This is a genomic window from Pseudomonas sp. GW821-FHT02H09 (assembly GCF_059421425.1).
Genome location: NZ_JBWKVA010000021.1, coordinates 1 through 57,671, shown reverse-complemented (window position 1 = coordinate 57,671; position 57,671 = coordinate 1). Strand labels below are relative to the sequence as shown.

At 58.3% G+C, this 57,671-nt stretch carries 48 protein-coding genes, 1 tRNA gene and 3 pseudogenes (1 of these 52 running past the window's edge); 20 read left to right on the top strand and 32 right to left on the bottom strand.

The annotated features are described in order from the left end of the window. Positions 1-603: the 5' portion of an SDR family NAD(P)-dependent oxidoreductase gene (locus tag AC07VR_RS24675; protein WP_495012843.1), read on the bottom strand. The gene continues 258 nt to the left of window position 1, outside the view; only the first 603 of its 861 coding nucleotides appear in the window; its start codon is at positions 601-603; its stop codon lies beyond the left edge, outside the window. Positions 604-721: 118 nt separating this feature from the next. On the opposite strand from AC07VR_RS24675, the gene AC07VR_RS24670 reads away from it, so the two are divergent. After that, positions 722-1,516: a Crp/Fnr family transcriptional regulator gene (locus AC07VR_RS24670; protein ID WP_495012842.1), complete on the top strand. Its 795-nt coding sequence runs from the start codon at positions 722-724 to the stop codon at positions 1,514-1,516. Between the two features lie 20 nt (positions 1,517-1,536). Here the strand turns inward: AC07VR_RS24670 and AC07VR_RS24665 are convergent, their stop codons facing one another. Both AC07VR_RS24665 and AC07VR_RS24660 read right to left on the bottom strand, forming a co-directional pair. Continuing rightward, entirely contained in the window at positions 1,537-2,328 is a 792-nt protein-coding gene (locus tag AC07VR_RS24665) for an SDR family NAD(P)-dependent oxidoreductase (RefSeq protein ID WP_494992870.1), read from the bottom strand. 113 nt (positions 2,329-2,441) lie between these two features. Further along, positions 2,442-3,572 carry an alkene reductase gene (locus AC07VR_RS24660; protein ID WP_495012841.1) on the bottom strand — a complete coding sequence of 377 codons (1,131 nt, stop codon included), beginning with the start codon at positions 3,570-3,572 and terminating at the stop codon, positions 2,442-2,444. A 128-nt stretch (positions 3,573-3,700) separates the two neighbouring features. Here AC07VR_RS24660 and AC07VR_RS24655 point away from each other — a divergent pair, with 128 nt between their 5' ends. From AC07VR_RS24655 to AC07VR_RS24625, 7 genes are all read left to right on the top strand, one after another. Next, a complete protein-coding gene (locus tag AC07VR_RS24655) occupies positions 3,701-4,588 on the top strand; it encodes a LysR family transcriptional regulator (protein WP_495012840.1) in 888 nt (295 codons plus the stop codon). 353 nt (positions 4,589-4,941) lie between these two features. Further along, the gene (locus AC07VR_RS24650) at positions 4,942-6,285 is read left to right on the top strand and encodes an NADH:flavin oxidoreductase/NADH oxidase family protein (RefSeq protein ID WP_495012839.1); all 1,344 of its coding nucleotides are present in this window, start codon (positions 4,942-4,944) and stop codon (positions 6,283-6,285) included. A 136-nt stretch (positions 6,286-6,421) separates the two neighbouring features. Beyond that, complete coding sequence (locus AC07VR_RS24645; protein ID WP_495012838.1) at positions 6,422-7,348, top strand: alpha/beta hydrolase; 927 nt, start codon at positions 6,422-6,424, stop codon at positions 7,346-7,348. A gap of 411 nt (positions 7,349-7,759) precedes the next feature. Continuing rightward, positions 7,760-7,912, top strand: a complete 153-nt coding sequence (locus AC07VR_RS24640) for a hypothetical protein (protein ID WP_494992865.1) — start codon at positions 7,760-7,762, stop codon at positions 7,910-7,912. A gap of 91 nt (positions 7,913-8,003) precedes the next feature. Further along, positions 8,004-8,258, top strand: a complete 255-nt coding sequence (locus tag AC07VR_RS24635) for a DUF2790 domain-containing protein (RefSeq protein ID WP_494992864.1) — start codon at positions 8,004-8,006, stop codon at positions 8,256-8,258. A gap of 146 nt (positions 8,259-8,404) precedes the next feature. Then, a complete protein-coding gene (locus tag AC07VR_RS24630) occupies positions 8,405-9,076 on the top strand; it encodes a heavy metal response regulator transcription factor (protein WP_494992863.1) in 672 nt (223 codons plus the stop codon). Continuing rightward, positions 9,073-10,539, top strand: a complete 1,467-nt coding sequence (locus AC07VR_RS24625) for a heavy metal sensor histidine kinase (protein ID WP_495012837.1) — start codon at positions 9,073-9,075, stop codon at positions 10,537-10,539. The genes AC07VR_RS24630 and AC07VR_RS24625 overlap by 4 nt, the downstream gene beginning before the upstream one ends. A 3-nt stretch (positions 10,540-10,542) precedes the next feature. Here AC07VR_RS24625 and AC07VR_RS24620 read toward each other — a convergent pair whose 3' ends face one another. Next, complete coding sequence (locus tag AC07VR_RS24620) at positions 10,543-10,848, bottom strand: hypothetical protein (protein WP_494992861.1); 306 nt, start codon at positions 10,846-10,848, stop codon at positions 10,543-10,545. Positions 10,849-11,070: 222 nt separating this feature from the next. Further along, positions 11,071-11,517, bottom strand: coding sequence for a VOC family protein (locus AC07VR_RS24615; protein ID WP_495012836.1), 447 nt, complete (start codon positions 11,515-11,517; stop codon positions 11,071-11,073). 106 nt (positions 11,518-11,623) lie between these two features. Between AC07VR_RS24615 and AC07VR_RS24610 the strand changes: the two genes are divergently transcribed. Further along, complete coding sequence (locus tag AC07VR_RS24610; protein ID WP_495012835.1) at positions 11,624-12,283, top strand: TetR/AcrR family transcriptional regulator; 660 nt, start codon at positions 11,624-11,626, stop codon at positions 12,281-12,283. A gap of 52 nt (positions 12,284-12,335) precedes the next feature. Here AC07VR_RS24610 and AC07VR_RS24605 read toward each other — a convergent pair whose 3' ends face one another. The 7 genes from AC07VR_RS24605 to AC07VR_RS24575 form a co-directional block, all read right to left on the bottom strand. Beyond that, complete coding sequence (locus AC07VR_RS24605) at positions 12,336-13,229, bottom strand: NAD-dependent epimerase/dehydratase family protein (RefSeq protein WP_495012834.1); 894 nt, start codon at positions 13,227-13,229, stop codon at positions 12,336-12,338. 33 nt (positions 13,230-13,262) lie between these two features. Beyond that, entirely contained in the window at positions 13,263-14,516 is a 1,254-nt protein-coding gene (locus AC07VR_RS24600) for an NADH:flavin oxidoreductase/NADH oxidase family protein (protein ID WP_495012833.1), read from the bottom strand. 161 nt (positions 14,517-14,677) lie between these two features. Next, entirely contained in the window at positions 14,678-17,071 is a 2,394-nt protein-coding gene (locus tag AC07VR_RS24595) for an efflux RND transporter permease subunit (protein WP_495012832.1), read from the bottom strand. 20 nt (positions 17,072-17,091) lie between these two features. Further along, entirely contained in the window at positions 17,092-18,246 is a 1,155-nt protein-coding gene (locus tag AC07VR_RS24590) for a WD40/YVTN/BNR-like repeat-containing protein (protein ID WP_495012831.1), read from the bottom strand. A 79-nt stretch (positions 18,247-18,325) separates the two neighbouring features. Then, entirely contained in the window at positions 18,326-19,684 is a 1,359-nt protein-coding gene (locus AC07VR_RS24585) for a DUF1329 domain-containing protein (protein WP_494992854.1), read from the bottom strand. Positions 19,685-19,701: 17 nt separating this feature from the next. Then, a complete protein-coding gene (locus AC07VR_RS24580; protein ID WP_495012830.1) occupies positions 19,702-21,522 on the bottom strand; it encodes a DUF1302 domain-containing protein in 1,821 nt (606 codons plus the stop codon). A gap of 104 nt (positions 21,523-21,626) precedes the next feature. Then, positions 21,627-22,418, bottom strand: a complete 792-nt coding sequence (locus AC07VR_RS24575) for an SDR family NAD(P)-dependent oxidoreductase (protein ID WP_494992852.1) — start codon at positions 22,416-22,418, stop codon at positions 21,627-21,629. 285 nt (positions 22,419-22,703) lie between these two features. Here AC07VR_RS24575 and AC07VR_RS24570 point away from each other — a divergent pair, with 285 nt between their 5' ends. Further along, the gene (locus AC07VR_RS24570; protein ID WP_494992851.1) at positions 22,704-23,315 is read left to right on the top strand and encodes a TetR/AcrR family transcriptional regulator; all 612 of its coding nucleotides are present in this window, start codon (positions 22,704-22,706) and stop codon (positions 23,313-23,315) included. A 167-nt stretch (positions 23,316-23,482) separates the two neighbouring features. On the opposite strand, the gene AC07VR_RS24565 is transcribed toward AC07VR_RS24570, so the two are convergent. After that, entirely contained in the window at positions 23,483-24,214 is a 732-nt protein-coding gene (locus AC07VR_RS24565; RefSeq protein ID WP_494992850.1) for an SDR family NAD(P)-dependent oxidoreductase, read from the bottom strand. A 155-nt stretch (positions 24,215-24,369) separates the two neighbouring features. On the opposite strand from AC07VR_RS24565, the gene AC07VR_RS24560 reads away from it, so the two are divergent. After that, entirely contained in the window at positions 24,370-24,732 is a 363-nt protein-coding gene (locus tag AC07VR_RS24560) for a hypothetical protein (protein WP_495012829.1), read from the top strand. A 79-nt stretch (positions 24,733-24,811) separates the two neighbouring features. Here AC07VR_RS24560 and AC07VR_RS24555 read toward each other — a convergent pair whose 3' ends face one another. The 7 genes from AC07VR_RS24555 to AC07VR_RS24525 all read right to left on the bottom strand — a co-directional run bounded on the left by AC07VR_RS24555 (position 24,812) and on the right by AC07VR_RS24525 (position 33,320). Next, positions 24,812-25,126: a DUF3303 domain-containing protein gene (locus AC07VR_RS24555; RefSeq protein WP_495012828.1), complete on the bottom strand. Its 315-nt coding sequence runs from the start codon at positions 25,124-25,126 to the stop codon at positions 24,812-24,814. A 264-nt stretch (positions 25,127-25,390) separates the two neighbouring features. Then, positions 25,391-26,188 (bottom strand): transglutaminase family protein, encoded by a 798-nt coding sequence (locus tag AC07VR_RS24550; RefSeq protein WP_495012827.1) that lies wholly within the window; start codon positions 26,186-26,188, stop codon positions 25,391-25,393. Continuing rightward, positions 26,185-27,135, bottom strand: a complete 951-nt coding sequence (locus AC07VR_RS24545) for an alpha-E domain-containing protein (protein ID WP_494992846.1) — start codon at positions 27,133-27,135, stop codon at positions 26,185-26,187. Before AC07VR_RS24545 ends, AC07VR_RS24550 begins: the two co-directional genes overlap by 4 nt. A gap of 3 nt (positions 27,136-27,138) precedes the next feature. Then, positions 27,139-28,548, bottom strand: a complete 1,410-nt coding sequence (locus tag AC07VR_RS24540) for a circularly permuted type 2 ATP-grasp protein (protein WP_495012826.1) — start codon at positions 28,546-28,548, stop codon at positions 27,139-27,141. 886 nt (positions 28,549-29,434) lie between these two features. Then, complete coding sequence (locus tag AC07VR_RS24535) at positions 29,435-30,433, bottom strand: LacI family DNA-binding transcriptional regulator (RefSeq protein WP_494992844.1); 999 nt, start codon at positions 30,431-30,433, stop codon at positions 29,435-29,437. A gap of 105 nt (positions 30,434-30,538) precedes the next feature. Then, positions 30,539-32,014 carry a glycoside hydrolase family 32 protein gene (locus tag AC07VR_RS24530; RefSeq protein WP_495012825.1) on the bottom strand — a complete coding sequence of 492 codons (1,476 nt, stop codon included), beginning with the start codon at positions 32,012-32,014 and terminating at the stop codon, positions 30,539-30,541. 13 nt (positions 32,015-32,027) lie between these two features. Beyond that, positions 32,028-33,320: an MFS transporter gene (locus AC07VR_RS24525; protein ID WP_495012824.1), complete on the bottom strand. Its 1,293-nt coding sequence runs from the start codon at positions 33,318-33,320 to the stop codon at positions 32,028-32,030. Positions 33,321-33,573: 253 nt separating this feature from the next. Between AC07VR_RS24525 and AC07VR_RS24520 the strand changes: the two genes are divergently transcribed. From AC07VR_RS24520 to AC07VR_RS24510, 3 genes and pseudogenes are all read left to right on the top strand, one after another. Further along, entirely contained in the window at positions 33,574-35,187 is a 1,614-nt protein-coding gene (locus tag AC07VR_RS24520; protein ID WP_495012823.1) for a carbohydrate porin, read from the top strand. Between the two features lie 352 nt (positions 35,188-35,539). Beyond that, positions 35,540-38,359, top strand: a pseudogene (locus AC07VR_RS24515) (multicopper oxidase domain-containing protein); the annotation flags it as partial. Between the two features lie 82 nt (positions 38,360-38,441). After that, on the top strand, positions 38,442-38,636 hold the full coding sequence (locus AC07VR_RS24510) for a hypothetical protein (protein ID WP_494992840.1): 195 nt from the start codon (positions 38,442-38,444) through the stop codon (positions 38,634-38,636). Positions 38,637-38,703: 67 nt separating this feature from the next. Here AC07VR_RS24510 and AC07VR_RS24505 read toward each other — a convergent pair whose 3' ends face one another. Further along, positions 38,704-39,057, bottom strand: a complete 354-nt coding sequence (locus tag AC07VR_RS24505) for a DUF1428 domain-containing protein (RefSeq protein ID WP_495012822.1) — start codon at positions 39,055-39,057, stop codon at positions 38,704-38,706. A gap of 898 nt (positions 39,058-39,955) precedes the next feature. Between AC07VR_RS24505 and AC07VR_RS24500 the strand changes: the two genes are divergently transcribed. Further along, positions 39,956-41,596 (top strand): NRAMP family divalent metal transporter, encoded by a 1,641-nt coding sequence (locus AC07VR_RS24500; protein WP_495012821.1) that lies wholly within the window; start codon positions 39,956-39,958, stop codon positions 41,594-41,596. A 437-nt stretch (positions 41,597-42,033) separates the two neighbouring features. Beyond that, positions 42,034-42,285, top strand: coding sequence for a hypothetical protein (locus AC07VR_RS24495; protein ID WP_495012820.1), 252 nt, complete (start codon positions 42,034-42,036; stop codon positions 42,283-42,285). A 101-nt stretch (positions 42,286-42,386) separates the two neighbouring features. Here AC07VR_RS24495 and AC07VR_RS24490 read toward each other — a convergent pair whose 3' ends face one another. Next, on the bottom strand, positions 42,387-43,004 hold the full coding sequence (locus AC07VR_RS24490) for a DJ-1/PfpI family protein (protein WP_495012819.1): 618 nt from the start codon (positions 43,002-43,004) through the stop codon (positions 42,387-42,389). Between the two features lie 113 nt (positions 43,005-43,117). Between AC07VR_RS24490 and AC07VR_RS24485 the strand changes: the two genes are divergently transcribed. Together AC07VR_RS24485 and AC07VR_RS24480 are read left to right on the top strand one after the other, a co-directional pair. After that, on the top strand, positions 43,118-44,452 hold the full coding sequence (locus AC07VR_RS24485) for an aminotransferase-like domain-containing protein (protein WP_495012818.1): 1,335 nt from the start codon (positions 43,118-43,120) through the stop codon (positions 44,450-44,452). 220 nt (positions 44,453-44,672) lie between these two features. Continuing rightward, a complete protein-coding gene (locus AC07VR_RS24480) occupies positions 44,673-44,999 on the top strand; it encodes a DUF2388 domain-containing protein (RefSeq protein ID WP_495012817.1) in 327 nt (108 codons plus the stop codon). A gap of 97 nt (positions 45,000-45,096) precedes the next feature. On the opposite strand, the gene AC07VR_RS24475 is transcribed toward AC07VR_RS24480, so the two are convergent. The 3 genes from AC07VR_RS24475 to AC07VR_RS24465 all read right to left on the bottom strand — a co-directional run bounded on the left by AC07VR_RS24475 (position 45,097) and on the right by AC07VR_RS24465 (position 49,087). Then, positions 45,097-46,524: an MFS transporter gene (locus AC07VR_RS24475; protein ID WP_495012816.1), complete on the bottom strand. Its 1,428-nt coding sequence runs from the start codon at positions 46,522-46,524 to the stop codon at positions 45,097-45,099. 674 nt (positions 46,525-47,198) lie between these two features. Beyond that, on the bottom strand, positions 47,199-48,092 hold the full coding sequence (locus tag AC07VR_RS24470) for a LysR family transcriptional regulator (RefSeq protein ID WP_495012815.1): 894 nt from the start codon (positions 48,090-48,092) through the stop codon (positions 47,199-47,201). An 80-nt stretch (positions 48,093-48,172) separates the two neighbouring features. Next, the gene (locus tag AC07VR_RS24465) at positions 48,173-49,087 is read right to left on the bottom strand and encodes a LysR family transcriptional regulator (RefSeq protein ID WP_495012814.1); all 915 of its coding nucleotides are present in this window, start codon (positions 49,085-49,087) and stop codon (positions 48,173-48,175) included. A gap of 139 nt (positions 49,088-49,226) precedes the next feature. Between AC07VR_RS24465 and AC07VR_RS24460 the strand changes: the two genes are divergently transcribed. Further along, positions 49,227-50,687, top strand: a complete 1,461-nt coding sequence (locus AC07VR_RS24460; RefSeq protein WP_495012813.1) for an MFS transporter — start codon at positions 49,227-49,229, stop codon at positions 50,685-50,687. A 347-nt stretch (positions 50,688-51,034) separates the two neighbouring features. Next, positions 51,035-51,886: a CAP domain-containing protein gene (locus tag AC07VR_RS24455; RefSeq protein ID WP_495012812.1), complete on the top strand. Its 852-nt coding sequence runs from the start codon at positions 51,035-51,037 to the stop codon at positions 51,884-51,886. Positions 51,887-51,984: 98 nt separating this feature from the next. Here AC07VR_RS24455 and AC07VR_RS24450 read toward each other — a convergent pair whose 3' ends face one another. The 7 genes and pseudogenes from AC07VR_RS24450 to AC07VR_RS24420 form a co-directional block, all read right to left on the bottom strand. Then, the gene (locus AC07VR_RS24450) at positions 51,985-52,749 is read right to left on the bottom strand and encodes a methyl-accepting chemotaxis protein (RefSeq protein WP_495012901.1); all 765 of its coding nucleotides are present in this window, start codon (positions 52,747-52,749) and stop codon (positions 51,985-51,987) included. A gap of 93 nt (positions 52,750-52,842) precedes the next feature. Continuing rightward, positions 52,843-53,874 (bottom strand): annotated as a pseudogene (locus tag AC07VR_RS24445) (HAMP domain-containing protein); the annotation flags it as partial. After that, positions 53,864-55,099, bottom strand: a complete 1,236-nt coding sequence (locus tag AC07VR_RS24440; RefSeq protein ID WP_495012900.1) for an aspartate aminotransferase family protein — start codon at positions 55,097-55,099, stop codon at positions 53,864-53,866. The gene AC07VR_RS24440 and the pseudogene AC07VR_RS24445, both read right to left, overlap by 11 nt. Positions 55,100-55,138: 39 nt before the next feature. Continuing rightward, positions 55,139-56,053 (bottom strand): annotated as a pseudogene (gene ctlX, locus AC07VR_RS24435) (citrulline utilization hydrolase CtlX); the annotation flags it as partial. 262 nt (positions 56,054-56,315) lie between these two features. Then, a complete protein-coding gene (locus tag AC07VR_RS24430; RefSeq protein ID WP_494992829.1) occupies positions 56,316-56,654 on the bottom strand; it encodes a carboxymuconolactone decarboxylase family protein in 339 nt (112 codons plus the stop codon). Between the two features lie 52 nt (positions 56,655-56,706). Then, positions 56,707-56,802, bottom strand: a tRNA-Sec gene (locus tag AC07VR_RS24425). Between the two features lie 6 nt (positions 56,803-56,808). Continuing rightward, on the bottom strand, positions 56,809-57,671 hold an 863-nt coding region (locus tag AC07VR_RS24420), incomplete at its 5' end, for a SelB domain-containing protein (RefSeq protein ID WP_495012811.1).

The window sequence follows — 57,671 nt, the reverse complement described above, 5'->3', positions numbered from 1 at the left end:
GCGCGAAGAGCCATCACCTTCAAGTGAATGGATGGCTATCGGGGTTTTGACTGAACCAGGCAGGATGACACTGACGTGGATGCCATAGGCCTGCTCGACTTCCGCGCGTAACGCATCGAAATATCCGATCACGGCATGTTTGGCCCCGCAGTAACCTGCGCGCAAGGGAGCCCCCACCTTTCCGGCGACGGAGCTGACGACCGCGATCTGCCCGCTGCGACGCGCGACCATGCGGGGTAAAAGATTTTGAGTGAGAGCAACGGGGGCCAGGTAATCGACATCAATCAGCTGACGATACACATCGAAATGAGTATCCAGCGCGAGGCTTCGCTGGCTTACCCCTGCATTGTTAATCAAACGATCGATTCGACCGCACCAGTTCCAGGCGCGTTCAACCACGTCATCGAGTGCTGCGAAGTCGGTCGTGTCGAAAGGCAGTACCAAGGTCCGTTCAGGTGCTTGAGCGGCAACCCTGAGGAGTTCTTCTACTCGACGTCCAGACAGGATGACCTTAGCGCCTTCACGCAAGAAAATACCCGCCAATGCCTCACCGATGCCTGAGGAGGCGCCTGTGATCCATACAACATCTTCTGCCACTGACATGGATTTACTCCGTTTGAGTTGTTGCGTGATTGTTCATGGTTTCTCCTGTGTCCCGCATCCCGAAACAAGGGGCACTGATTGAGCGCAAGGTTAGGGTTTTGCGCTGCCACGAACTGCAATGAATCTTGCAATTGGACACCTTTTTAAACGCATGAACCGAGGTTGCCTCAAGGCCGCAGAGCGGCTCACTATGTCGTCTGAACGGCGAGAGGTCAGCGCGATGTTTGATATGGATCTACTTCTGACATGGATGACTGCTAATCCATGGTTTGCGAGTCTTGAACACCCCATTCAAGTGACACTGTTGGCAGAGGCCAGGTTGCAACGCCTCAACTCAGGCGAGTACCTCGTTCGTCAAGGAGATGCACCGGGCTGTTTCTATGGACTGGTCCGAGGCGCTCTGAAAGTGTCGACGTTACGAGAAGATGGCAAGGAAGCCATCCTGACGGTGTTAGAGCCCGGCAACTGGTTTGGTGAGACGTCGTTGCTCGATGGCCTGCCTCGGGTGCACGACATCAGCGCGACGGACCCTGCACACGTACTGTGTATCGATCCGCAGGCGTTCGACAACCTCATGGCTCATAACAGCTTCGCCAGAGCGATTGCCGCACTTCAGGCAACGCATTCCCGGCTGGTCTACAAGATGCTGGAAGACACTATGCTGCGTTCGACTCGTGTACGAATTGCACGTCGCCTTGAACACCTCGCCAGAGGGGACGCGACCCAATCGTTGAACGAACGACACCTCCTCAACGTCACTCAAGATGACCTGGCCATGATGTTGGGTATCACCCGGCAGACGCTTGCGCTGGAACTCAAGGCGATGGTTGCTTCGGGTGTATTGAAATTACGCTATGGACAAGTGCAGATCGAATCTCTGACGAAATTAAAAGCGATGGAATCGCAACTGTGAACGGTCTGCAAGGAAACAACTCAGTGAAGACCCATCCCACGCGACGCAGCCGCGGCGGCGCGAACGGCGAGCGCGCGCGGAATAACACGGGGCAACCATGAGGTGATGCGCACGCTGGACCGCCCCGGATACACCACCCGCTGCTGACGATCAAAGGCTTGCAGAGTCCTTTTGACGACAACCTCTGCTGTGTCCATTTTTATAGAGGGCTGCGTAGCCGATATTGCATCGAAGAATTTGGTTGCGGTGGGGCCGGGACAGGTCGCCATCACCTGTACATTGCTCTGAGACAGCTCATGACCCAGTGCTTCCGTGAAATGGAGCACGAATGCCTTGCTCGCCGCGTATGTCGCCATGTACGGAATGGGCTGGAAGGACGCATTGGAGGCCACGTTGATGATGCCACCCTTTTTCCGGGCAGCCATCGCCGTACCGAGCCTGTGGGAGAGACTCACCAAGGCCTGGATATTCACCTGGATCAGGTCTTCCTCCCTGGCCAGCGGGTTCGATAAAAAGTCGCCGGTGAGTCCAAAGCCAGCATTGTTGACGAGCAGGTCCACCGCGATATGCTGCCGTTCAAGCTCTTCGCTGATGCGCGTCACGGCATCGCGCTCGGCCAGGTCGGCCGTCAATACAATGGCCTGGACGCGGTACTGTTCAGTGAGTCGCTTCGCCAGGGCATTCAACGTGTCGAACGAACGTGCTACGAGAACGAGATTGGTGCCTCGTGCGGCGAGTGCTTCGGCGAACGCTTCACCAAGGCCCATGGATGCGCCGGTAACGAGAGCAAAGGCATTGCGATAAGTAAACATGATGTGAACCTCGATAATAGAAATATGTTGAACCAGGTGGTCAAATTCGGCCGCATGTCAGTGCGTCATCCGATCTCGACTCAAGGCGAACGATGCACGCGGACTACCGTGCATTACGCGAGAACAGCGTTCGCCGCAGTAGCCATCGGCCACGCCGGATAGTCCGAGTAACCGTGCTCGTCACCGCCGAACAGCGTGTCGCCGGCAAACTCGGCCAGGGGAAGACTTTCCGCCAAACGCCTTGGTAGATCGGGGTTGGCGACGAAGGGACGTCCAAACGCGACCAGGTCGGCATAGCCTTTGCCAATCACCCAGTTGGCGCGGTCCAGATCGTACTTGCCGGCAACGATGATGGGCCGTTGGAAGCGCGCCCGAATGTCGGCTCGGAACGTCTCCGTGAACTGCGGCGCGTCGTCCCAATCGGCTTCGACCAGATGCAGGTAGGCAATGCCGAGTGTTTGCAGGAACGAGGTGGCGTCAAGAATCGTCGGCAGAATGTCGGGGCAGGCCATACCGCGTGCGGTCAGAAACGGTGCTAGCCGGATTGCGGTGCGCTCGGCACCCACTTCGTCCGCGACAGCACTGACCACTTCCTTGAGGAATCGCAAGCGATTTTCGCGCGAGCCGCCGTATTCGTCGGTGCGGGTGTTGGCGGTAGTGCGCAGGAACTGATCCACAAGGTAACCGTTCGCTCCGTGGATTTCGACGCCGTCGAAGCCAGCCTCTATAGCGTTGCGCGCTCCGACGCGGAAGTCGTTAACGATACTGTGGATTTCCGCTCTGCCAAGTGCACGCGGCGTCGGGCAATCCACCATCTCGCCTTGACCGGTCGCAGGGTTCACTTTCCAGATTTGTGCTTCGAATGAAACCGCCGAAGGTGCGACCGGCAACTCTGCGTTGTGAAAGTCAGGATGAGACATCCGACCGACGTGCCACAGCTGAAGAAAGATGCGTCCACCGGCGGCATGCACGGCATCCGTGATGAGGCGCCATCCTGCTATCTGCTCTTGGCTATGAATGCCCGGGGTAAAAGAGTATCCCTTACCTTGCGGTGAAATCTGCGTCGCCTCCGAGACGATCAGAGCGGCCGAAGCACGTTGCGCATAGTAATGGGCGTTCATCGCGTTGGGCACGTCACCCGGTTGTGTGCTGCGAGCGCGGGTCATCGGAGCCATCACCACGCGGTGAGCAACGTTTTGTTCGGCAACAAAGGTCGATGTGAACAGAGGTGAAGAGGCTGTCATGGCAAGACTCCAGAAGCTGGCTGTAGTCGAACAGAGGTTTCCTGATCGGGTACGGACAGTGTTATCTCTTGCCTTGCGTATTAGAATATAGCTACCGGTAGATAGATTATTGAACAAGGGTTGATAGTATGCTGGACGATCTCAACGAGCTTCGTACCTTCCAGCGGATCCTGGTGTGCGGCAGCCTGTCAGCGGCCGCGCGCGATTTAGGCGTGGGACTCGCGGTAGTCAGCAAGCGGCTCATGGCACTCGAGCGGCGCGCCGGACAGCGGTTGATCAATCGAACCACTCGCACACTGTCCGCGACCGACGAGGGTTTGGCCCTGATTGCTCATGTCGATCGGATACTCGAGGAGTTGGACGCTGCGGAGTCCCGAATGGCCGTAGGCGGTGAAGAGCCGTTCGGCCTGCTGCGGGTCAGCTCGCCCGTTTCGTTTGGGCGCATTCACCTGGTACCGTTGGTGGCTGAACTGGTCGAGCGCTATCCGAAGCTTGATATCGAACTCAGACTTGACGACCGGCTTGTCGATCTGACGCATGAGCGGATAGATGTTGCGGTGCGCATTGGCCAACCGCGAGACAGCAGCGCCATCCTGCGCAAGCTTGCTGACAATCACCGAATCCTCGTTGCCGCACCTGCGTATCTTGAACGTCACGGGGAGCCTGAATGCGTACGTGACCTTGATCGTCATTGGTGTCTGCGCTACGACGATCTCTCCCTGCCATGGCGCCTGGAAGGTCCGCAAAACGAGGCCGTCGATTTTCAGCCACGCTCCCGGCTTCAGGCCAATAGCGGCGATGCCGTGCGGGATTGGGCGATCGGAGGCCACGGCGTGATGCTCAAATCCAGGGTCGACGTTGCGGCCGATCTTGCCGCCGGCCGCCTGATACATGTCCTGCCTGACTGGCACAGTGCGTACGCACCTATCTATGCATTGCTTCCTTCCAGACGCCACATTCCGACAAAGACAAGGACGTTTCTCGAAGCCATCAGCACCCGACTCGCAGACCTTTAATTGCACATGGGTTGCTCTGCCCCGGCCCGACGCCTTGGCCCTATCGCTGTGTAAGGACACACAGGAATGCAGTGATCGCCTGCTGCTGGGCGCGAGATAAACGAATACGTCCCGAAGATACCTCTTGCGATTGCGGGACGACCTGGAAGCTGGATTGATCCTGTGGGAGCCCGGATTAAGTGTCTAGCTGTCCACTGCCGACCCGAAACGGTGGGATGTCACGCATGAAATACCACTTGTACTTCAGATACCAGTAAGTATTTAATGCGTTTCCAGCTTCGCGAGACAACCTCGCCAGCACCTGAACGGGTAGCCACCGACATTGGCCCCCCAACCTGCGGAGTTTATGTCCCATGCCTATTCAACCCGTCCGGACTGCCGCCGATGCGACACCTGATGCTGCAAGCGTTTTGAATACTCCACTGACACTGCCCTGCGGCGTCACGCTCCCAAACCGCTTAGCCAAAGGTGCAATGTCGGAGCTACTCGCCGACTCAAGCAACCGAGCGACAGTAAAGCACCAAACCTTGTACCGCACCTTCGCCCAGCAAGGTCCCGGAATGCTGCTAACCGGTAATGTCCAGATAGATCGCCTCCACCTGGAACACGGTGGAAACGTGGTCATTCAAGGCCGACAGTCACCGGCACAATTGAGAGCGTTAAAGGCTTGGTCTAGTGCCGCCAAGATCGCCGGTGGACACATATGGATGCAGCTCTCCCATGCTGGCCGCCAGACCCAGAAGTCCATCAATCCCACACCAAAGGCTCCCTCGAACGTTCAAGTCGCCCTCCCCGGCAACAAATTCGGAACGCCGGCCGCCCTGACACATGCGGAGATACTTGACCTGATCGACCGGTTTGCCTTCGCTGCGGGTATCGCGCGCGAGACCGGTTTTGACGGCGTCCAGTTGCACGCCGCACACGGGTACCTGATCTCACAGTTCCTGTCGCCGCGTACGAATCAACGGAACGATGCATGGGGCGGCGATCTGCCTGGACGAGCGCGCTTCCTGTTGGCTTCAGTCGCTGCCATTCGCGAAAAGGTCGGGCCTGACTACCCCATTTCAGTGAAGCTGAACTCTGCTGATTTCCAGCGAGGAGGCTTTAGTTTCGAAGACAGCCAAACCGTCGCCGGCTGGCTTGATGAAGCGGGCGTCGACCTCATCGAAATTTCGGGCGGCACCTATGAGCAGCCGAAGATGGCCAATATCGAAGGGCTTGAACCGGTTTTCGATCCCACCATCAGCAAATCGACACGCGAACGCGAAGCTTTTTTTGCCCGCTTCGCTCCGGAAATTCGCCGCCATGTCAAACGTGCAAAGTTGATGGTAACCGGCGGTTTCCGCACCGCTGCGGGCATGGCCGATGCGATTACCCACGACGGTGTCGATCTGATCGGCATTAGCCGACCGCTCTGCGTATCTCCAGGCGCCCCAGCGGCACTGCTAAGCGGTGAGTTGTCAGGCTTTGAATCCCTGGAGCACCGTCTGCGCCTGGGGCCTGGCCTGCTCGGCCCACAATCCTCTATCACCATTATCAAGGCGATCAACGGGTTTGGATCAGTGACCTGGTACAACGAACAACTGCTTCGCATCGCAGATGGTTTGGCGCCTGATCCGAAGATGAACTTCTTTATGGCGGTCGTGCGAGGCATTTCACGCGAAAGCCGGGTGGCACGTGAATTGGTCCGTGAGTGATCGCCCCTGAAAAGTCCCGCCACGCCGCCTCGTAGAACATTTTCCGCTGGCGGCGTTCTCGTGACAGGAAACAAGGAACAGCGTCTGGCTATGACTTGGCCACGTCTTGCGAATTGAACAAAGAGGATGATTCATCATGCTCCATACGGGTAACGACATCTCACCTTTACGCACTACCGTACGTATTCCCACGGCTTCTGGCGATGAGTTAGAAGCCTGGGTTTATCAGCCAGATGGCGATGGCCCGCACCCGGCAGTCGTACTGGCTCATGGGCTAGGCGCGGTAAAATCGGGCGGGCTCGCGCCGTTCGCAAATCGGTTCTGCCGTGAGGGCTTCGTTGCGATCGTATTCGATTACAGGCAATGGGGCGGCTCTGGCGGACAGCCTCGCGACGTACTCTGCGTCCCGCGTCAACGCGAGGACTACGGCACCGTCATTGGCTGGGCGGCCGCGAATCCCGGCATCGACAAGAATCGGATCTTCGCGTGGGGCACCTCGTTCGCCGGCATGCACATCGTATCGCTCGCCGCATCGGATACCCGGCTTGCCGGTGCGATTGCCCAATGTCCCCTCGTCGACGGCCTTGCTGGCGCAGCAATGGTTCCGCTGGTGCAATCGCTCCGGTTGATGGGAGCGGCGCTTCTGGACGGCATGGGCTCGGTCTTTGGACTATCCCCACGATATCTGCCCATCAGCGTAGCGCCAGGGAAGTTTGGCATATCGGCAACCGAGGACGCCCTCTACGGAAAATCGCTTATCCAGCCCAAAGACTCGACTACATGGCAAAACCGTCTCGCCGCCCGTTCGCTCCTCAGCATATCCACACACCGGCCAGTACGACAGGCTGCCGCCATTCGCTGCCCCATTCTGCTCATCGTCGCCGAACACGACACGATGGCGCCGGTCGGCCCTGCGCTGCGTGTCGCTGAACGAGCCTCCCGAGCGGAACTCCATCGCAGTCGCGGCGGCCACTATGACGTCTACAAGGGCGGGATAGACTACGACAACACTCTAAATATTGAGGTTGAATTCCTCCGCCGACATGCGGGACTACCAGTGTGATGTGATCAGGATGGGGCTTGCCGAATTGGCTTTTCAAGGTCACCACCGACTGTGCTCATGACATATTGAAATCGCTGATCTGCTGGACCGCCAATCCGTTAAATTCCAGCCTGCAATTAGCCGTCCTGACAGCCAAAACCGCGCGTTTGAAAATGCTGACCAATGCCCTTCAAGCGCTAGCTCTAATATTCAATTCCGGCAGCATTTTCATTCCCCCTCGAGTCTTTCTCTAGAGGACGCAGGGCGCAGGCGCGCCTCCTGCTCACGCCTTTCAGTCGTGTCGACCACCGCGACAAATTTTCCAGGCCGCTTGCCTGCCTTACGATCGTCTCACAGCCGTTTCTTTTTGGTCGCCGCGCGGCGTGGAGCTTTGGTAAGGCAAAGCAACGCAGCACATGGACAACCGCTCGCATGGCCTATATCAGCGCGTTGCTCGATGAGGTAACGCCATTTCGCTCCTACCGGATTAATCCAGCGCCGCAAAGCAGACTTGATCACCTCAGCGACATCCCGCTGGAGCACATCAGCTTTAGCCTCGGACAAGATTGCATTACGACTTTGTAATTGCTCTGTTCGTCGGCTGTTTGAGTTGCCTTGTTACTGTGAACTCACTGCCAGAAAACAGGCAGCCCACCTTAGATAAGGAGATACAGCCATGAAACTGTTCATGCTCGGGTTCGCCACCCTCCTCGCCACCGGTTCAGCCTTCGCCGATACCACCGACACCTCGGCGGTGATCCACGACAAGACCGGTTTCTTCGTCCACTTGGACGTTGCAAAAGTAAAATCCATGACTGACACCTCGGACCAATGCGGCGTCATTCCGGCCCGCATCGATTACCTGGATCATCAAGGTCGGGAACATGTGCTGGACTATCTGGTTCAAGGACGTTGCACGAACGAAAACTGATGGAATGCTTTATGCCCATGACTGTCCGAGAGCAGGCAATACGCAACACAACCTGATGATTGGGCTACACTTGCGGGTAGCCTGCTCTCGGCTTTCAGGTCCGTTTTTTGTGGATCGAATACCGAAACCGAACCAAGGTAATTCTCATGAACATCCTTGTAGTGGAAGACGAGCCCAAGGCGGGCAATTACTTACTCAATGGCCTGCAGGAGCAGGGATACTCCGTCAGCTTGGCCCGCGATGGCGTTGATGGTTTACACCAGGCGCTGGAAACGCCTTTCGACGTCATCGTGCTGGATGTGATGATGCCGAAGATGGACGGCTGGGAAGTACTGCGCCGCCTGCGCAAGGAAGCTGACACGCCGGTACTGTTCCTGACCGCGCGAGATGACATCGCCGACCGAATCAAAGGCCTGGAACTGGGGGCCGACGACTACCTGATCAAACCCTTTTCTTTCGCCGAGCTGGTCGCACGCCTGCGCACCCTGACCCGCCGAGGTCCGACCCGGGAAGAAGAGCAACTGCAGATCGCTGACCTGCAGATTGATGTAATCAAACGCCGCGTCACCCGCGCCGGCGTGCGAGTGACGCTGACAAACAAGGAGTTTGCATTGTTGCACCTGTTCGCCACGCATCAGGATCAGGTGCTGTCTCGTTCACTGATCGCCTCCAGGGTCTGGGACATGAACTTTGACAGCGACACCAACGTGGTGGACGTGGCTGTGCGACGCCTGCGCCTGAAAATCGACGACCCTTTCCATCTGAAGCTGATCCACAGTGTGCGGGGCATTGGCTACCGCTTTGATACGCAACCATGACCCATCGCCATTACTCCCTGACGCTGCGCCTGGCTGTGGTGTTTGCCTTGCTGGCCTACGCCCTGCTGGCAACCACCGGCGTCGCACTGTACCGCGACCTTGAGCGCGAACTGATACGACGCGACGAGTCCACCCTGGTCTACCGCATAGATCAGCTGCGTAATTTTCTCAATGGCAGCAATACGCTGGAACTGATCAGGAGCAAACCTGTGCTGTTTCAGAACATGCTGGGCAATCGCGAGTACGTACTCACTATTGGCGTTTCAGGGGAAGCCCCTTTACTACAGGTCAATCCCAGGAATATCGATATTCCCGACCTCACTCCCGTGGCAATGGACCATTCCCTGGCACTGACAGATGTACAGCATCTACCCGCCGTGAACGGTACCCCCTTCGCGGCCATCTCCGCGAGTATCGACTCGGGCAAACTGAAAGTGACCATTGGCTGCCTGATGACCGAACGAACCGCAGTGCTCGCCAGCTATCGTCTCAGCGTATACGTCCTCGCCGGTCTCGCGGCCATTGTCCTGGCGCTGGCTGGATATATAGTAGTTCACCGCGGTTTGTTGCCCCTCAGACGCCTGGCTCATCAAGCCCACGGTATCGGCATTGGCAATCTGACAGAGCGACTCGACGGCCGAGGCGCCCCGAAGGAGTTGCTTCCGATGATCGACTCTTTCAACACCGTGCTTGAGCGACTCGCCAAGGGTTTTGCGCAACTGAGTCAGGTCTCGACTGACATGGCCCACGAACTACGCACGCCCATCAACAACTTGCTGGGTGAAACCCAGGTCGCCATGCAGCAGAACCGCAGCGTGGAACATTACCAGCAGTTGCTCGCCTCCAACGTCGAAGAACTCGAACGCCTGGCACGCATGCTCGACAACATGCTGTTCCTCGCTCGTACTGACCCCGGTAGCGCTCGTGACCAGCGCCAGGAACTGGGCGCCGCCGACGAACTGGAACGCGTCGCCGATTACTTTGAAGGTCTGGCCGCGGACGCCGATATCACCATCCGCGCGGAGGGCGACGGCCTTATCTGGGCCGAGCCAACACTGCTACGCCGCGCCTTGGCTAACCTGTGTGCAAATGCGATAAAATATGGTGCACCTCATTCCGAACTGTTGATCCAGGCCACACCGTCCGAGGGTGGCATCAATCTGCGCGTGCGCAACTACGGAACAACCATCCCGGCGGAACACCTTCCGAGATTATTCGAGCGTTTCTACCGCGTTGATCAATCACGCGAGCGCTCGGCCCAGTCCAATGGCCTGGGGCTTTCGATCGTAGCTACTATCATGCAGCTGCATAGTGGCCGCTACAGCGTCACCAGCGAGAATGGCGTGACTTGTTTCGAGCTGTTTTTCCCCATGCGGGATCAGCAAGAGCGTCAGGCCGGCTTTCAAACCGGCCCAGACACCCCTCGCCTCAGCATCGTCGTGAAGCGCCCGTCCCCCGGTTGACCTTCATCGTACTTCCACAGCAAGCTCCGTGGAGTCCCATCCCCCACCGAGCGCTTTGACGAGGCCGACATTGGCACTCAATTGTTGTGTCTGCAGGTCACGCCTGCAACGAGACTGTCTGGGCTTCGACCACATCCAGGTACCCAACCGCGCCCTGCTGATAACGGGCCAGCGAAATATTCTCTGCAGATTGCGCTGCATCAGCTGCGCGGCGCCGAACACTGTAACCACCCGAGCCAACGCGGTCTCGGTACCGGCGCGCCTGTCCATGGGCTCGGTGGCGAGCCAGATCGAGTCGATGCGGATCATCGTGTCAGACCGCGAACAAACCGGGCACATCCTGCCGGGTCGATGGCGGGCCATGTCACGGTCAGTGTCGTTCGCATGGTATCTCGATGCTGACTGAGGCCTCAGGGGTTGCTTGAGCCTTGGGTGGAAGCTGCAAGGGTACAAAGGCAGGCAAGTTCGTGACCGCGTTGTCGCGCTTGGGCGGTAGCCATTTGCGTACGACGTGGATGCGCCAATGCGGGCTCAGGCGGATCTTGCCGCTTGCGCCTCAGACGCCGGGAAATTCAGCTCAATGATCACGCCAGACGGATCCTCAACGAAAACCTGATGCAGTCCGAGACCAGGAACCGTGCGATCGCGCCAGGCAATCCCCTCAGCCTTGAGCAGGCTCCGGAACTCGACCAATCCTGTAACCAGAAAAGCGATATGGTCAACCGTGCCGGTGCCTGTCAGCAACATGTCTTTGTCACCCAAATATTGCTTCAAGCCCTCTGGGTTTGAAGGGTCAATGCCAATAATATGAACCGTGCCAAAGTCGGCTTCATCCCCCCCCATGTACAACCAGGCTCCGGGAAAATCGAATGGGGGACGGTAACCGCGCACGAAGCCGAGCACCCTTTCGTAGAAATGGCAGGACCTTTCGAGATCCAGCGAACGAATCGAGTAATGAGCAAGTTTTTTGACGTGCATGGTGCCTCCAGGTTGCTTTTATATGTACGCTGAATGGCCGTGCGACAATGATCGCTGTAGTATCATATTCATTTGCACACCATGGCAGCTGACCGTAGGAATAAAAATGAGACAGTGGAGCGCAGACAACCCCAAAGCCTCGCTGATGGAGCGTAAACGCGCCCTCATCGTGGCCGCTGCACAGCAGGCGTTTCTGGACAAGGGCTATGCCGAGTCGTCCATGGGCCGCATCGCCGACGCTGCTGGAGTTTCAATCAAAACCGTCTATCGACACTTTGAGAACAAGGACGATTTGTTCAGTGCAGTCATGCATGCCGCGTGCAATGCAAATGGCACGAGCGACACTGGCGAGCACGCACCACAGCACCTCGAACGCCCTTGGTTCTCCAAAGAGCCCAAACAAGCCCTTCCCCTGGCCGGCATCGACTACCTCACCGACGTTCTCGGTGCCCAGCAACTGGCGCTCTACCGGGTGGTCACGCGCGATGCTCACCGGTTTCCCGAATTAGGCCAACGATACCGAGCGGAAGTGACTGACCGTCGCACTGCACTTTTCGCAGACTACCTCCGGCACTGGGCCCCATTGGAGCAATGGAAAATCAAGGATATCGAAGAAGCATCACGGACATTTCTGGCATTACTGCGCGTCGACCTGCTCGATAACGCCCTCTTTGGTACCCATCAACCGAACGATGAGGAAATAAGCAGTAGAGCCCACCGCGCATCGGACAACATGCTGCACTTGCTACAAGCCTCCCGATTCTGAGCTCCTCGCTGATGGCGCTACAGGGGTATGTAACGCCATCAAACGCTGAGGTTCAGGCGCCTTTGCGGAAGTCTTCAGCCAGCGACGGCCGGCTTGGCGACCAGCCCAACCGGCGTGCGTTGACTGCACTCACGCGACTGTTGGACGCTGCTCCATAACGCGCAGCCTCACCGAGATTGCGCGTGACATCGTCGACATCCAGGCTATGGGTTTTGCCGCCAAAACCCAGTGACTCACTGATCAATTGGGCGATTTCAAGAAACGAAGCATGACCGTTCTCGGCAAAATAAAACGAGCCCCCGGGAGCCTTCTCCAGGACCAGCAGATACAGGTCAACCAGATCGTCGATGTGGACGTTCGAATAGCGGTTCAGCCCCTTACCTACATGAATACCCGCGCCCACCTGCGCCGAAATGGCAGTCATTTGCGGAATCTGTTCACTCTCCTGCTTGAGTCCCGCACCGACGCCATAGATCATCGACGGACAGATCACGACAGCGCGGACACCTTTGTCGATCGCCGCCTGGCGCACGTGTCGATTCATCTCGACGCGCTGGCGACGGAACGGGACCGGTACAAAGTAGTCATCGTCGCTGAAAACTTTCTCACTGGCATATTCGCCACACGCATCGTCGGCCACGATGGCGGAGCCACTGGTGTGGATCAGCAGCTTGGCGCTGCGTTCAAGTGCTGCGACCAGGGTATGAACGGACGGCTCGTGATCGGCACTGGCAGCGTGTATCACTGCGTCAGCTTCCTGAGCGGCTTTGGTCAATACCGCCGCGTCATCCAGCGTGCCAATGATCGGTTCGATACCACGCTGACGCAGCAACTGTGCAGTGGCCTCGGTACGTGTCAGGCCCGTTATGCTGTGACCCAATTGAAGCAAGCGATGAGCAACGGCTCCGCCTATGTAACCAGACGCCCCTGTAATAAAAATCTTCATATAGAACTCCTCGATGAGAAAACGAATTGGGGATCAGGACTCGACAACTGCACGATGCTCAAGCAGCTTGTGCATTGCACGCTCTTCGATAGCGATGAACTCGGCGACCGCAGCCTCACCCGCCAACGTCAGATCCGGCTCGACACCGTCGGCCAAGCGCTCGATCTGTACGTTGAACCATGGCAACAAGTGGAATGGGTTGATGGTCGCTTCGGGTGTCAGAGCAGTGGCCCATTCGCCAGCCAGCAGCCGTGCCGGAGTAAGCGGATCCGAGATCAATGGACGGCCCAGGCCAACCATGTCGACATCACCGCGCTCGAAAGCCAAAAGCATGCCTTCAACGCTACGGAAATTCCCCGTCACCATCACCGGCATATTCGCCACCTCACGTACCGCCCCGGCAAACTCGACGAAATAAGCTTCGCGTTGAATCGTGCTCGCGCGCGGCGCATCTTCGCCTTCATCCTTGACTACCAGCCCTACTACTTTCGGCTGCTCCAGCGAACCACCCGATAGCTCCAGCAGGTCCAGACTGGTGTTGTTGAGCAACCCAACCAGCGCAACGCATTCGGCATTGGTGAAACCGCCCTTCTGGAAATCAGACGAGTTCAGCTTGATGCCAATCGGGAAGTCGTCGCCAACCTCGGCGCGCACTGCAGCGATGACCTCAAGCAATAGGCGCGCACGATTCTCCAGCGCTCCACCCCAACGATCTGTGCGCTGGTTGGACAGCGGGCTGAGGAACTGAGACAGCAGGTAGCCATGGGCAGCATGCAGTTGCACGCCAGTGAAACCCGCAGCCCGTGCCTGATTTGCAGCGAAAGCGAATTGATCGATAACGGCGGCAATCTCATCCTCGGTCATGGCACGTGCCAACCCAAACTCCAGACCCAGCCCCGGTGGAACCTGAATCGCTACCGGCGAAGGCGCCAGGGGTTGCGGATTGATCACCTGAAGTACCTGACGCCCGGTATGGCTCAACTGCAACCAGAAATCCGAGCCATCAGCCGTTCCGGCAGCAGCCATCGCCCGTAAAGCGGTCAAGTCAGTGTCAGCATCAAGCACGATGTTCCCCGGGCGTTCCAGGTGCTGACGGTCCACCTGCACGTTCCCGGACAGCAGCAAACCAGCGCCGGACGAGGCCCAACGCCGGTAAAGATTGACGTGGCGCTGAGTGGCATCATTTTTGTGGTCGGCCAGGCCTTCGCTCATGGCTGCTTTGCACAGTCGGTTTGCCAACACTACGCCGCAAGGCAAAGACAACGGACTAGAGATTTGATCAGTCATAAATACCTTCGGCTGCATGACAGGGGCTGTTTGAGCTGCTCAGTTGAGCAGCACGCGGAACGCCAGGATAGAAAGTAAAACGATCGCTGTCGCACACACGACAATGATAGTTGTTGTTTGGCTGGTGTCAAGCGAAACCTCGGGCTACGAGGCGCGCCGTTTCACGCCTTCTCCAACACCACCTGCACCTCTTGTGCGCCTTCCTTATGCCGCGCAGGCAAGAGCAGACAAGCGAGCGCCGGCATCATCAACAGGGCGCCAACCATGTTCCAAAGGAACATGAACAGCAGCAGCAGTCCCATGTCGCCCTGAAACTTGATTGATGAAAACATCCAGGTGGAGACCCCCAACGCCAGCGTAATTCCGGTGAGGGTGACGGCGGCGCCGGTGGTTTTCAGGGTTTCGTAGTACGCCTGCTTGAAGTTCAAGCCGCGTGTCATGAAATGTTCGATTCGGTTGTAGATATAGATGCCGTAATCGACCCCGATACCGACTCCGAGCGCGATGACGGGCAATGTCGCGACCTTCACCCCCATGCCCAGTTGGGCCATGAGCGCCTCACAAATCACCGAGGTGATATAAAGCGGAATCATGATGCTGATCGCCACTCGCCAGGATTTAAACTCCCACCACACCAACAGCGCGACGATGCTGTAAACCAGCAGCAGAATCCTCGGCTCGGATTGCTTGATTACTATGTTGGTGGCGGCCTCGATACCGGCGTTACCGGCTGCCAGCAAAAAGGTAGCGTGCTCATCATTGTTCGCCTTCGCGAACGTCTGTGCCGCATCGACCACCTTGGCCAGGGTTTCGGCCTTGTGATCGGTCAGATACACCATGACCGGCGCCATTGAGCAGTCGCTGTTGTAGAGCTCGTTGGGAATGGTCTTAAACGCCGCATTGGCGATGTAGCGATTGCGAGTAATGGCATACCAGCGCAAGTCGCCACCGTTCGAACCCGCAGAGAACTTCTTCAGCTCATCCACCAGGGCGTGGGTCGACTCCACGCCTGGCACCCCCTCCATCGTCCACTTCAAACGTTCGATCGCGCTGCTGACCGGGTACGAGCCGCACTCTCCTGCCTGGGTCTTGACCATCACCACGAATACGTCCGGGCTGCTGGCGTAATGCTGGGCGAGAAAGTCATTGTCCTGGTTGTAACGACTGTCCGGGCGCAGTTCTGGCGCACCGCGATCCAGATCACCGATCTTCAGATCCTGTTTCAAATACCAGGCGCCGCCGAGCAGCATTGCCGAGAGCAACAAGCCGATCAGGGCCGGCTTCGGTTCGGCGGCATGCGATAACCAACGTGCCAGGCGATGAGCGCTGGTGGCCTTGCGGTTCTGATGACGCAAGCCAGCTGGTGATACCCCGCACCAGGACATCAGCACGGGCAGCAAGAACATTTTGGTGAAGATGATCACCGCCACACCCACGCTCGCGCTGATAGCCAACTCGCCGATCATGTCGATATCGATCAGCATCATGGTCGAGAAACCTACTGCATCGCACAACAGTGCAATCGACCCCGGAATGAAAAGCATGCGAAAGGTTCGACGGGCAGCTTGCATAGGGCTGTAACCGGCAGCGCAGTCGGCGCTCATGGTGTTGATATTCTGCACGGCATGGCTGACGCCGATCGCGAACGTCAGGAACGGCACCAGGATCGAATACGGGTTAAGCCCGAAGCCCAGCAAGTTGACGATACCCAACTGCCACAGCACTGCGAGAGAGCAACACAACAATGTGACGGCGGTACTTCGCCAGCAACGCGAATACGCCAGAAGCAGCAGCGCCGTCAGGACGAACGTAATCGCAAAGAACTCGAGAATATCGTGCGCGCCTTCAATCAGGTCACCGGCAATTTTGGCGAAGCCGGTGATATGAATGGCGTATCGATCGCTGTTGTACTTGTCGCGTACCAGTGTTTCCAAACGCTGGGAGAACTGACCGTAATCAAGCTTTTCGCCGGTGAGCGGGTCGCGCTCAAGCAAAGGCACAAGCACCACCGAGGACTTCTGGTCCGCGGCCACCAGACTCCCGATACGCCCGGAACGTTGAACGTTGAGTTGCACCTGGGCCAAGGTTTTGGCTGAGCCATCGAAGCCATCCGGAATGATGCGGCCGACGGCAAAACCGTCTTCGGTGACCTCCTGCCACAAGACGTTGGGGGTCCAAAGTGATTTCAAGTTCCCACGATCAACGCCCGGAATGAAGAACACCTCGTCTGTGACGTTCTTCAGTGTTTCGAGATAGTCCTTGTCGTAGATGTTGCCCTGCCGTGCTTCAAGCGCGATACGCACCACATTGCCCAGCGGACGCAGTTCGTTTTCATACTGCTGGTAGTTGACGATATACGGATGATGGCCGGGCACCATTTTCTGCAGGCTGACATCGAGCCCAAGCTTGCCGGCCTGATGGGCGAGTAACACCGATATCACCAAGAACAGCAGGACCACCATGACCCGATGGTTAAACAGTAGCGGCTCTATGCGGGCCTCCAAAAAACCCGGCTTCACTGGAGCGGCGGTAAGATTGTCTTGTTTCGCGCTCATGGGGGCGGTCTCCGTGAGATTCATTTAGCGTCTAGCGCGATCGAATGCGCGCCCGCAATACCAGCGGTCAGCACCGCCCCATCGGGTAGCTCGACCAGCGAGGCAACCCGCAAGCCGGGACTGGCTTCGGTCATCTGAAAATGCTGACCACCATCGACGCTGCGCAACAAGCTGGCGTCCTGACCTAACAGGACGATCTCGCCGTTATCACGCACAATGCCGGCCACCAGAGTAGGTGCCTTGACGTCCGCGCCTACCTGCTCCCAAGAGCCCCCCTGATCAATTGAGCGAAAAATATGCCCGCCGAAGCCATAGGCCAGCAAAACGTCGTGGTTGTCCTGACGCAATTGCAACACGCCATAGAGAGCACCGTTGTAGCCGACGTCGAGCGTCTTCCAACTGCCGTCGGCAGCGCTGATGTACACCTTGCCCGCTTCTCCCGCGATGACTTGCCGTCCTGACTTGTCGCCGCTGATCGAGTTGTAGTGCAGCGCATCAGGGTTGTTGATCTGCTGCGACAGGGATATCCAATGGACTCCACCGTCGGCGGTGGCGAAAATCTGACCGTTCGATCCCACCACATAGCCTGCGGTATCGTTGGCGAACCAGACACCGAGCAACGGGCGGGAAGGCCCGAACTGTGCACCCGCGTTGACATCATCGAGCCCGAACTGCGCCTGTTCGATCTCGCTTTGCAGCGTTGAATCACCAGGCGTCTCCTGCAGCGCCGCCTTAGCGCGCACCAGCCGTGCTTCGGCGTCGACCCGTACCAATGCGTTAAGCCGATTACCATCGGCCTGCTTGACCCAGGTCTTGCCACCATCGGTGCTGTGAAGGATCACGCCATCGTGCCCCACCGCCCAGCCGCTGGAGGGGTTGACGAAGTACAGCGCCGTCAGCGTGACCGAAACCGGCACTGCACTCTGGTGCCAGCCGTGCGCGCCATCGTCTGAATACAGGATGATGCCGCGTTCTCCCGCCAACACCACACGGGTACCTGCAAGAGCCGTGGCCATCATGGTTACTGTGGCGGTACTGGCTGATTGCATGGCTGGCAGGTCCAGAAGATCGGACGCCGCTACGGCCAGCGGCGGCATCAAAACTGCCGCGCTCGCCAGAATCAGAACGACGCCCACACTGCTACAGCGCCGTATATTGCGATAGGTCTTCACCATTTCATCACCACGAGAAAAAACTGACGATAGCCGTAGGCAACGCCTTCTCTGGAAGGGATGCCTACGGTGATTTACACGATCAGTTGCTGGATCGTCGCAAGTTGTCCACCGTGTAATAGGCAGCACTTCGCTTGACCTTGTAGTCAGCAGGTTTTTCTTCGTTAGACAGGAACATCACGAAAGCACGACGCGATTGCAGGTCGTAATCGACCTGGCCTGCGGTGGTGCTGACGAGGACGTCGTAAAGGTTAACCGCGTGGTTTTCCTGAACTCGCCAAAGATTGTCGCGACTGTCATACAAGTCGCCATGCACGATTTCCCAACTGTCCTCGTCGACGTAGAGCATGCGCCGACCATAGATGCTGCGAACCCCTGGTTTGACTTGCGCTTCGACCACCCATACCCGGTGTTTCTCATAGCGAGGCAGATCCTGATTCAAGTGATTCTGCTGCACGATGTCGCGGTACTTGAGAGCCTTCGAAGTGAGGTCGTAGTTGTTGTACGACACGATCATTTCTTTCTTGCCAACCAGTTTCCAGTCGTAGCGATCCTGCCCGCCGCCAAACATGTCGTAACTGTCGATGGTGCCCAGCCCGTCGCTGTTGAATTGCGGTGTGTCATACGCCACGTCTGGCGCGCGCAACACGCGACGCTGGCCCGGGTTGTAGGTCCAGGTCTTGCGCGCTCCATCCGTACGGTCCGAGACGTCGATCAGCAGAACCGCCTCGCCGGCAACGTTGGACGGGCTCAACGTGCGCTGCATGTAATAGGTGATCTGGTTAGGAGGATTGTCAGCTATTGCCTTGCCCGTCGTTCGTGATTCGGCCCATTTGATCGGCGTGAAACTGCCGTTGCTCTGTACCGGAAAAATGACGAACTGACGCTCCGAACTCAAGCCGTAGTAACGATATTCGTGGTTGTAGATCACCTCTGAACCATTTTTCGGCACAGGGAAAGGTACGCTTGAAGCGAGGACACCGATCACTCCCATACCACCTTCAACCGTCTTGATCCGCCCGGCTTCGGTCTTGATATCGCTGTATTCCTGCGGTGGCAATGCAGCCGTTCGGTGGGTGGGGTAGACCTTCATTTTGTAGTCCGGGTAACGCTTGAGCATTTCGATCTGCCCTGGCGCCAACAGGTTCTGGTATTGCGCCAGATTGGCGCCTGTAACCGTGTAAAGCGGCTTCTCCGCCGCGTATGGATTGGCATACCCCTTGGTGCTATCGAATCCCGCCACAACCTGGGTCAAACCGCCTTCCCAAGGCGGAATCGAACCATCGGCATTACCTGCTTTTTGCGCCCCGACAGGCGTGAGATCCTTGCCCAGTCTGGCAAGGTCTTGCTCTGAAGTTTCGGCATGCGCGCCGAGGGTCACCCCGACAAGTGCGCCCGCGGCCAAGATGCCCAGCACGCCTTTTAGTCTTTTGTTGTCCATGCTTTTGCCTGCTTTGGTTAGAAGTTGATGCCAGCGACCAGAGAGAAGAAATCACGATCATGGAATTCGTCGTACTTCGCGTTGTGGTTGAAACGCGAATAGCTGAAGTCGACGTAATACTTGCCGCTGTAGTCGAGACGCACGCCCGGCGCTACCACTAGTCGACCCTCACTGAACAAACCATCAGCGGAGTAGCCACTTATGTCGTCCGACACGAAGACTCGCGGCTTGACGTTTACCCCGGCGAATACGTCCGGGTAGCTGACCTCCAGTTGGGCACGTACACCCCATACGTTGGATGTGGCGAAGCCTTTGTTTTGGCAATAGCTCGTATCTGGGTTAAGCGCCTCGCACGGCACGCCTGCGACCGGACCTGAGCCGAACACAGCGGCGCGTCCGTAACGAGTCGAGTTGTCTGGATTGCCGATTCCATCCCAGTGCTGATAAACCGCTTCCGCCGCCAGAGTGGCAGCCTCGGCACCGAGGATCCGTGGCAACACCTGAATGGTCGACAGCTGAGCCTGAGTTTTGGATTTGCGGTCATAACCGCTCACGAAGGAACCATCCGGTGTGGATACCAAATTGGCCTGCGGGCCAATGCCAGCGACAAGGCCGTTAATCAGGTCGGTACCGTTGATCTGCACGGGCAGGCCAGACGTATGGCTAATTTCACCAAACACTGACCAACCACCGATGACGGTAGACGCACTCAGGCCAACGACATGGATACCGTCAGCGCTGTAGTCGAGGGTCTCCTGCGCAGCGCGCAGGCCTTGCGGCGGGTCGGCAGACCAGATCGATCCAGGTATCGTGGTGGGCACCAGCGTCGCGCTTACGTTAGGGACGCGGGTGTGATAGCGCACATAGTAGAGCCCGAAATCAGTGTCCAGCGCCTCGACCCGGTGACGCAGCGCGATGCCGTACTGACCGCTGTTTGGGGGCTCTCGGTCAGGCGTCAACGCCATCCGGAAGTTGGCTCCGCCCAATGCAGGAACTCCGGCGAAGGTCTGGCGGTCAGTAAACTGCCCCCCGCCCACCACCGTTCCGCTGTTCGAGCAGTTGACGACACTGGACGCAGACCAGTAGGTGCCACAGCCGTCCAGCACGGTTTTTTCCCAACGCAACTGGTAGAACGCTTCCACACTGGTGCCGTCGGCTATGCCGAAGCTGGCGAACAACTGTGGCAACGGGAGGAGGATTTCTTTGACCTGGGCGCCAGGCCGGTGGGCTGCGGTGATGTCGAACGCACCGTATTCGTTGATACCGGGCACAAACAAACTTTCCCCCCAGTTCACGACCTGGTTGCCCAACCTGACGGTCAAAGGATGATCGCCACTCAGTTGGAATGTGTCGTAAACATAGGCGTCGAGTAGTGCGACGCCGGAGAATTTGGACAAGTGATCGAAATCGGAGTCGTCCAGCCGCGCGCCGTGCTCATAACCGTTGGCGACGCTGCCATGGGGCACGCCACTGTTGTTGAGCGTGAAGTCGTCCCAGGCCTTGGCGCGTACAAACACGCCAAGATCGCCCTTACTGATATCGATGTCGCCCAGGATATTCAAGACAGTTGAGTAGCGTTGACCCTTACCGAAGTTCAAATCGCCGTTATCGTTACCGCTGCTGGCTTTACCACCATTTCCCACGGAAATCAGACGAGGATCGGCGCTGCTTGCCCGCCAACTGGTGCCCAGCGATGTGCCGAGCGACCAGCGAACATCGACCCCCTCATCAGTGGTAAACGAGCCAGCCTCGGCGCTGCTCGCAGCCAGACCTGCAAGACACAACGCGACGCCTAGCCTGCCGGCGCGCACGACGCCGGAATGGTCCTTGTTTTTCATAGTTTCACTCGTATTTTTGTTTTTGGAGGTTGCGAGGAAATGTGTGAATCAGTGCCAGCCTCCGCCGCTGGCAACTGATTTTTTCCAGGACACTGGGTCGACGCTTACTTCGGTACCTCGGGCTTGCGGACGGGGCCGGCGGTCACGCCACCATCGATCACCAGTTCGGCGCCATTGACGTACGAGGACTCGTCCGACGCCAGATAGACCACCGCGTTGGCGACGTCACTGGGCAAACCCACACGCCCTGAAGGGATCAGCGCGCTGAACATTTCTTCAACACCCAGCCCGGCACCAAAGCCGTAATGACTTTGCGTCATCGGCGTATGGATCACACCCGGCAGCAAGGAGTTGCAGCGAATTGCCAGACCCTGACTGGCAGCTTCAATCGCGGCGCATTTGGTCAATGCCCTGACAGCGCTCTTGGAAGCGCAATAGGCCGTCTGGTTGGTTGCACCTATCAGCCCACCGATCGAGGACATGTTGATGATCGAACCGCCGTGCTCTGCCATGGCGACAAAGGCCGCCTTGATCCCCAGGAACACGCCGTCGATATTGATCGAGGTGACTTGCCGGAATTGTTCGAGGCTCATGTCGGTGATCGACTGCACCGCCAGCACTCCAGCGTTGTTGACCAATACATCAAGCTTGCCGAAGCGTTGCTGGACCTGTGCCATCACCGCATCCCAACTTGCGGCATCGCTGACATCATGACGTAAGGCTTCTGCGGTCAAACCCTCGTCGCGCAAAACGGCTGCCGCCTGTTCAGCGGTGGTCAGATCGATATCGGTCAAGGCCACTTGGGCACCATGACGTGCCAATGTCGCAGCGATTTGCGCACCAATGCCGCGAGCGGCGCCTGTAATCAGTACTACTTTGCCATCCAGTCTTTTCATTGCATCGCCCTGAATAATGCCGAGTGCACCAGATCGCCATGAGGTTCTGGCAATTCTGAATTCTTATTAGTATTTGGATACCGAAAAGAATTTCTACACCTTTATTTGAGCGTCAGCCAGAGTTTTTTTATTTTTTTGCGACGCGCTCCTGCCTCTGGCACCAGGCATTTGCAACGACTCAGTCATAGCTGCGGGGGGATGATCCAGGGCGGACTCAACGCGCAGGCTCGATAGGCGAATTCTCGGACTTCCTGCTATATTCTCGCGTTAACTACAGGAGAGCCCATGCGCCCCACCCGCCTAACACGCCCTCAACAGCAAGCCCAGACACGCGAATATCTCCTGACTGCAGCTGAGAACGTCTTTTCTCGTCTCGGTTATGGTGGGGCCTCATTAGAGCTGATCGCCGCCGAGGCAGGTTTTTCAAAGGGCGCGATCTACTCCAACTTTCCGAACAAGGAAACGCTCCTCTTGACGCTGCTGGATCGGTACATGGAACGCGACATGGCCGGATTGAAAGAGCTCGCGGCTCAAGATCCTGACAGGATGTTCGAAGGGGTGACCGAGTGGTTGATGACCATGAATTCCGACAGCGAGTGCCCGTTGTTGGCGGTCGAGTTACAACTTCATGCAAGCCGCAATCCCGAGTTCGCAGCGGCATACGACGCGCTGCATAAGCGTCAGACTGAAGGGCTGGCCAATCTCCTCGACCTGTATTTCAAAGCCACTGGTACGAAAAGCCCTCTACCTTCGACCGATCTTGCCATAGCGCTGACAGCCATGGTGCATGGCATCAGTCTCCAGCGACGCAACGCCAACGATACAGGTCCCGTTGAAGCGGGTCGTATCATCAACCAGTTATTGACTAGCCTGGTCGTCCGACAGCGAGAGGCGTAGTCATCTCTGCGTTGGAGCTTCTTCGCCGAAGCGCCTTTAATAACTGATTGCACAGGTGGCCACGCTATTACCCGGTCCGGGCAGGAAATGGAGGCGCCCTCCCACCAGCCCCTACTCCCGGCGCGAACGCCGGCAGCAGGCATACTCACCGATGGTTGGGCAGACCGTTAGAGTCGTAATCCACCGTCGACCACAATCTCGGCGCCATTGACATAACTGGCCGCATCGGATGCCAGGAACGCGACGACCTCGGCGACTTCCTTCGGATCAGCGATCCGGTTGAGCGGGATCATGGCTTGATACTTTGCATTTGCTTCCGGCGGGTTGCCAGCGATCATCGGCGTCTGGATCATGCCCGGAAAGACCGCGTTGACACGAATACCGACGCGCCCCAACTCGGCGGCGGCGCAACCGCTCATCCCACGTACCGCCCACTTGGACGCTGCATAGGCGAACTGCCCCGGAATATTGCGAATGGCCGAAAGCGAGGAGATGTTAATGATCGAGCCACTACCTGCGCTTTGCATCGCCTCGGTCACTGCCTGCATGCCCAGCATCACGCCCAACACGTTAACCTGGAAATACCGCTCCAACTCGCTCGGCGTGGTCCCCTGCAAATAGTTGGGACTGTAGATTCCCGCGTTGTTGACGAGGATGTCGATCCGGCCGAACCGTTTCAGTGCCTCCTCGACCACCACAGCCCAACCCTCGGCGCTCGAAACATCATGCTTGATGAAGCACGCCGCCTCTCCGATCTCTGCCGCGACCTGTTCGCCGTTGTCTTGAACATCAGTCAAAACAACTTTGGCGCCTTCGGCGGCGAAGAGCCGGGCTTCGGCCTCTCCCTGCCCACTTGCCGCACCCGTAATGATTGCAACCTTGCCGCTTAACCGTCCCATGCCATTTCCTCTTTTTGATTTTATTGTATGAATCGCAGCGCCTCGACGTTCCGGAGCAACTCCGAAAGGAGGTGATTGTGTGGCGCAGAGTCGATTAGATACTTATTGGTATCTGAAAATCAATCAGTATCTTCGGTGCTCGAAGGAAGGGGGAAATGCCGGAGCCTCGCGGTTCATCGCATACTGGGAGCTCCACCCAGGACCGTGTCCAGTCGCGAGCTTTGGCATTACTGATCGGTGACCAGTTCGATGACCACGCCGGATGCCATCGCGACGAACAACTGGCGTTCGCCCGTGAGCGGCACTTCATTGAGCCCATAGTGAACGCCGCTGAGTCGAATCCGATTGCGCGCCTCGTCAAGCTCGAATGTGTGTTGCATACGCGCCTGTTCGAGCGCACGACACGCCACCTGCGCTTGACGGATGAGGGGCGGACGTATTTGTCCTATTGCCACCAGGCACTTCAGGCACTCGACGATGGCAATGCCTTTCTACAAGCCGGGAAAAGCGCCTCATGACTACCAATCCCTTGGGCAGACTGACCTCGAACGCCAGCAAGAAACCGCGCATGTGGCACAGTACGTATAAAGGCCGCTATCAATCGCGCTTCAGTCCATCGCGCCAGGCGATTGCTTCGAGTTCAACCCGAACCGCGTCTTCGACGGCAATCACCGGGCGAACCTGGAATTCAAACGCAGGGAACGTCGAGCACACCTTGTGAACTGCCATCGGATCGTCGCAGTCCACCAACATGTGTCCACCCCATTCACCCACGCGCACGACAAACACCTCGATCTTGAAATTGTCCGGTGCTTTCCATTGACCGAACACGTCAAGGATCCGTTTCTGCGCATTCTCGTACTGCGCAGGCGAACCTTGTGGGCGTTCGAACCAGCTGATCATGTACTTCATCGCCATCCTCCTCTATTGCATTGACGTAGTGGTCAACTGATCCCGGACACGACGACTGCTTGAGCTGGCTATCTACAACCAGACACCACGTGCTGCAGACGAAAACCTCACTTTGCGTGCGGGTTTCAGCACAGGCAAGGATAGTTCTCGAGGCAACGCAAAGCCAACCTGGGGCGACAAGGGAAGCCTGTCGTCATTGTTGTGGGTTGAAGGATCATGCCGTGACGCCCACGGCATGATCGGGTCTTCCTGAGCCGGGTTCGACTACTGGTGCTGCACCTGGAACAACGAGTTCACCTGAACCCGCGCCAACATCCGCTCTGCCCCACCGCCACGTCGCATACCGCGCACCGGGCAGGCGTCGAGGTAATCCAGACCGACCGCCAGCTTCAGGTGACGCTCGGGTCGGGTCAGCCTGTTGGTCACATCGAAGCTGTACCAGCCATCATCGAGCCAGGCTTCGGCCCAGGCGTGACTGGCCAAATGGCTTTCATCCTCGGTGCACAGGTAGCCAGAGACATACCGCGCGGGAATCCCCAGGCTGCGAGCACAGGCCAGAAACGCGTGAGTGTGGTCCTGGCAGACGCCCGCACGGCCGGCAAACGCCTCGGCGGCGGTGCTGTCGACCGCGGTCGCGCCGGGGCTGTAAGGCATGTGCCCGGCCAACCCGTGCATCAGGTCGATCAACGCCGTGCGATCGCGACGGGTGCCGCACTGCTTCACGGCAAAGTCGCTCAAGGCGTGATCTGCCTGAGTCAGGTGACTGGTGCGCAGGAACGGCAACGGCGATTGGCTATCGCGTTCAACCTCCTGCGCCTGGTCGATCTCCACCTGGCCGTAGGCGCTAAGCACAATGGCACCGTGGGGCTCGTCCATGGTCAATACATGCAGGATGTTGCCGTAAGGATCGAGTTGACTGCGCACCAGGCGCGGCAATTCCAGGTGCCATTCCAGAATGCGCTGGCGCTCGCTGTTCTGTGGCGTCAGGCGCAGGAACTGGATGCTGGTGCAGACTTCATCGGCGTAGCTGTAGGTGGTGTCGTGACGTATGGAAAGTTTCATACGACCTCCAGATAGGATTCGTGGATGGTCTGGCCAAGATGGCGCACCTGGGAGATGAAATCGGTCAGCCAGAGGTGCAGGCCCGCATCGAGAATCTCGTCGATCCCGGTATAACGAAGGCGCGCCTGCAGTTCGGCAGCCAGGCGCTGGGCGGGACGGCCATTGTTGCCCGGCAGGCTGGCGAGGATCTGGTCCAGTTCCTCGATGCACGCATGCAGCGAGCGCGGCACGTCGGCACGCAACAACAGCATCTCGGAGACCTGCTCGGCGCCCGGCGCATTGCGGTAGATCTCGTTGAAGGCCTCGAAGGACGACAAGGCACGGAGCAAGGCGCTCCACTGGTAGTAGCCGCGGGCCGAGTTATCGCTGACCTCCTCCGACTTCTCGCCGAACATTTCGTAGCGCGCATCCAGCAGGCGCAGGGTGTTGTCGGCCCGTTCCAGGAAGGTGCCCAGGCGAATGAAACAGTAGGCATCGTTGCGCATGATGGTGCCCGAGGTCGCCCCGCGGAACAGATGGGAGCGCTCCTTGACCCACTCACAGAAATGGCTGATGCCGTAACGACCCAGGCCGTTGCTGGCGATATTGCGCATCTCAAGCCAAGTGGCGTTGATGTTCTCCCACATGTCGGCGGTGATGCGTCCGCGCACCGCGTGAGCGTTGGCCCGCGCTGCCTGCAGGCAGCAATAGATACTCCCGGGGTTGGTTTCATCCAGCGCGAAGAAGTGCAGCATGCGCTCGGTGTTGAGCTCGCCATAGCGCTCGTTGTAGTCGTCCAGTGTGCCGGCGGCCAGCAGCGACATCGCCAGTTCGGCGCGGCCATCGGTGCGCCCGGCCTGGGGCATCAACGATAGCGAGTAACTGACTTCGAGCATGCGTGCCAGGTTCTCGGCACGCTCCAGGTAACGGGACATCCAGTAGAGGTCCGAAGCGGTTCTTGAAAGCATGTCTTAGTCCTCCACTACCCAAGTGTCTTTGGTGCCGCCGCCCTGGGACGAGTTCACCACCAGCGAACCTTCGCGCAGTGCCACGCGGGTCAGGCCGCCGGGCACCAGACGGGTTTCACTGCCCGAGAGCACAAACGGGCGCAGGTCGATGTGACGCGGGGCGATGCCGTTTTCGACAAAGGTCGGGCACGTCGACAGGCACAGGGTTGGTTGGGCGATATAGGCTTCAGGGCGGGCCTTGAGGCGCGCGCGGAAGTCCTCGATCTGCGCCGCCGTGGCCGCCGGGCCGACCAGCATGCCGTAGCCGCCGGAACCCTGGGTTTCCTTGACCACCAGCTCGGGAAGATTGGCCAGCACATGGGATAACTCTTCCGGCTTGCGGCATTGCCAGGTGGGCACGTTCTTCAGGATCGGTTCTTCGTCGAGGTAGAAGCGAATCATGTCAGTGACATAGGGGTAAATTGACTTGTCGTCCGCTACCCCGGTACCTACGGCGTTGGCCAGGACCACGTTCCCCGAACGATAGGCCGCCACCAGTCCGGGGACACCGAGCATGGAGTCCGGGTTGAAGGACAGTGGATCGAGGAAGGCATCATCGAGGCGACGATAGATCACATCCACCTGCTTCGGGCCGGCGGTGGTGCGCATAAAGACACGATCGTCGCGGACAAACAGATCGGCGCCCTCAACCAGTTCCACCCCCATTTCGCGGGCCAGGAACGCATGCTCGAAATACGCACTGTTGAAACGGCCCGGGGTCAGCACCACCGCCGTGGGGTTGTCCAGCGGGCTGGCGCTCTTGAGGGTGTCCAGCAGCAGGTTCGGGTAATGATCGATGGGCGCCACGCGCTGGGCGGCGAAGAGTTCGGGGAACAAGCGCATCATCATCTTGCGGTCTTCGAGCATGTAGCTGACGCCGCTGGGGGTGCGCAGGTTGTCTTCCAGCACGTAGTAGCTGCCATCGCCATCACGTACCAGGTCGACCCCGGAGATATGGGCGTAGATGCCGCGGTGCAAATTCAAACCCCGCATGGCAACCTGATACCCCTCGTTGGCCAGGACCTGCTCGGGAGCAATGATGCCTTCCTTGAGGATGCGTTGCCCGTGGTAGATATCGGCCAGGAACATGTTCAATGCCTGAACCCGCTGAATGCAGCCGCGCTCGACCATCTGCCATTCGCTGGCTTTGATGCTGCGTGGAATGATGTCGAACGGAATCAACCGCTCGGTGCCCTGCTCGTCCCCATACAAGGTGAAGGTGATGCCGGCGCGATGGAACAACAGGTCGGCTTCACGACGACGCTGGTCCAGCAGCTCCAGAGGAGTGTCCGCCAGCCAGCGCGCGAACGCCTGGTAATGTGGGCGGCAGCCACCGTTGGCATCATACATCTCATTAAAAAAAGCACGGGACATACCCCACTCCTTGCCGTGTTTCATTCGGCATTTTTTATTTAACTTCGTTATTTCGATAGATCAGGCCTTACGTTGTTTTAGTTGATGCTGTTTTGTTGAGCACCTCATTGTGCGTCGTCAATAACCTGCTTCATGCAGGCCGCAAACTTTTTATAGGCGCTGGCAAATACCGGTGTATTTGAGCGCCCTACCCTGGCGAATTCTGTTAACTCGATAAAAGCCTTGTGGCTCGTGTCAAAAACTCCCTCTTTAAAGTGATACTTCCCGTGGACTTGATAAGGCTTCTGCAAGCGCTATGCCCGATTGCGACCTCGCGAAAAATAAAATCGGAAATCGGCATCAATCCGCCACAAAAGGACATTTTGCTTCGATTTTGCGACATTTCAGTCAAGTAATGCTGAAACGTTTATCTCTTTAGGTTTTTGCACAGCTCTGGCGCGACCTAAAAGAGTGCAATAGAGGGGTTAACTGTTTTTATGCGCCAGAATAGGGATATTTTGATGAATGTTATTTTTATGGCTCCGCATTGCCTGAGCGCCAGGCCTCTTTATATAAATAAGACCCAGGCACCCTTTTGGAGCCTGAATGCGCACCAAACAGGGGTTTATCGCACCATTATGTTTCTTGCTTTTCAGCAACTCACTTCATAGCCGGTTGACATGAGCAGTCCGGCCACGGAGTTCTTCAGCCCGTAAGTAGAGCTCTGACATTTATTGCAGCTGCAACCATGCTGACTCCAGCTATCCATACCAGGGCTGGAGCGAAAATATGAAGGTACCGGGAATCTCGGGTTTCCGAATTGTTTCGAAAAAAGACAACACTCGTAGTCAGTACTCGGTGTCGGACGTAAAAAACTATCGTCCGCCGCATAACGTTGTGGCAGTTGTCACCAGGATTTACGGTCCACGAGGGGGCATGAAACCCTATGGATAAAGGGTTCATTTCGGCTTTCGATCAAGTGCTGAGCAGCACGGCGGCCCATTTCGTAGTACGGGAGTTGCACGGTGCTCAGCGGTGGATAGAACAGCTCGGCAACGCCGATCATATTGTCGTAGCCAAGTACCGCCACCTCGGCCGGAATGCGCAGACCGCGACTGAGCAGGTACTGATAAGCGACCAAAGCGATGCGGTCGTTGCCACAAACAAGCAGATCGAAGGCCGGCTTTCCATCCGACTCCCGTAATTGCTGCTCCAGCGCGACAAGCGTTTCCTCATAGGCGTCATCGGTCGACAGGTTGTATTGGGGAACACTGTCCAGGGACATACCAGACTCCGCGAGGGCGCGAGCCAACCCCTGCTGGCGCTGATCCCAGGCCAGACTGCTTTGCGGCAGGTTAATGCACAACGGATGCCGGTAGCCCTTTTTCAGCGCCTGCCGCACGGCCTGATACTGACCATCTTCGTCGTCGGGCACATAGCATGCGACGCCTGGCTCTGAACTCATGCAGTTGCTGAGTACCAGCGGCAGGCTGCGCAGCGCCTGGGGAATCTCGACGGTGCGTAACTGCATGGCACTGAAGATAATCCCGTCGGGCTGATGCGACAGCATCAGGTCGATGGTTTGCTGACTCGGTGGAGCCTCGAACACATTGAGGATGAAGACGTTCCAGCTGTTTTCTCGTGCGGTGCGCTCCAGCGAAAGCAGCATTTCGACGGCGAAGGGGGTTGTCGCCGTGTCGAGCGCGAAGACTCCGATGGTCTTGCCACGGGAGTGACCGCCACGAATCTGGCGAGCGGAAAGGCTTGGTACGTACCCCAAGGCCTCGACCGCTTGACGAACTTTCGCCAGAGTTTCCTGGTTCAGCTTTTCCGGGGTATTGAGTGCCCTGGACACAGTCATGAAGGAAACCCCCGCCAGCCGTGCAACATCTTTAACTGAAGCCATTCGCGGGTGCCATTGCTTGTCTAGCCAGGCATCATGTCATGCTTGGCAAAAGCATGACAACACGATGCCAGGCAGCAGGCTGCACGAATGGTACGTCAGGGGTGTTCAGAGCTGGAGATCGGCCAGGCTCCAGACCGAGGTATCCCCGAACAGCCCTACCCCATTGATGGCGAAGGCGCTGACACCGAGGCTGTCGGGGCGAGGATAAATCCGACTGCTCAGGCTATGGGCGCCGTCGTCGACGAAAACCTCAATGGAGGAGCGATCCAGGAAAATCCGCAGAGCGATCTGCGTTTGTTCTGGCGTCACAGGTACGCTACGGACCCCGCTCACGCCAGCTCCCGAGTGTTGCCTGTCGAGTACCAAGCGTCGGGACATGGCATCGAAGTACAGCAAAGTCCGTTCCTGCTGGTCTTCGCTACAGCGCAGGGCCAGGCCAAAGCGCTCAGCGGTGCTACCGGCCAGGTCCAGTTCGAGCTCAAGCTCCAGCAGAGCGCCGCGAACTTCAAGTGTACGGCTCTGTGAGTCAAGCATCCCGATCTCCAGCGTTCGAGGTGACTGCCGTAGCGTTGTCAGCTCTCGTGCCGGACGCATGCGTAGCCGGTCACCGTCGCGGCTCACTTCACGTGGCAACGACAGCGCGCCACACCAGTGTTGTTCTTGACTCGGCATAGGGCTGTCCCACATGTCCATCCATGCCCAGAGCAGGCGGCGCCCGTCCGGCGCCAGCAGGGTCTGGGCGGCATAAAAATCGTGACCGTGGTCGAGTTCGTGCAGCCTGCCGGTCTCAGTGAAGCAGCCGGAATTGTCCAGCTGGCCCAATCGATAGCTGTTCTGGAATTTGTTCCAGTTGTCGTAACCACTGGGCTTCAGGCCTTGCGGCGAGTACAGAAAAACATCGCATCCATCCAGTTCGAACACGTCCGGACATTCCCACATGTAACCGTCAGACGCGCGTTGGCCGTCCAGGGCGCAGCCGAGGTAATCCCAATGATGCAGGTCCTGGGAGCGATAGAGTAAAAGCTGCGGGTCATCCCCTTGACGAGCGCCAAGCGCCATCCACCATTGGTCTGCGCGCTTCCAGACCTTCGGGTCGCGGAAATGCATGATGTCCGGATGCGGTGGCGTTTCGATCACAGGCCCATGTTTGGTGAATGTGATGCCATTCGTGCTGCTGGCCAGGCATTGGACCTGGTGGATTTTTTGGTCGTCGCCCGGCTCCCCTAACCAGATGTGCCCGGTGTAGATCAGATAAAGCGTATCGCCCGCAACGACAGCCGATCCTGAAAAACAGCCGTCTCGATCGTAAGGGTCACTGGGGGCTAACGCTATGGGCAGATGCTCCCAGTGAACCAGGTCCTTGCTCTTGGCATGCCCCCAGTACATCGGGCCCCACTGCGCCGAATAAGGATGGTGCTGGTAGAACACGTGGTACTCGCCTCGAAAATAGGCCAGTCCGTTTGGGTCATTCATCCATCCGGCCGGGGGCGACAGGTGATAGCCGAGGCGATAGTCGTTGCCGCGCTCGGGCAGTTTTTTTTCGATGGCGCGATGCGCTTCGTCCAGCAGTGCAGCGTGCATGGCTTGATCCTTACTAGGGTTCGTAACGGGTGGCTGATTGGGCGATGGCAGGTAGTTCCATCGAATCAGGAGCTGTTGCCCGGGATGATTTGCGGGCCGGGTCTGCGCGTAACAATGACCATGACAGCAGCAGGCAACCGCCTACCAGGCCAGCCATCGTTACGTAAACGCTCGAGAAGCCAAAATGGTCGTAGCCGTATCCCACAACCGGCGACAGCAGCATGGCGGTCAATTGTTGGGCGAACTGGAATCCCACCAAATAGATCGAGGCCGACAGGCGCGAATCAAAATTGAAGGAAATGTATTTGAATACCGAGACCAGCAGGATCGGGACTTCCAGGGCGTGCAACATCTTGCAGGCGGCGATGGTCCAGGCATCCGTTGCCAGCCCTGAGCCAAGAATACGGACGAACATGATGCTGCCGGCCAGTATCAATCCATACTTGGCGCCCGTACGACCGACCACCCATGGCGCGAACAACATGAATACGGCTTCGAGGAGCACCTGGGATGAATTCAGGTAACCGTAGGCTCGGGTTCCCTCCTCCGGGGTTGGGAAGAAGGAGGAGAAATACACCGGAAACTGTTGTTCGTAGATCATGTAGATTCCACAAACCCCGGTCAGGTACAAGCTGAATGCCCAGAAGCGAGGAAGTGTCAGCAGCTTCCAAAGATCGTTCAGACGCACCGGCATGGCAGTTTCGCCAGCCGTTTGCATTACTGGTTTGTTGAACGCGGCCAGATCCAGCCGGGACAGGATCAGCAAAAACACTATCCCGGCTGCGCTACTCATGTAAAACGCAATGTCCGGGTCAATGTTGAAGACCACACCGACGACGCCCGTCGCGGAGGCCCAGCCCAGTGAACCCCACATTCTGGTGGTGCCGAACTCGAAGCCGGCGTGACGCGACAGCCGCTCCGTATAGGATTCGATGACGCCCACTCCCGCGAGCATGGATAGCGCCAGGAAAGTCGCACCGACCAGGGCTCCCAACACCACGTTCTGGGCCAATAGATTGGCGTATACGTAGATCGCAAAAGGTGCGGAGGCGCAGAGCAGTACACCAATCCATACCAGCAGTGTTTTGGACAGGCCAAGTCGATCCTGGAGAGCGCCATAGAACGGCTGAATGAGCAGCGCCGCAATGGCGTTGGCGGCAAAGATGAATCCGGTTTCCGTTCCATTCAGGCCGATGACTCGATGAAGCCATATCGAGAACAGCGAATAGCTGGATGACCACGCGAAAAAGAAGAAAAACAGCAAACCACTGATAAGCCAGTACTCACGTTTGACTGACAGCTGCATGTGACAACCCTCTTGTTTTTATTTAAGTTAACGTTAACATCGCAGCGCATTACGCCTCCTCCACCAGCTCGCTGTCAAGTGGATCCAAGTGCCAAAGGAGCAGGTATCGCGTTTGAGCAGACCTTGCAGAAGCGACTCTCAGGGCTTGCTCAGCGGAGGGTTCAGGTTTTGCCCAAGCGCCATTTCGGCTGGCGGAAAGGACCTGTTCGAAAGGTCTTTGCAGTACCCGAATACAAAAACAAGAGGGTTACCTATGCGTTCTACTGTCTGTCGGCCTTTGGCTGGCTTTTCCTTGCTTTTTCTTTCCACTCAACTGCTCGCCGCGCCGGCGCAAAGCATCGAGGAGCGTCTTGCCAGGCTTGAGGCCAGAACCTCCGTTGCCGAGGCCCGCGCCTTGGTGGCCGAAGCTGACGCTGCTCGATTGCGCAAGGAAGTCGAGCAACTCAACAAGCAAATCGCCATCCCCGCCCCGGCGACCACACAAGCATCTCTCAACGAGCGCGTTGCCCGAATAGAGGCGAACCAGCAGTCCCTTGAAAGCCCTCCCCCGACGACCGCGTCTTCAACCAGTACGACCGAGCATCTGAGCGATGGCTTCACCTTCGGTGGATATGCCCGCTCCGGGATAATGACCAATGGATCAGGTGCCGGTCATGGCGGCCCCTACGTGACCCCCGCAGGCTCCGTAGGTGGTGCCGTTGGCCGGCTTGGCAATGAGGTCGATACCTACGTGGAGGCGAAGTTTTCGAAGGAAAACCAGGCCAGCAACGGTACGCGTTCCAAATACACGCTGATGCTCGCCGACGGCCTGGAAACACCTAACGACTGGACCGCGGCTGAAAGCCGGCTCAATGTGCGACAGGTCTACGCCGAACTTGACCATTTGGCTTCCTTTCGAGACAGCCCTGTGCTGCGCGATGCAACGCTGTGGGCTGGCAAGCGCTTTGACCGGGATAATTACGATATCCATTGGCTCGACCGGGGGATCGTTTTCCTTGCCGGAACCGGTGGTGGTATCTACGACGTGCATCTGACCGATGACTGGCGCATCAATGCGTCCCTGATGAGCCGCTCCTTCGGCGACTTCGGTACTGAGGAAAACAAGGACATCAGGAGCTATGTCGCGACCCTCAATCAATTTTTCGATGAGGGTCGCTGGCAGATCATGCTCAATGGCATTTCCTCGGGCCAGAACGATGCCAGGCTGAACGAGAAGAGCAAGCAGGCATTCGCCAGCGATACCCGGGTGAACGCGTCGGGATTCAGCCCTGCCGAAAGCGGTTCCCATGGCATGCTCGCCTACCATCAGCCAGACTTTTTCGGCCGTGAAGGCTACTTCAAAGCAGCGCTCCTGTATGGCAAGGGGTTGGGAGCGGAGGTCAACAGCATCGGAGCCGATGGCGACTTGCTGGACGAGGCCCAGACATTGCGCCTGGCACTCTATGGCCATACTCGCCTGAATCAGGATTGGCGCATCGCACCAGCCATCATTGCCGAGCACAGCAAGGATCGCTATGTGCCAGGCGACGACTATCGCTATGTGACGCTCAACCTGCGATTGGCCAATGAACTGACCAGCAACTTCGAAATGCTTTATGAGCTGAGCTGGCAGACGATGGACCTGAATGCGCTTGGCTACAAGGGTCGACAAACAGCCAATGGTGACTACTGGAAACTCACGTTTGCGCCAACGTTCAAGGCACAAACCGGTGATTTCTTCACTCGTCCTGAATTGCGCCTGTTCGCCACCTATATGAACTGGTCCAGGGACCTCGATCACTTCAGCGCAACAGACGATTTTGGTCAGAAGGGCTTCAAGTCTGGCGGGGTCTGGCAATTCGGAATGCAGATGGAGACCTGGTTCTAGGAGCCCTGGAAATTGACCGTCCTAAGGGCAACAACAAAAAGTCGATCAGTTACGCAGAAGATCAGGCAATGGGTCGTCTGCCGGTCGCTTTAGCACCTGCGCATATACCACGCAGCACACACTCGAAAACCTGGGGAAGTTACTATCGGATTCCCCGGGAGTGGGGACCTGCACCCATTGAACAAAGGCTTTGCTACCCCCTTTCAGTAGCAAGACTTGAAGCCAACCCGCTGATTATTCTTGGTTTTTTATAATTTTCGTGCCTGGCTCGGCTTTTGCCTTGGTCCTTGACAATGCTGCAAAGAGGAGATGACAGGTTTCGCCATGCCGGCATGCAGCGAGGGGGCGCACCATGAAAGACACTGCATCGCAGAAATCATCGCCCAACCTCTTTCGGGGTTCAGCCGTCGCGTCAGCGATGCTCATCACCTTCACCCTGGCCGCTATCAGCGCTGCACCGCTCGATGATTTCGGTCCACCGCCACCGACCGATCCCTCGGCCTTCAGCAATCCTCCCGCCGACCCCAAGGCCGCGCTGGAAGCACTGAAAGACGCGCCACCCGCCAACCAGGGTGCACTCGCCCTGCCCAACGGCGTGTTTGGCGACAGAACCACCCCGCGCGCCGAAAACGTCCTTCCCCCGGAGCTGCAGACGTCGTTCAATATTCCCACCAATGGCAAGCCAAGCCCGCTGTTCGGGGCCGAACCCTTCACTCAGCAATTGCTGCTGTTCGAAGAGCTCGGCCCGGAGAAGCTCGACCCGGCGACCCCGCCGCAGACACTGACGTTCCCCGTTCCTACCCTGGGCCCGGAACCGCAGCAGGATCCAAACAGTGTCGCCCGCAGCGGCCCCTCGAGTGCGGCGCTTGAGGCCTTCCTGCGCCAACCTGGCTTGACCCCGTTCCCGTCACAGTTTTCCAATGTACTGGACCGCAACCCCTGGAAGGCGCAAATCGAAGACTTCCTCAACCGCAGCCCGGTAGACTCGCCGGCCGAGGGGCGGCCACCGGGAAAAGGTTGGTCGCACCAACGCTTCAATGAGTTTTTCCCCCAGGTCCAGTTCAAGACCGTGCAAGCAGGCGCCCGAACCAATCAGGGCTTGCGCGACAACAAACAGTTGCACAGCTACACCAAGGGCGAATTCGGTCCCGGTGGGCTCTACAACCAAACATTCGACAACCCCGTGACAGTGGCCACGACCCGCGGCATCGAAGTGCGTTTTCATCCCAGGTTTCCAGTGCAGAATCACAAGTCGCTGTGGACCTTCGATGGCACGTTTCCCCCCAAATTGCTGATGGTCCGCAATGGGCAAGCAATACTGATGCGCCACTACGACGCCCTGCCGATCGACCCGGCGGCAAACGCGGGCTTTGGCCTGCACACCCTTACTACCCACGAGCACAACGGGCACTCCCCGGCCGAGAGCGACGGCTTTGCCAATGCGTTCTTTTTCCCCGGGCAGTACTACGACTACCGTTGGCCACTGCAGTTGGCCGGTTACGACACCATCAACACCACGGCGCAAGACCCTCGGGCTGCGTTCCCCTGCTCACCCGGCGAAACGCTGTTCGTCAATGATGCCAGCCCCGGTCTCAAGACCTGCGATAACGGCAGTATCAAACTGCGCGGCGACTGGCGCGAGACCATGAGTACCCACTGGTTCCACGACCATATGCTCGACTTCACCGCGCAGAACGTCTACAAGGGCAACGCGGCAATGATGAACTACTACAGCGCGCTGGATCGCGGCAATGAGGCGTTCGAGGACGGCGTCAACCTGCGTTTTCCCAGTGGCTCGGCACTGCCTTGGGGCAACCGCGACTACGATGTCAATCTGCTGATCGCCGACAAGGCCTGGGACGAAACCGGCCAATTGTGGTTCAACCCGTTCAATACCGACGGTTTTCTGGGTGACCAAATGCTGGTCAACTTGCAGTACCAGCCCTTTCTCAAGGTACGGGCGCGCAGTTATCGCTTTCGCCTCCTCAACGCCTCAGTGTCGCGTTACCTGAAGCTGGCACTGGTACGGGAAATCAATGGCAGCGGTGGCGAGTTCCCTGGGCCGGCAGGCTCCGGAGTGTCCTTCGCCAGAGTGCCGTTCCACATGATTGCCAACGACGGCAACATCATGGAGCATTCCGTGCCCTTCGACGGCACTCTGGACCTGAACGGCGATGGCGACCTGCAGGACAACAACGCCATCTTGCCGGTTCAGGGCATTGGCGAACGCTATGACATCATCGTCGACTTCGCCAAGAACGGAATCAAACCGGGAGACAAGATTTATTTCGTCAACCTGTTGGAGCACAAAGACGGCAAGACGCCCGAAAAGAACCCAATCGCGCTGGCTGACGTGCTGTCCGAAAAATATAAAGCGGTGATCAAGCAAACCAGCAAGGGGCCCAAATGGGACAAGGGCGATCCCGCAGTCGGCAAGTTCTTCCAGTTGCTCGTCCAGCCCTACGCCGGCCAGGACGTGAGCATGAACCCGGCGGACTTTGAACCGGCCAAACCCGGCAAGCCGGCCGGGAAGAAAATGATTCCGCTGACCATCGACCGCGACAACCCGGCCGACCAGGCCAAGCTCAACGCGGCGCGGCATCGCCTCTTTACCTTCGGGCGTTCCTCTGGCACTGACTTGGCGCCCTGGACCATCAAGACCGACGGTGGCATGGGCTTTAACATGGACCCTCGCCGTATCAGCGCGGCCCCCCAATTGGCTCAAGGCCCGACGCCCGCCGGCTTCAGCGGCGATGGCACCCTCGAAGTGTGGAAGATCGAGAATGGCGGCAACGGCTGGAGCCACCCGGTGCATGTACATTTCGAAGAGGGGATCATTCTCAACCGCGATGGCAAGGAACCGCCGGAATGGGAGAAATGGGCACGCAAGGACATCTACCGCATCGGAGAAGGCGTCGACAGCTCCGTGAATCTCGAGGTGGCGCTCCACTTCCGCGAGTTCGCCGGCACCTACATGGAGCACTGCCACAACACCCAGCACGAGGACACCTCCATGTTGCTGCGTTGGGATGTCGAACATCCAGGTCAGTTCCAGTTGATGCCAACGCCCTTGCCAAGCTGGGACGGCGTACGCTTCGTGAACTCCGTAGCGCTCCCCACCTTCCGCACTGGCCTTGTTGAGGATAAAAGTAACGGTGGCCCCAACACGAAACAGCGCCAATAGCAACACGCGATCCTGGCACCTCCACCCAGGCGCGTTATAGTTGAGTTGATCCCATTCAACTGGAGGGGGTATGCGCCAGATCGTCAACAAAGAGCCATGGTGGGCTGCGCCTCCGAAACCTGGTCAGGATGAGTCTGAGCTGGAGTGGGGATGGCTGGTCACGTACAGCGAGGGCGAGCCGCGGTTCGAGTTCGTGAAAGAGCGGCCTTCGGATAACGAGATCCGCAACCGCAAGAGCTGCCGTATCACGTCTGCGCCGGAATGATCCCTGCCCTCCTTCGCCTCAATCTCGCCCCCACATTGAGCGTGGGAGCAAGATCACGCTACGACCCTTACGCGTTAACGATCACCTCGAAGCCGCCGAAGATCATCCGTTGACCATCAAAGGGCATCGGGTTGAGGTCCGGGTTGGTTTGGGCATCGGCCATGAACTTCTCCATTCCGGCGTCACGTGTTTGACGGTTGGGCCAGATGATCCAGGAGAAGACCACTGTCTCGCCCTCCTTGAGTTTCACCGCCATCGGGAAAGAGGTCACCTTGCCGTCGGGCACATCGTCCCCCCAGCACTCGACGACGCTCAACGCGCCGTTTTTTTTGAAAATGGCCGCGGCGGATTCGGCATGCCGCTTGAACTGTTCGCGGTTGGCGGTGGGCACTGCGGCGATAAAGCCATCAACATAGGACATGATCAATCTCCTGCCTGGGTTGTGTGAATGGGCGCAATCTACCTTGGGCGGATCGCGCCATCGGTTACGGGTCGATCTGCTGGATAGTCGATCCGCTGGGCGTCAAATCGACAGGCCTGAGACGAAGACCCGATAGAACCGACCGACGGCAGGTGTAATGACTGAGCGCTTTACGCCCCGAGTATGTAAAAACGCCACTTTTGGCATCTGCCGCCAGTTCGTTGTGCTGTGCCAGCAGCCGGTATCCGGGTTGACTTTTAACGGGGCACACCTAAGATTTACATATAGTTACATCTGAGGCCGTATTACTTTGGACAGCTATTGTAGTCAATCGGAGAAATTCTCCGTACAAGCTTGGCACGACCTCCGCTAGATTCCCTTAGCCAACGTTCTGTCAAGTGCAGGACGTTGCGCGCATCAGTATCAAACTCCTTCGCGTAACCAAAACTTGAAACCCGGGCGAGCAGATTTTTCTGTGCGCTCCCTGATTGTTGCGTGCGTCTTGCGTTCGCTGCGGTCGCAGGTTTCTGCACCCATCGTTTGCCTGCCTGTGTGCAGTAGCGGTGGTTTTAACGTGATCATACCGCCAGGTATGGAAAGGAGGACGTCATGCCACCTGAAAGCAATCAAAGTCCGGCTCAATATTTGAAGCTGCGCTGCCACCCAAAGCATGAAGGAGAGACCGTTTATGGACCCCAGTAAAAGTAGTCCGGTCACTCTGACTGAAATGGCGGCGTCTAGCGGGTAGTAGCACAACCTTCACTGGCTGATCTCCCCCCCACCTTTCGCGCAATTCTCTCCGAGTGACCTCTTCGCGCCCCTGACCTCTGCGGGTACGCACCTATCCGGCGGGAGTCGAAAGCGGCATCGAGCGTTACGCTTTTGGAGAGATTTCGTTATGTCCAACCTGAAGATTGAAACTGCCGTTCTTGACAGTGCCCACGTCGGAGACATCCGCGGAGCGCTCGGCACCATCCGTTATGACGACATCGCCCCTCGCAATGGTTGGTGGCATCGCTTCAAAACGCTTCTGGCCATCCTGGGCCCCGGGTTGATCGTGATGGTGGGTGACAATGACGCCGGTGCGTTCAGCACTTATGGCCAGGCCGGCCAGAACTACGGAACCATGCTGCTGTGGACAATGGCGCTGTTGGTCCCGGTGCTGTACGTAAACCAGGAAATGGTGCTGCGTCTGGGCGTCGTGACGGGTGTCGGCCACGCCCGGCTGATCATAGAGCGCTTCGGCAAGTTCTGGGGTGCGTTCAGTGCGATCGATCTGTTCATCCTCAACGCGCTGACCATTGTCACGGAGTTCATCGGCATCAGCCTCGGGATGGGCTTCCTCGGTGTGCCCAAGGTAGCCGGGGTGTGCCTGGCGGCGGTGTTCATCATGCTCGCAGCCTGTACCGGCGACTTCCGGCGCTTCGAACGCTTCTCGTTGATATTGGTGGTTGGCAGCCTGCTCCTGGTACCGATCTTCGTGATGATCCATCCACCAATGGCGCAAGTAGCTCACGATTTTTTTATCCCGCTACTGCCTGCTGAAGGCAAGCTGTCAGAAGTGTTTCTGCTGATCATCGGCATCGTTGGCACCACTGTGGCGCCCTGGCAGCTGTTCTTCCAGCAAAGCTACGTGATCGACAAACACATCACCCCGCGTTTCATCAAGTACGAACGCGCTGATCTATGGCTGGGCATTGCGCTGGTGGTGATAGGTGCGGTGGCAATGATCGCCTTCACTGCGCAAATTTTTGCCGGTCACCCAGAGTTCGGCCAGTTCACCGATGCGGGCGCCATCGCAACGGGCATCGCCAAATACCACGGGCGCCTGCCAGGGATACTGTTTGCGATCGCACTGATCGACGCCAGCATCATCGGTGCAATGGCGGTGTCACTGTCGACCGCCTACGCGCTGGGCGATGTACTGAACCTGAAACACTCGCTGCACCGTAAACCAGGTGATGCAAAGGGTTTTTACATGATGTTCTGCGGCCTGATTACGCTGGCTGCGGCGCTGGTGTTGATTCCAGGTGTGCCGCTCGGCCTGCTGACCAACGCGGTACAGACGCTGGCTGGGGTACTGCTGCCCAGTGCCACCGTGTTCCTGTTGCTGCTGTGCAACGACAAGGAAGTGCTGGGCCCATGGGCAAACAATCGCTTCACCAACGTAATGACTGCCGTCATTGTCGCGGTGCTGGTGCTGCTGTCGGTCGTATTGACTGCTTCGGTGGCTTTCCCGGACATGTCCGGTGAAACCATCTCCGACATCCTCATTGGCGGTGGTTTGCTGGGACTCATCATCGCCATTGCGGTGAATGTGTTGCACGCCCGCAAAGAAGTCGACAAAGAGGCGCTGCCCGACAGCACCGTCACGTTCACCCAGCAAATGATGCACGCATGGCGGATGCCACCACTCGCACAACTGAAGCCGGTGGTACTGTCGCAACGCAACCGCCTCTGGATGGGGGTGTTGCGCGGCTACCTGATGGTGGCAATGGGCATGGTGATTTACAAAGTCATTCAGCTGGCGCTCGCTTGAATGTAAACCTCGGCAAAACCCCAACATAGTGTCCACCTCAATGGACACTATGTTGGCTATCTAGAGCGTGACCTGCACATAAACCAGATAAAGCCCCGCCTTACCGCAATGCTGTTCACTTAAGGCGACGACGCGATCCGTAGCAGCTGGCGAAGCCTGCGTTCGGCTGCGCAGCAGTCGCAAATCATGCAACCACGGTCAACCTGTAACACCACAGTGCCTGATTTTACGACCGCTACGCAGCCGAACGCAGCCTTCGGCAGCTGCTACGGGGAATGTGCGGAGCCAGAAATTCCTTAACTGAACAGCATTGCCGCCTTACCGGTTCTCTACGTAGCGTTACGAAATGTCAGGTTGCAATTCGAAAGGTCCGGCAGGCTGGCTCGATAGAAAACAGACGTGGTTACAAGGGTAGCCTTGTATGAAATGGACTCAGAATGATCGAAGCAGTCAAGCAAGTCAGTGAAGCGCTGGATCAGCAGATGGAATTCAATTTTTTCATGGCTAGCCAGCTCATTCAGCTTTGTCCTCCCAACGAGCAGAAACGCCTGAAGAAAGAGCTCCATTCCCGGCTGAGCGCCCTCAGGGAGCGCACCCTGTTGGCCACTAACGCTATTGAAGAGTTGGTGGACAAGGGGACGCCAGTAAGGTCGAGCATGTTCTCATCCGTCAGGAAATGGCTGTTTTGATCCCAAGGGCGATTGGAGGCAACCGTGCAGCATTCAGTTGCTGGTGCGTGGCGCCTTGAAACACACGAATGCTCATTCGTTTTCCGCATCTGGAAGTCTGTTTACACAGGAACCCGCCCCTGGTGCAGATACGGCGCGATATTGCGCATCCCGCGCTGAACGTACTCTTCTTTTTCCCCTACCGGCGCGACGTAGTGAAGTGCGCTCTCTGCCGCTTCGACGCCTTCCAGACGGGCAATGATCCAGGCCGCCAGATAAGGCGAGGCGAGGCATCCGCCGGCTGTGGCGATATTGCCTTTGGCGAAGAACGCCTGGTTAAGGACATCGATGCCAGCCGCCTGAACCCACGGTTTCGTCGTCAAGTCCGTACATGCCGGTACCCCCTCCAGCAAGCCAAGCTTTGCTAACACTAATGTGCCCGAGCATTGCGCACCCAGGAGCTGCCTCGAGGGATCAAGCTGCAACTGCGCCATAAGGGCGGTGTCAGCGACGACTTCGCGAGTCTGCATGCCGCTCCCGACAAGGACCGCATCGGCTTCGCTGGCCTCGCGCAGCGTTGCCTGGGATTCGATCACGAGCCCATTCATCGAGCGAACACGGGGTGTTGGACTGGCAATCGATACCCGCCATCCCGGCTTCTTGACACGGTTAAGAACGCCAAGCGCGATGAGGGAGTCGAGTTCGTTGAAACCTTCGAAGGTCAGGATAGCGATATGCATGGCTTGGTCTTCCCGCAAATGTGGCTTGGCATCCGCCTGAAGGAGGCGGTTGTGCAGACGCAGACTATGGCGAACAATTAGCACAATCAAATAATTGTAATGGATACATCTCCATGGCTCGTTCCCGCTATAAATCGTTGGTGGACGCGTTCGCCGCCGACATTCGCGCAGGACGTCTATCACCTGGCACGCGTCTGCCCACGCATCGAGAGCTTGCGACAAACGAAGGTCTGGCATTGGCCACCGCTACACGTGTCTACGCGGAGCTTGAGGCAATGGGTTTGGTCAGCGGCGAAACCGGCAGAGGTACTTTTGTCCGCGAGACCTCATTACCACCAGGGTTAGGCATCGACCAGCATGCCGTCGCTTCGGGAATTCTGGACCTTAACTTCAACTATCCCTCTCTACCGGGCCAGGCAGAACTGCTGCGTGGCGCCTTGCGCCAACTGGCGTCTTCGGGCGATCTGGAAGCCTTGCTCCGTTATCAACCCCATGGGGGACGCCAGCATGAGCGCGCGTCAGTCGCCCGGCATCTGCAAGGCAGAGGTTTGAACATCGGCGAGGAACACGTACTGATCGTCAGCGGGGCCCAACACGGGTTGGCGGCGACGGTCATGGGGCTGCTTCGCCCGGGTGATATCGTCGCGACGGACGCCTTGACCTATCCCGGTTTCAAAGTCCTTGCCGAGACCCAGCGCCTGGAATTGGCTCCCATCCCTGCTGCGGGCCACGAACCTGATCTGGATGCCTTGGCTCGGCTGTGCAAGAGCAGAAGGGTACGCGCCGTGTACAGCATGCCCACCCTGCACAATCCGCTGGGATGGGTAGCCAGCGAGCATTGGCGGCAACGCCTGGTGACCATCGCCCGCGAGCACGACTTGCTTATCATTGAGGACGCCGCCTATGCGTTCCTCGCCGAGGACGCACCTGCACCCTTGGCCGCGCTTGCGCCGGAAAGAACCGTGTACGTGTCGGGCTTGTCCAAAAGTGTCGCCACCGGGCTGCGCGTCGGATTTGTCGCGGCACCCTCGCGCTGGATACCCGCTATCGAGAGAACCATCAGAGCTACCATCTGGAACACGCCTGGCGTGATGACTTCAATCGCTTGTAACTGGCTCGACGATGGCACTGTCAGTCGCCTGGAAGGCGAAAAGCGCCAGGATGCTGCGAACCGACAGTCCATGGCCAAAGCCACGTTGACCGACCTGAAGTACATAGGCCACCCCTCCTCCTATTTTCTCTGGCTTCCTTTAGGTGAAGAGGTTCGAGCTGACCAGGTAGCGATGGCGCTAATGCACGAGCACGTTTCGGTTTCGACTGCGGAGCCCTTTGCGACTTCTGCCCATGTTCCTCACGCAATCAGGCTCGCGCTCGGATCTCTAGAGCTGGATGCCCTTCAAGTAGCACTCAAAACGGTGAAGCGAGTTGTTGATGCTTACTCTTATTGACCTGGCCGAGAATCGCTATCGGCCATGCGCTCCCTTCACCTTCGTCAGACCGCTTTCGACCAATGGGCGCTTTCGGGGAGCAGATAGCGTGTTGGCATAAATCGCCCAAGCCTCGACCTCTGCGCCGGGATGTGGTACCGGCAGGGAACTCCTGGCGGGTACCATGCATCATAAAGTATGTGGTAGATCATTCAGGATTCATGCTTTCGGAGGACACATTATGCGCCGCATATTCCTCATACCCTTGCTAACGCTTTGTCTGCCCTTTGGTTCGGCCATGGCCCACAGACACCATGTGGATGCGGACGAAATTGCCACTTCGGCAGGGCTTTCGGTGTCGCTGTACTCGACGTTGAAAGACGACAAGATCATGGTTCCCGCCCGCGATGACCTCTCCAGCTTCGTCGCGAGTGGTGGCGCCATTCGCGGCGCCTATCTGGAGTCGGTGTTGATGCAGATTAGACACGATCATCCAGGCCTCAAGGCAAGCGACGAAGAACTGGCCCAAGCGCTCCTCATTCAAGATGAGCGAGCTGCCGGTCATTAGTGGCGTACGTACATCGCATCGAGTTGCAATGTCTGCGCGAGGAAGCCGCACGGCCGGTGGCCACCTGCACACCGTTCTTGCCGATGAGCAGATCTCGTCATCGGGCTGTTTCGCTGCTGACGAGCGCCTTATGCGGCCTGACGATCAGTACCAGAACCAGAGCCAGTGCTAACGCCAGCATCAGCGTGCCGGCGGTGAATGCGGCGGCGACGCGGTGCGCGAGCAACGCTTTGGCATCCGTCGCACCTACACCTGCCGCATCGAACACGACGATAAGAATGGCCAGCCCCAATGAGCCGCCCAGCTGATGAGCAACGTTGACCAGCCCTGAGGCAGCACCCGCATCTTGCGCAGCTACACCTGCAACGCCCGAGACCGTGAGAGGGCTGAGGGTGCAGCCCTGACCGATGCCGATGAGCATCATCGGCAGAGCGACTCCGGTCAGGTAAGCCGTGTCCACGCTAACCCGACTGAGCCAGGCCAGGCCCATCAGCGACAAGGTCAGGCCTGCGGCGAGTACACGTCCATTGCCAAACCGATGGGTAAGTCTGGGTACTGCCATCGCCGCCACGAAGTTCACAAGTGTCGTTGGCAGAAAGGCGATACCGGCCCCGAACGGGCCGTAGCCGAGCACACCCTGGAGGTACTGGGTCGTGAAGAACCAGAAGCCAACCATCGCGCCAAGAAAAAGTACACGGGCAGCGTAAGCCCCTGCCCGCTCCCGACTCGCGAACAGGCGCAGCGGCATGATCGGTTGCCTGGCTTTTCCTTCGTTGATAACGAAAACCGCCAGCAGCAGGACGCCCGCTGTAAATGTCACGACTGTGGTCGAATCGCTCCAGCCATCACTTGCGCAACGGACGATGCCGTAGACCAGAGAGCTCATGCCCAACGTCGAACTGAGGGCACCCACCACGTCAAGCTTACCGGGACGACGCACCGTCTCTGTGAGGTAGTGCCGGGCGCCGAGCATCAAGGCAATCCCGATTGGCAGGTTGATGAAAAAGCCCACGCGCCATGAAAGCCAGTCCGCAATGACACCGCCGAGCACCAGCCCGATACTGGCCCCGACACCGGCGGTCGCGCCGTAGTAAGCGAATGCACGTGTGCGCGCAGGGCCTTCGGTAAAGTTCGTCGACAGCAGGGCCAGCGTCGATGGGGCCAGAATCGCGGCGCCGACACCCTGCACTGCACGGGCAACAATCAGCCAGGCGGGTGACTGCGCCAAACCGATAGTGAGCGATGCCGCAGTGAACAACATCAGTCCGATCACCAACATCCGACGGCGGCCAAAAATATCGCCGGTCCGGGCGCCTAACAGCAGCAACCCACCGAAGGCGAGCATATAAGCGTTCTGCACCCAGGAAAGCCCGGTATGGGTGAAGTGAAGGCCCGCCTGGATCTTCGGCAGTGCCGTAATGACAATCGAGATATCGAGGACGATCATCAGATAGCTGACGAGCACGATCGCCAGCACGATCAGTTGGTGAGAGCGGGTTGCACTGCCTTCAATCCCATTATTCATCTGTCACTCCGAAGGGGGGTTGCGACTTGAGGGACGGCGCCCTGAGCGTGCTTTTCACCCGGCACATGGCACCCGGTTATGCACTGGCCTCTACCTTACCTGTCGCTGCCACTCATGATTAGACAGGACAATCAGAATGCCTACATGAGATCAATTCATAAGTAACCCAAGACCCAGGCTTGATCAGCGGGCCAGGCCAGGGCTACGTTGAATCACGCTCTGACGAGCATGGCTTTTCGTAGGAGCCGAGCTTGCTCGCGATGGCAATCTCAAGGGCCCCATCGCCGGCAAGCCGTGCTCCTACGGACAGGCTATGCGTCAACCCTGGGCCACGTTGCATCACGCTCTGACGAGCATGGCTTTCGTAGGAGCCGAGCTTGCTCGCGATGGCAATCTCAAGGGCCCCATCGCCGGCAAGCCGTGCTCCTACAGACAGGCTATGCGTCAACCCTGGGCTACGTTGCATCACGTCCTGACGAGCGTGGCTTTTCGTAGGAGCCGAGCTTGCTCGCGATGGCAATCTCAAGGGCCCCATCGCCGGCAAGCCGTGCTCCTACGGACAGGCTATGCGTCAACCCTGGGCTACGTTGCATCACGTTCTGACGAGCGTGGCTTTTTGTAGGAGCCGAGCTTGCTCGCGATGGCAATCTCAAGGGCCCCATCGCCGGCAAGAGCTAGGCGCGATACCGCAGTGCTTCAACCAGAACCGCCAACGCCCGCGACGATTGGCGGCGACTCGGATAGTAAAGATGGTAACCCGGGTACGTTGGACACCAATCTTCAAGCACCTGAATCAGACGACCTTCAGCCAGATGCTCCTGCACCAGGTCTTCGGGTATGTACGCAACGCCAAACCCGGCCAGCGCTGCCCTGAGTATCTGGGAGCTGCTATTGAACACCAGTTGGCCATCGACACGTGCTTTCACTTCATGCCCGTCCTTGACGAACTCCCAGGCCATCAAGCCGCCATAGGTGGGCAATCGCAGGTTGATGCAGTCATGGTTGGCCAAATCTTGTAGCGTCACCGGCGGTGCTTTCCGGGCAAAGTAGGCGGGAGCCGCCACTACGGTCATCCGTAAATCCGCAGCGATGCGCGCGGCAATCATGTCTTTGGCGACCTGATCACCCAGCCGGATCCCAACGTCATATCGCTGCGCGACAATGTCGGTCAGCCCGTAGTCGATGGTAATTTCCACCTTGATATCCGGGTAGTCCGGCAAAATTTTTGCCAGCTTTGGCCAAAGAACAGTATTCACTGCATGTTCTGCGGCATTGATACGTATGGTGCCCGCCGGTTTATCCCGAAACTCGCTCAAGGCGGTGATTTCGGATTCAATTTCCTCGAACCTGGGGGCCAGCGTGAGGAGCAGGCGTTCGCCGACTTCCGTGGGCGATACGCTGCGCGTCGTACGCGTCAGGAGCCGTAGCCCCAGTCTGGTCTCCAGCGCACGAATGGTGTGACTCAACGCGGATTGCGAGACCCCGAGTTGCGCAGCCGCTCGGGTAAAGCTGCCCTCGCGCGCGATGGTGACAAAGGCAATCAGATCGTTGTAGTTCTCACGGGGCATTTATTAGTCCAGCTCATCAAGGATCACTCATTATGTATCCTGAAAGGCCGGTCTGCGAATTCCGTCAAGACTGCAGGGGGTTATGTCCGGTCGATGCGCTGCTGCGCACAAACCTCCCGAATGCATCCGCGCAACCAGCGATGCGCTGGATCGGCATCCAGCCGTGGATGCCAGAGCAATGAGACGGTGAACGTCGGCAAGGAAAACGGAAGAGAAAAACTGTGCATTCCGACGCGCAGATTTGCGGTATGTCGTTCGGGAACACTGGCGATCAGGTCGGTGGCCCGGGCGAGCGCCAGTGCAGACGAAAAGCCACCGACGATCGTGACGATCTCCCTTTGCAGCCCCAATGGAGTCAAGGCTTCATCGATATCGATCGGTCCCCTGTCCAGACCCCGTCGCGAGACGCAGATGTGCCCACCGGCCGCATAACGGGAGGGAGTGATCTCGCCCTGGCTCAGCGAGTGCCCCATTCGCACGACGCCAATGAAACGGTCTCGGAACAATGCCTGCGTAAACATCTGCGCAGGCGTCGTCTTCCCCACAACGCCGGTTTCCAGATCGACGGCCCCGTCGCGAAGTGGCGCGCTGTCTTTGTTTGGCTTCTGCACGAAGCACAGCCGCACGCCGGGCGCTTGCTCGCCGACGCGCGCAATGAGGTCCGGTCCGAAGTTCTCCACAAAGCCGTCACTGGTGCGCAGCGTGAACGTTCGGACCAGCTGTTTGAGGTTGAGCATCTGCGCAGGGCGTAGAACCGCTTCTGCGTCCTGCACCAGCTGACTGACCCGCTCGCGCAGTTCGAGCGCTCGGGGTGTGGGAACCAGACCGCGTCCGGCCCTGACCAATAGCGGATCGCCCGTTGTTTCACGCAATCGCGCCAGTGCCCGACTCATCGCCGACGGGCTGAGCCGCAACCGCTGCGCTGCGCGCGCAACGCTGCCTTCTGCGAGCAGCACATCAAGGGTGACAAGCAAGTTGAGATCAGGTGTCGACATGCATCGACCATAGCACGGTGTGATTGTGACATGGCGTTAAACGCATGAATAAAGTGCAAATGGTGCGCCTACCGCCATATCAGGCAAAGGATTACGCTTCTGACAGCTCCGTTTCGGGAGTTGCCAGAAAAAGGAGTTCATGTTGAAGCCAATCATTGCAAACCGAGATGAGACAGTCGCTGGAAGTGTGCAACGGACACCTTCGGTTCGGTGGGCGCTTGCCAGCCTGTCGCTATCGATGTTGCTGTCCTCGCTCGGCACCAGCATCGCCAATGTGGGCTTGCCGACGTTGGCTCAGGCGTTCAACGCCTCCTTTCAGGAGGTCCAGTGGATCGTCCTCGCTTATCTGCTCGCCATCACCACCTTGATCGTCAGCGTCGGAAGGCTCGGTGACATCATCGGCCGCCGCCGGCTGCTACTGGCCGGCATCTTTGTGTTCACGGTGGCCTCGGCCCTGTGCGGCTTTGCGCCCACGCTCTGGCTACTGATTGCTGCCCGGGCGGCACAGGGCCTCGGAGCAGCCATCATGATGGCCCTCACCATGGCGTTTATCGGTGAGACGGTTGCAAAGGCAAAGACCGGTAGCGCCATGGGGCTACTGGGGACGATGTCCGCAATTGGCACCGCTCTCGGCCCGTCGCTTGGCGGCGTTCTGATCGCCGGACTCGATTGGAGGGCCCTCTTCCTCATCAACGTACCGCTGGGCATCCTGACTTTTGTTCTCGCGCATCGCTCCCTGCCTGCCGATCGCCAGAGACCAAGGACCGATCGTGCCGGTTTTGACCCTGTGGGCACCCTGCTGCTGGCGCTGACGCTCGCGGCCTATGCACTCGCCATGACCATGGGGCGCGGAAGCTTCGGTGCGCTCAACATCGCTCTGCTGCTGGCTGCTGCCTTTGGAGCCGGCCTCTTCGTGTTCGCCGAGGCGAGAGCCGCATCACCCTTGATCCGATTGGCGATATTCCGCGATCCCGTGCTGAGCGCGAGCCTGACGATGAGCGCGCTCGTCTCGACGGTGATGATGGCGACGCTGGTGGTCGGGCCGTTCTACCTCTCTCGTGCACTCGGGCTCAACCTGGCTCTGGTTGGCGTCGTCATGTCGATTGGCCCAATCATCTCCGCACTGAGCGGTGTCCCGGCTGGTCGTATTGTCGACCGTTTGGGCGCGCCAAACACAGTCATCGCTGGACTCATCGCAATGGCGGCTGGCTCATTGGCTCTATCCGTGCTTGCGGCGATGTTCGGCATTGCGGGCTACATTGCTGCCATCGTCGTCTTGACCCCCGGTTATCAGCTATTCCAGGCCGCTAACAACACTGCCGTGATGATGGATGTCCACCCGGACCAGCGTGGCGTCATTTCCGGCATGCTCAGCCTGTCGCGCAATCTTGGACTGATCACCGGTGCATCCGTTATAGGTGCGGTGTTCGTGTTCGCATCGGCGACGACCGACTTCACGACGGCATCCCCCGAGGCCGTTGCGTCCGGTATGCAGATCACGTTCGCAGTCGCGCTCGCGCTGATCGCCGCTGCGCTGGCCATCGCGGCTGGAAGTCGCGCGCTGGTGGCACGCCCTTCGCTCCCTGAAGACGTCTCATAAGGCAGAAAACAAAAGGCGACACGTATATTTTCCCCCAACCGGTCTTTGTCAAGAGCACACGCTCCTATCGTGCTGTACCGCCGTGAGGCTTATAGAAAAGAAACTTTCCGGTCTCGGTGGTCTTGATGTATTCCTTGGCCCTGGAGAAGGACGATTACCAAGCAGGTTGCCATGCATGGGAGGCGCATGGTCGAACCTTCTGACTGAACCCGTTGGTTTTACACACTATAGTCATCAAATCATTCCATCAGACTGACAGCACATTGCACTTACGCTGTCCGCTAAACATGGCGCTGTGTGAAATGAAATCGCGCATCATGGGCACAGTCAGCTCAAGGGAGACTTACATGCACGTCCTGTCATCCGTTATGCATCTTGCCGCGTTGTCTCTGGGACTGGTGTTCGCCGCCACTGCGGTGGCGAGCGAAGAGACTCAGCTGGTGGAGTCGATCAACGCCTATCGCAGCCAGGTGCAGCGCTGTGGGGGCCAGGCGTCTTCGGAGCTGCCACCGCTAGCGGCCGATCCGCGTCTGGTCCTGTCGGCCAGTAGCATCGGGAACCTGCAGCAGGCGCTGGCGAATGCGGCTTATCCGATGGTCAGCGTGCAGGCGATCAGCTTGTCCGGGCCGCGTGATGCGCAGTCGGCCATGAAGGCGGTGCAGGAAAGCTTCTGCCAGGTTGTGCTGAACCCGCAATTCATCGATATCGGCGTGAGCCGCGAGGGAGGTCAGTGGCGCATCGTGCTGGCGCGTCCGCTGTTGGCCGCACGCTTGGGCGACTGGCAAGCGGAGGGACAGAAGCTACTCGCAATGATCAACACCGCCCGCACGCAGCCGCGCCATTGCGGCGCCCAATCCTTTGCCGCCACGACGCCGCTGGCCTGGAACGCCATGCTGGCGACGGCGGCCCAGACCCATACCCGGGCCATGGCCAATAACAACTTCTTCGATCACAAAGACCGCGATGGCCACACGCCGGGTGACCGGGCTGAACTGGCGGGCTACGTCGGTCGGCAGATCGGCGAGAACATCGCCGCCGGGCAGGACACCGTGCGCAGGGTGGTAGATGGCTGGCTGGCCAGCCCCGGTCACTGCGCCAACCTGATGAACCCGGAGTTTCGTGAGCTGGGTGCTGCCTATGCGGTTGATCCGAAGAGTGATGCGGGAATCTACTGGACGGCAATGTTCGGTACGCAGTGAGTGCCTGAACGCGTTTCTATACTTTCGCCGTTGAAGACGGCACCTTTGAGTCTGGCCCGCGCAAGACACAGCTGCCCGCACAAGGTGAGGGCAGCTGCTCAGATCCGAAAACTGCCAACCAACTGCTTCAGGCGGCCTGCCTGCTGCTCCAGATCGGAACAGGCCCGCAAGGTCGACTGCAGGTTTTCCACGCCGTCCTGATTAAGGGTGTTGATCTCTCTAATGTCCGTATTGATCGACTCGACCACGGCGGTCTGTTCTTCCGTGGCGGTGGCAACCGATTGGTTCATGCCGTCGATCTCACCGATGCGCAGGGTCACGCTATTCAAGCGCTCGCCGGCCAGGTTGGCGATCTCCACGCTTTCCAGGCTGTGGCGTTGGCTCTGACTCATGGTACTGACCGACTCGCGGGCGCCAACTTGCAGCTCTTCGATCATCGTCTGCACCTGTTGCGCCGACTCCTGGGTGCGATGGGCCAGGTTGCGCACCTCATCGGCGACCACCGCAAAACCACGCCCGGCCTCTCCGGCGCGGGCAGCTTCAATGGCGGCGTTGAGTGCCAGCAGGTTGGTTTGCTGGGAGATGCTGGTGATCACCTCGAGAATCTGCCCGATATTCACCGTTTTGCTGTTGAGGGTCTCGATATTGCCGCTGGAGGTGCTGAGCATCCCGGACAACTGGTTCATGGCCTGGATGGATCGATTGACGACCTGTTGACCGTCTTCAGCCAGACTCCGGGCATCGCTGGCCTGATGCGAGGCAAGGGCTGCGTTGCGGGCAATTTCCTGTGCAGCTGCGCCCAGCTGGTTGATGGCGGCCGCCACGCTATTGGTTCGGCTGGATTGTTGGCCAGAGTTGAGCATCGACGAATTGGACGCGCTGACCACCCGCAGGGCCACTTCGTTGACGTGTTCGGTGGCCGAGGAGACCTCGCGGATCGAAGCATGAACCCGCTCGACAAAGCGATTGAAAGCCGTACCAAGGGTGCCGAACTCGTCCTGGGACTGGATGGTCAGGCGCTTGGTCAGATCGCCTTCACCGTCGGCAATGTCCTGCATGGCCCGGGTCATCACCAGCAGCGGACGCATCAGGATGCGAATCAGCATGCTGAGCAAAGCGATGATAATCAGCACAGCGATGAGGGTGGCGACCAGCGCTGAAGTACGGAACTCACTGAGCATCGAGAACGCCTTGTCCTTGTCCACGGACAAACCGATATACCAGTTCAGTGAGGGCAAGCCTTTGATCGGTGCAAACGTGACAATCCGGCTTTTGCCATCCGCTTGAACTTCACTGATGTCGCTGCTGATGCGCGGGGTATCCTGGGCATAGACATCCTTGAGTGTCTTCATCACCAGCGCTTTGTTCGGGTGGACCAGAATCTTGCCATCGGCGCTGACCAGGAAGGCATAGCCCATGCCATTGAAGTCCAGGGCATTGATACTGTCGGCAATGGCCTGCAGGCCCAGATCACCGCCAGCGACACCCAGGGTTTGTCCGGCCCTGTTGACCGCGTCGACGACGGAGATGACCAGGTTACCGGTCGTGGCGTCGATGTAAGGCTCGGTGACCGTCGGGCCGCCGCTTTTGAGCGCATCCTTGTACCAGGGGCGAGCACGAGGGTCGTAGCCATCCGGCATCCTGGCATCCGGATAAGTCATGAATTTACCGTCTTTATCCCCCACATAGGTGGCGATAAATGTCGACGCAAGAGCCTGCTGTTTGAGCAACAGCGTGATGTTTTCCGCGGTCGGATCTATCGCCACCGACTGTGAAAGATTTTCCATCAACAACACTCTGCCATTGAGCCAGTTGGCAATATTGCTCGCGGTGACACCGCCCATTTCCTGAAGATAACTATCCAGGTTTTTACGGATCGCGCCGCGTTGCAGGTAGTCGTTGTAGGCGGTGAATAACGCGAAAGCGGCGATGACAATCAGCGAGACGACAAGCAGGATCTTGTGGCTGAACTTCAGGTTATTGCTCATGGGCGGGTAATCCACTCAAGCCTGCTGGTAATAGTTCACTTTCAACCTGGTTCGCAGTTCCGCTCAGAAGCACAAGCGTGCTCTCGAACCGGGCCAGCCCTTCCTCCGTATCGGCCTGGGACACAATCAAACTGGGGGCAAAGCGCAGCACATCGGGACCTGCCTGCAACAACATCAGCCCCTGCCCGGCCGCCGCGGTCAGTACCTCCTTTGCTCGCCCACGCCAGACGCCGCTGAGCTCGCAGCCGATGAGTAGCCCCAACCCGCGAATTTCGTTGAACACGCCATATTGCTCGGCCATTTGGGCAAGGCGAGACTTGAACTGTTCGGCGCGTTGTTTGACGCCATCGAGCAGGCTCTGCTCGCTCACCAGATCAAACACCACCTCGGCCACCGCACAGCCCAGAGGGTTACCACCGTAGGTGGTGCCATGGGTGCCCGGCAGCAGATGTTGAGCCAGCCCTTCTCGAGTCAGCATCGCGCCGATCGGGAACCCGCCGCCCAGGCTCTTGGCACTGGTCAGGATGTCGGGTTCAACGCCGTAATGCTGGTAAGCGAACAGCTCTCCAGTGCGCCCCACCCCGGTCTGCACCTCGTCAAAGATCAACAATGCATTGAATTGATCGCAAAGCGTGCGGGCACCTTCCAGGTAAGAACGTTCCGCCGGGAGCACACCGCCCTCACCCTGTATCGGCTCAAGGACCACCGCGCAGGTTCTGTCCGAGATCGCGCTCTGCAGTGCAGCCAGATCATTGAAAGGTACATGGCTAATCCCTTCGATTTTCGGGCCGAAGCCGTCGGAGTATTTAGGCTGGCCGCCCACACACACGGTAAACAGGGTTCTGCCATGGAAGCTGTTCAACGCGGCGATGATTTCATATTTTTCCTCGCCATAACGGTCATGGGCCACCCGTCGTGCGAGCTTGAATGCCGCCTCATTCGCCTCGGCTCCCGAGTTGCAGAAGAACGCGCGGTCGGCGAAGGTCGCATCCACCATCTTGCGCGCCAGGCGCAACGCAGGCTCGTTGGTAAATACGTTAGAGATATGCCAGAGCTTGTTCGCTTGCTCCGTCAGGGCACTGACCAGTTTCGGGTGAGCATGGCCGAGCACATTAACGGCGATCCCGCCGGAGAAATCGATCAACTCACGACCACTCTGGTCCCAGACCCGTGATCCTTTGCCGCGGACCGGAATAAACGGCGCAGGTGCATAGTTGGGAACCATGAAACGATCGAAATCTCCACGACCGACGGCCTCCTGCTTGTTTTGCTTTGGCAAATGCACTTCGGCCAACATGCAGCGAGCACTACCGCCACCGATCAGTTCGATCGTATCGATGTTCACCGGCAATGGCTTGGCATGTCGCTCGATAAGTTGGCGTTGTTCGGTATGCAGGGAGAACCAGGCGGTCCGCGACATTACCAGGATGGGCTCACCCTTTCGGTTGTGAACTTCCAGCATGTTGCCCGCAAACGACTCGAGCTGATCCCAGGTCAGTGGCAGGATTTCCTTTCCACTGGATCGCAGCTGAGCCTCAAGCCCGGCGCGCTCCTGAAGATCACTGACGGCCTCCAGGCAGACCACGGCAAGACGAGTGCCGACGCTCATCATCACGTTGGTGTGATAGATCGCCACCCCTTCACGGTCAACGGCGCTAAAGGCACACAAATGGTACCCAAGGCTCTCGACGAACTTGCGCAGTGCATCGACATGGGTACGCGTCGAATAACCGGCGTAACAGATACGTTGAACTCGATCGAGCACCATGCTGCCGGTGCCCTCCAGGAACAGCTCCTGCTGCTCCAGCTCGGTAAAATCGAGCACCTGTTCGATTGAATAGTCCTGCAGCAACGCTTGCAGAACACCCTTGTCACGCTCCAGCCGGCGGTTCTGTCCCTGCATGGGGTACAGCACAAGCGTGCCGTCGGCATGACTGCTCCACCAATTGTTAGGGAAAATCGAGTCAGGCGTATGTGGGGACACACTGTCCTGGGCTACCAGCACTTCGACGCCCTGCTCGCGCAATACAGCTACATAGCCGTCAAACTCCTCAAGGGCCTGAGCCTGCGCCTGATCGTGCGGCAATGAGCACTTCTGAAATCGATTGTTCGCGGCGGTATCAACATTGAAGGAGAACCGCGAAGGCCGAATCATCAACACTGTATTAGTCGTTTGCATGGGAGCCTTTCAAGAAAGGGAAGTGAGTGCCGCTATTCTCCCTCCACTCAAGCGTCCGACTTGGCTGTTATCTAATGAGCCCCCGACTCAGAATGCTGAAAGCTTCACTTCGGCAGCCGATTCCGCTCTTGCTGATTGGCTGTACCGAACCTGGCGGCTCAAGAGGTCGTAGTGATATTTCCTGGTTAAATCACTACGACCCTTTCTCGATGTTCAATCAAAACCATCAATCAATGAGTCTTGGGTTCACGCCTGGCTCGTATTACTCGGGGACAGCCTTGCCTGCGCTCCCGATCACATCGTCCGCCCAGCTCATGGCCGCCACGACGGTCGGGAAACCGATCGTGCTCGTCAGTGAGATCAGTGTGTGATGGATCTGCTCAGTCGTAGCGCCGGCTTCCAGTGCCCGCCTGACATGACTGTGCACTGCGCCCTCAGAGCGGATGGCCGCCGCGGCACTGAGCTGGATCAACTGGACGACCGTCTCGTCCAGCGGGCCGGCATGCCGCACAGCGGCACCCAAGGCCTGCACAGCGCCAAAGTAATCCGGGTACTGCTGTTTGAGACGTTGGTAGGTGTTGTGCTCTCTCTTGCGTTCCATCTTTATCTCCTCGCGTTGGAGGTGCGACGGGGGTTGCCTCATTGAATCAGTATGGCGGAAGGCAGCGGGAGTCGAACCTGCCCGGGAACGGCTGCCGTCCCCAACCGGGTTTGAAGCCCGGCCGCGCCACCGGGCGCGATTGCCTTCCTGGAAATCAGCCCTCGGTTCTTTGCGCCAATGCATTGTCCGGGCGAATGTGGCGCTGGTCGCCGAGCCGTCGGGTCAAGCCTATACGGTCGAAGAACTCGAGAATCTGGATACTGCGCTTGCGGCCGATACCTGCGGTATCGCGAAACGCCGCTGCCTGAATCGCCGGGTTATCGGCGGCCAGCTTCAAGAGCATAGCCGCCAATCGGCGCACCGTAGCATCAGCGTAAAACAGGTCACGCACGACCTGGTGCACCTGCCCTGATCTCGCCATCTTGCGCAGCAGCAAGCGTACGGCCGCTTCGTCACGGCCGATGGCGCTGGCCAGGTCGCGTACCCAGGGTGGATCGAAGCCAGCCTGTTCCACCAGCGGCTGCAATCGTTGCCACATGGCCTCGTCTTCTTCGCTCAGGCGCACCTGGTGTTCGGGTAAGTGCAGCCACGGCCCGCTGGCTGCAATGGCGCCGCTGGCCAGCAATTCGTCGAGCAGGCTGATGAATGTCGGTCGGTCCAGCGGCGTGGCCGCGAACCGGCGCAAGCGATCCCGGTCCGGTCCCAGTTGGTCCGGTTCAAGTTGATGAAAGCGCGCCAGTTGCTCCAGCAGCGAAGCTTTCAGGGCCTGCCAACGGACAGTACTGAACAACAACGGGCCTTGGCGCGTGGCAATGACGCAGACATCCGCGGGCAACTGCCAGGTGCTGCGCAGGCGATTGAACTGCCGCTCCAGGCGCTGAGGATCAAGCCCTGTGTCACTGTTGGCCAGCAGCGCAGGCAATACCTGCTCCAGACTCTCGGTTGCGGCCAGGGCCTGTAGCTGCGCCAACCGTGCCGGACTGCGGCGCTGGCGGGCCGGTGCGAACGGGTCGAGCA

Bases quoted from the DNA above. Each gene is read 5' to 3' on its own strand.
- AC07VR_RS24635 (WP_494992864.1), top strand. From the start codon at position 8,004: ATGAAACTGTTCATGCTCGGGTTCGCCACCCTCCTCGCCACCGGTTCA.
- AC07VR_RS24640 (WP_494992865.1), top strand. From the start codon at position 7,760: ATGGCCTATATCAGCGCGTTGCTCGATGAGGTAACGCCATTTCGCTCC.
- AC07VR_RS24610 (WP_495012835.1), top strand. From the start codon at position 11,624: ATGAGACAGTGGAGCGCAGACAACCCCAAAGCCTCGCTGATGGAGCGT.
- AC07VR_RS24520 (WP_495012823.1), top strand. From the start codon at position 33,574: ATGCGTTCTACTGTCTGTCGGCCTTTGGCTGGCTTTTCCTTGCTTTTT.
- AC07VR_RS24485 (WP_495012818.1), top strand. From the start codon at position 43,118: ATGGCTCGTTCCCGCTATAAATCGTTGGTGGACGCGTTCGCCGCCGAC.
- AC07VR_RS24430 (WP_494992829.1), bottom strand. From the start codon at position 56,654: ATGGAACGCAAGAGAGAGCACAACACCTACCAACGTCTCAAACAGCAG.
- AC07VR_RS24595 (WP_495012832.1), bottom strand. From the start codon at position 17,071: ATGAGCGCGAAACAAGACAATCTTACCGCCGCTCCAGTGAAGCCGGGT.
- AC07VR_RS24455 (WP_495012812.1), top strand. From the start codon at position 51,035: ATGCACGTCCTGTCATCCGTTATGCATCTTGCCGCGTTGTCTCTGGGA.
- AC07VR_RS24530 (WP_495012825.1), bottom strand. From the start codon at position 32,014: ATGCACGCTGCACTGCTGGACGAAGCGCATCGCGCCATCGAAAAAAAA.
- AC07VR_RS24645 (WP_495012838.1), top strand. From the start codon at position 6,422: ATGCTCCATACGGGTAACGACATCTCACCTTTACGCACTACCGTACGT.
- AC07VR_RS24620 (WP_494992861.1), bottom strand. From the start codon at position 10,848: ATGATCCGCATCGACTCGATCTGGCTCGCCACCGAGCCCATGGACAGG.
- AC07VR_RS24540 (WP_495012826.1), bottom strand. From the start codon at position 28,548: ATGTCCCGTGCTTTTTTTAATGAGATGTATGATGCCAACGGTGGCTGC.
- AC07VR_RS24495 (WP_495012820.1), top strand. From the start codon at position 42,034: ATGATCGAAGCAGTCAAGCAAGTCAGTGAAGCGCTGGATCAGCAGATG.
- AC07VR_RS24600 (WP_495012833.1), bottom strand. From the start codon at position 14,516: ATGACTGATCAAATCTCTAGTCCGTTGTCTTTGCCTTGCGGCGTAGTG.
- AC07VR_RS24510 (WP_494992840.1), top strand. From the start codon at position 38,442: ATGCGCCAGATCGTCAACAAAGAGCCATGGTGGGCTGCGCCTCCGAAA.
- AC07VR_RS24650 (WP_495012839.1), top strand. From the start codon at position 4,942: ATGCCTATTCAACCCGTCCGGACTGCCGCCGATGCGACACCTGATGCT.
- AC07VR_RS24465 (WP_495012814.1), bottom strand. From the start codon at position 49,087: ATGTCGACACCTGATCTCAACTTGCTTGTCACCCTTGATGTGCTGCTC.
- AC07VR_RS24580 (WP_495012830.1), bottom strand. From the start codon at position 21,522: ATGAAAAACAAGGACCATTCCGGCGTCGTGCGCGCCGGCAGGCTAGGC.
- AC07VR_RS24575 (WP_494992852.1), bottom strand. From the start codon at position 22,418: ATGAAAAGACTGGATGGCAAAGTAGTACTGATTACAGGCGCCGCTCGC.
- AC07VR_RS24490 (WP_495012819.1), bottom strand. From the start codon at position 43,004: ATGCATATCGCTATCCTGACCTTCGAAGGTTTCAACGAACTCGACTCC.
- AC07VR_RS24440 (WP_495012900.1), bottom strand. From the start codon at position 55,099: ATGGTTCCCAACTATGCACCTGCGCCGTTTATTCCGGTCCGCGGCAAA.
- AC07VR_RS24480 (WP_495012817.1), top strand. From the start codon at position 44,673: ATGCGCCGCATATTCCTCATACCCTTGCTAACGCTTTGTCTGCCCTTT.
- AC07VR_RS24505 (WP_495012822.1), bottom strand. From the start codon at position 39,057: ATGTCCTATGTTGATGGCTTTATCGCCGCAGTGCCCACCGCCAACCGC.
- AC07VR_RS24615 (WP_495012836.1), bottom strand. From the start codon at position 11,517: ATGCACGTCAAAAAACTTGCTCATTACTCGATTCGTTCGCTGGATCTC.
- AC07VR_RS24525 (WP_495012824.1), bottom strand. From the start codon at position 33,320: ATGCAGCTGTCAGTCAAACGTGAGTACTGGCTTATCAGTGGTTTGCTG.
- AC07VR_RS24570 (WP_494992851.1), top strand. From the start codon at position 22,704: ATGCGCCCCACCCGCCTAACACGCCCTCAACAGCAAGCCCAGACACGC.
- AC07VR_RS24470 (WP_495012815.1), bottom strand. From the start codon at position 48,092: ATGCCCCGTGAGAACTACAACGATCTGATTGCCTTTGTCACCATCGCG.
- AC07VR_RS24655 (WP_495012840.1), top strand. From the start codon at position 3,701: ATGCTGGACGATCTCAACGAGCTTCGTACCTTCCAGCGGATCCTGGTG.
- AC07VR_RS24500 (WP_495012821.1), top strand. From the start codon at position 39,956: ATGTCCAACCTGAAGATTGAAACTGCCGTTCTTGACAGTGCCCACGTC.
- AC07VR_RS24625 (WP_495012837.1), top strand. From the start codon at position 9,073: ATGACCCATCGCCATTACTCCCTGACGCTGCGCCTGGCTGTGGTGTTT.
- AC07VR_RS24660 (WP_495012841.1), bottom strand. From the start codon at position 3,572: ATGACAGCCTCTTCACCTCTGTTCACATCGACCTTTGTTGCCGAACAA.
- AC07VR_RS24670 (WP_495012842.1), top strand. From the start codon at position 722: ATGAATCTTGCAATTGGACACCTTTTTAAACGCATGAACCGAGGTTGC.
- AC07VR_RS24555 (WP_495012828.1), bottom strand. From the start codon at position 25,126: ATGAAGTACATGATCAGCTGGTTCGAACGCCCACAAGGTTCGCCTGCG.
- AC07VR_RS24630 (WP_494992863.1), top strand. From the start codon at position 8,405: ATGAACATCCTTGTAGTGGAAGACGAGCCCAAGGCGGGCAATTACTTA.
- AC07VR_RS24605 (WP_495012834.1), bottom strand. From the start codon at position 13,229: ATGAAGATTTTTATTACAGGGGCGTCTGGTTACATAGGCGGAGCCGTT.
- AC07VR_RS24475 (WP_495012816.1), bottom strand. From the start codon at position 46,524: ATGAATAATGGGATTGAAGGCAGTGCAACCCGCTCTCACCAACTGATC.
- AC07VR_RS24535 (WP_494992844.1), bottom strand. From the start codon at position 30,433: ATGGCTTCAGTTAAAGATGTTGCACGGCTGGCGGGGGTTTCCTTCATG.
- AC07VR_RS24590 (WP_495012831.1), bottom strand. From the start codon at position 18,246: ATGGTGAAGACCTATCGCAATATACGGCGCTGTAGCAGTGTGGGCGTC.
- AC07VR_RS24585 (WP_494992854.1), bottom strand. From the start codon at position 19,684: ATGGACAACAAAAGACTAAAAGGCGTGCTGGGCATCTTGGCCGCGGGC.
- AC07VR_RS24550 (WP_495012827.1), bottom strand. From the start codon at position 26,188: ATGAAACTTTCCATACGTCACGACACCACCTACAGCTACGCCGATGAA.
- AC07VR_RS24460 (WP_495012813.1), top strand. From the start codon at position 49,227: ATGTTGAAGCCAATCATTGCAAACCGAGATGAGACAGTCGCTGGAAGT.
- AC07VR_RS24560 (WP_495012829.1), top strand. From the start codon at position 24,370: ATGCCGGAGCCTCGCGGTTCATCGCATACTGGGAGCTCCACCCAGGAC.
- AC07VR_RS24545 (WP_494992846.1), bottom strand. From the start codon at position 27,135: ATGCTTTCAAGAACCGCTTCGGACCTCTACTGGATGTCCCGTTACCTG.
- AC07VR_RS24450 (WP_495012901.1), bottom strand. From the start codon at position 52,749: ATGCTCAACTCTGGCCAACAATCCAGCCGAACCAATAGCGTGGCGGCC.
- AC07VR_RS24665 (WP_494992870.1), bottom strand. From the start codon at position 2,328: ATGTTTACTTATCGCAATGCCTTTGCTCTCGTTACCGGCGCATCCATG.
- AC07VR_RS24565 (WP_494992850.1), bottom strand. From the start codon at position 24,214: ATGGGACGGTTAAGCGGCAAGGTTGCAATCATTACGGGTGCGGCAAGT.